General features: G+C 51.4%; 27 protein-coding genes and 2 pseudogenes (1 of these 29 cut by a window edge). 10 read left to right on the plus strand and 19 right to left on the minus strand.

Annotated elements, in window-relative coordinates:
- A protein-coding gene (locus tag WFK81_RS22770; protein ID WP_336788709.1) for a hypothetical protein crosses the window boundary here: on the plus strand, window positions 1-69 show its end. It extends 276 nt beyond the left edge of the window; 69 of the gene's 345 nt are visible here — the last part of the coding sequence; the start codon falls outside the window, past its left edge; the stop codon is at window positions 67-69.
- A 33-nt stretch (window positions 70-102) separates the two neighbouring features.
- Here WFK81_RS22770 and WFK81_RS22775 read toward each other — a convergent pair whose 3' ends face one another.
- From WFK81_RS22775 to WFK81_RS22815, 9 genes are all read right to left on the minus strand, one after another.
- On the minus strand, window positions 103-498 hold the full coding sequence (locus WFK81_RS22775; protein ID WP_336788711.1) for a MerR family transcriptional regulator: 396 nt from the start codon (window positions 496-498) through the stop codon (window positions 103-105).
- Window positions 499-538: 40 nt separating this feature from the next.
- On the minus strand, window positions 539-1,579 hold the full coding sequence (locus WFK81_RS22780) for an NAD(P)-dependent alcohol dehydrogenase (protein ID WP_336788713.1): 1,041 nt from the start codon (window positions 1,577-1,579) through the stop codon (window positions 539-541).
- 79 nt (window positions 1,580-1,658) lie between these two features.
- Window positions 1,659-2,408: a response regulator transcription factor gene (locus tag WFK81_RS22785; RefSeq protein ID WP_336788715.1), complete on the minus strand. Its 750-nt coding sequence runs from the start codon at window positions 2,406-2,408 to the stop codon at window positions 1,659-1,661.
- A gap of 33 nt (window positions 2,409-2,441) precedes the next feature.
- Complete coding sequence (locus WFK81_RS22790; protein WP_336788717.1) at window positions 2,442-3,500, minus strand: LacI family DNA-binding transcriptional regulator; 1,059 nt, start codon at window positions 3,498-3,500, stop codon at window positions 2,442-2,444.
- Window positions 3,500-5,401 (minus strand): sensor histidine kinase, encoded by a 1,902-nt coding sequence (locus WFK81_RS22795; RefSeq protein WP_336788719.1) that lies wholly within the window; start codon window positions 5,399-5,401, stop codon window positions 3,500-3,502. Before WFK81_RS22795 ends, WFK81_RS22790 begins: the two co-directional genes overlap by 1 nt.
- A gap of 176 nt (window positions 5,402-5,577) precedes the next feature.
- Window positions 5,578-9,852: a glycosyl hydrolase gene (locus WFK81_RS22800; protein ID WP_336788721.1), complete on the minus strand. Its 4,275-nt coding sequence runs from the start codon at window positions 9,850-9,852 to the stop codon at window positions 5,578-5,580.
- 130 nt (window positions 9,853-9,982) lie between these two features.
- Window positions 9,983-10,813 (minus strand): carbohydrate ABC transporter permease, encoded by an 831-nt coding sequence (locus tag WFK81_RS22805; protein WP_336788723.1) that lies wholly within the window; start codon window positions 10,811-10,813, stop codon window positions 9,983-9,985.
- A gap of 2 nt (window positions 10,814-10,815) precedes the next feature.
- Entirely contained in the window at window positions 10,816-11,700 is an 885-nt protein-coding gene (locus tag WFK81_RS22810) for a carbohydrate ABC transporter permease (RefSeq protein WP_336788726.1), read from the minus strand.
- Window positions 11,701-11,825: 125 nt separating this feature from the next.
- The gene (locus WFK81_RS22815; protein WP_336788728.1) at window positions 11,826-13,109 is read right to left on the minus strand and encodes an ABC transporter substrate-binding protein; all 1,284 of its coding nucleotides are present in this window, start codon (window positions 13,107-13,109) and stop codon (window positions 11,826-11,828) included.
- Window positions 13,110-13,461: 352 nt separating this feature from the next.
- Here WFK81_RS22815 and WFK81_RS22820 point away from each other — a divergent pair.
- The 3 genes and pseudogenes from WFK81_RS22820 to WFK81_RS22830 form a co-directional block, all read left to right on the plus strand.
- Window positions 13,462-14,406 (plus strand): annotated as a pseudogene (locus WFK81_RS22820) (glycoside hydrolase family 113); the annotation flags it as partial.
- A gap of 117 nt (window positions 14,407-14,523) precedes the next feature.
- Window positions 14,524-15,606 (plus strand): annotated as a pseudogene (locus tag WFK81_RS22825) (AGE family epimerase/isomerase); the annotation flags it as partial.
- A 31-nt stretch (window positions 15,607-15,637) separates the two neighbouring features.
- The gene (locus tag WFK81_RS22830) at window positions 15,638-16,816 is read left to right on the plus strand and encodes a glycoside hydrolase family 130 protein (RefSeq protein ID WP_336788730.1); all 1,179 of its coding nucleotides are present in this window, start codon (window positions 15,638-15,640) and stop codon (window positions 16,814-16,816) included.
- A 43-nt stretch (window positions 16,817-16,859) separates the two neighbouring features.
- Here the strand turns inward: WFK81_RS22830 and WFK81_RS22835 are convergent, their stop codons facing one another.
- The 3 genes from WFK81_RS22835 to WFK81_RS22845 all read right to left on the minus strand — a co-directional run bounded on the left by WFK81_RS22835 (window position 16,860) and on the right by WFK81_RS22845 (window position 21,400).
- The gene (locus WFK81_RS22835; protein WP_336788732.1) at window positions 16,860-18,143 is read right to left on the minus strand and encodes an ABC transporter substrate-binding protein; all 1,284 of its coding nucleotides are present in this window, start codon (window positions 18,141-18,143) and stop codon (window positions 16,860-16,862) included.
- A gap of 125 nt (window positions 18,144-18,268) precedes the next feature.
- Window positions 18,269-19,396 (minus strand): serine hydrolase domain-containing protein, encoded by a 1,128-nt coding sequence (locus WFK81_RS22840; RefSeq protein ID WP_336788734.1) that lies wholly within the window; start codon window positions 19,394-19,396, stop codon window positions 18,269-18,271.
- 30 nt (window positions 19,397-19,426) lie between these two features.
- A complete protein-coding gene (locus tag WFK81_RS22845) occupies window positions 19,427-21,400 on the minus strand; it encodes a beta-galactosidase trimerization domain-containing protein (RefSeq protein WP_336788736.1) in 1,974 nt (657 codons plus the stop codon).
- A gap of 162 nt (window positions 21,401-21,562) precedes the next feature.
- Here WFK81_RS22845 and WFK81_RS22850 point away from each other — a divergent pair, with 162 nt between their 5' ends.
- Window positions 21,563-22,432 carry a helix-turn-helix transcriptional regulator gene (locus tag WFK81_RS22850; RefSeq protein WP_336788737.1) on the plus strand — a complete coding sequence of 290 codons (870 nt, stop codon included), beginning with the start codon at window positions 21,563-21,565 and terminating at the stop codon, window positions 22,430-22,432.
- A gap of 10 nt (window positions 22,433-22,442) precedes the next feature.
- Here WFK81_RS22850 and WFK81_RS22855 read toward each other — a convergent pair whose 3' ends face one another.
- Window positions 22,443-23,315 carry an AraC family transcriptional regulator gene (locus WFK81_RS22855; protein WP_336788739.1) on the minus strand — a complete coding sequence of 291 codons (873 nt, stop codon included), beginning with the start codon at window positions 23,313-23,315 and terminating at the stop codon, window positions 22,443-22,445.
- Between the two features lie 115 nt (window positions 23,316-23,430).
- Between WFK81_RS22855 and WFK81_RS22860 the strand changes: the two genes are divergently transcribed.
- From WFK81_RS22860 to WFK81_RS22870, 3 genes are read left to right on the plus strand one after another with little or no spacing between them, the layout of a single operon-like run.
- Window positions 23,431-24,102, plus strand: a complete 672-nt coding sequence (locus WFK81_RS22860) for a hypothetical protein (protein ID WP_336788740.1) — start codon at window positions 23,431-23,433, stop codon at window positions 24,100-24,102.
- On the plus strand, window positions 24,099-28,076 hold the full coding sequence (locus WFK81_RS22865) for a glycoside hydrolase family 2 protein (RefSeq protein WP_336788742.1): 3,978 nt from the start codon (window positions 24,099-24,101) through the stop codon (window positions 28,074-28,076). Before WFK81_RS22860 ends, WFK81_RS22865 begins: the two co-directional genes overlap by 4 nt.
- A gap of 18 nt (window positions 28,077-28,094) precedes the next feature.
- Entirely contained in the window at window positions 28,095-29,075 is a 981-nt protein-coding gene (locus tag WFK81_RS22870) for an alginate lyase family protein (protein WP_336788744.1), read from the plus strand.
- Window positions 29,076-29,140: 65 nt separating this feature from the next.
- Here WFK81_RS22870 and WFK81_RS22875 read toward each other — a convergent pair whose 3' ends face one another.
- The 5 genes from WFK81_RS22875 to WFK81_RS22895 all read right to left on the minus strand — a co-directional run bounded on the left by WFK81_RS22875 (window position 29,141) and on the right by WFK81_RS22895 (window position 37,913).
- A complete protein-coding gene (locus WFK81_RS22875; protein WP_336788746.1) occupies window positions 29,141-29,779 on the minus strand; it encodes a hypothetical protein in 639 nt (212 codons plus the stop codon).
- Between the two features lie 45 nt (window positions 29,780-29,824).
- Window positions 29,825-34,396: an Ig-like domain-containing protein gene (locus WFK81_RS22880; protein WP_336788748.1), complete on the minus strand. Its 4,572-nt coding sequence runs from the start codon at window positions 34,394-34,396 to the stop codon at window positions 29,825-29,827.
- A 59-nt stretch (window positions 34,397-34,455) separates the two neighbouring features.
- A complete protein-coding gene (locus WFK81_RS22885) occupies window positions 34,456-35,325 on the minus strand; it encodes a carbohydrate ABC transporter permease (protein ID WP_336788750.1) in 870 nt (289 codons plus the stop codon).
- A gap of 19 nt (window positions 35,326-35,344) precedes the next feature.
- On the minus strand, window positions 35,345-36,244 hold the full coding sequence (locus WFK81_RS22890) for an ABC transporter permease (protein WP_127490600.1): 900 nt from the start codon (window positions 36,242-36,244) through the stop codon (window positions 35,345-35,347).
- A gap of 79 nt (window positions 36,245-36,323) precedes the next feature.
- A complete protein-coding gene (locus WFK81_RS22895) occupies window positions 36,324-37,913 on the minus strand; it encodes an extracellular solute-binding protein (RefSeq protein WP_336788753.1) in 1,590 nt (529 codons plus the stop codon).
- Between the two features lie 311 nt (window positions 37,914-38,224).
- Here WFK81_RS22895 and WFK81_RS22900 point away from each other — a divergent pair, with 311 nt between their 5' ends.
- Entirely contained in the window at window positions 38,225-40,525 is a 2,301-nt protein-coding gene (locus WFK81_RS22900) for a helix-turn-helix domain-containing protein (RefSeq protein WP_336788754.1), read from the plus strand.
- A 163-nt stretch (window positions 40,526-40,688) separates the two neighbouring features.
- Here WFK81_RS22900 and WFK81_RS22905 read toward each other — a convergent pair whose 3' ends face one another.
- Window positions 40,689-41,726 carry a glycoside hydrolase family 88/105 protein gene (locus tag WFK81_RS22905; protein ID WP_336788756.1) on the minus strand — a complete coding sequence of 346 codons (1,038 nt, stop codon included), beginning with the start codon at window positions 41,724-41,726 and terminating at the stop codon, window positions 40,689-40,691.
- A gap of 150 nt (window positions 41,727-41,876) precedes the next feature.
- Here WFK81_RS22905 and WFK81_RS22910 point away from each other — a divergent pair, with 150 nt between their 5' ends.
- A complete protein-coding gene (locus WFK81_RS22910) occupies window positions 41,877-42,830 on the plus strand; it encodes a helix-turn-helix transcriptional regulator (protein WP_336788758.1) in 954 nt (317 codons plus the stop codon).
- Window positions 42,831-42,845 lie beyond the last annotated feature (15 nt).

Genomic DNA, 42,845 nt, shown 5'->3' on the forward strand with positions numbered 1-42,845 from the left:
GACCGCTTAACCTTCCAAAGACTTAAAGAAGCCATTGCGCCGATAGAGATACCGGCCCCGGAGCAATAAAAAAAGCAGGCGTTCAACCGCCTGCTTTTTTCCTTATTCTTCCCGCTCCTGCGTTCTGGATAATTCCTGTTCCTTGCGATGCAGGTTTTGTCCGTAATTATCTATCTTGGAATCAAGCCTCGCCAGAATGCCTGTCATTTCTTCGATCCGAAGGCGGAGCTGTTCCCGTTGCTCAATGAGCAGCTCCTTTCTCGCCTGCGTGGTATGATCGCCTTGCTGGAACAGGTTGACGTACTCGATCAAAGCTTCGATGGGAAGTCCGGCGCTTCTCATGCATTTAATAAACTCAACCCATCTGAGATTATCCTCGGTATACTCCCGAATGCCATTGTTATTGCGGTTCACGGACGGGATTAATCCAATACGTTCGTAATAACGGAGCGTATCCTGTGACAGGTCGTACCTGGCGCTTACTTCAGCCATTCTCATACGATTGTCCCTCCTATCCTATAATCAATATAACAACAGTTTACATCGTTGACATATCAATGACAAACCGGTATCGGACATCGCTGCGGAGCACGCGTTGATAAGCTTCATCCACCTGATCGGCGCTGATCCGCTCAATTTGCGGTTTAATGCCATGCTCAGCCGAGAAGTCGAGCATTTCCTGCGTCTCGCGAATGCCTCCCACAAGCGAGCCGGCGAGGCTGCGGCGCTGCATAATAAGGGAGAAAGCTTGATACGTATCCGGTTCGGATGGCGCGCCAACGTTAACGAGCGTTCCGTCAACGCGGAGCATCGACAGATAGGCATCCACATTGAGATTGGCCGATACGGTATTCAAGATGAGGTCAAACCGGTTAGCCAGCTCTTTGAATGTATCCGGATGGCTTGTCGCGTAATAATGATCCGCCCCAAATGCCAACGCTTCTTCCTTCTTGTTCATCGACTGGCTCAGAACGGTTACTTCCGCTCCCATGGCATGCGCGTATTGCACAGCCAGATGGCCAAGACCGCCCATGCCGACGATAGCTACCTTCTTGCCGGGGCCGGCATTCCAATGCTTCAATGGGGAGTACGTTGTAATACCCGCGCATAAGAGCGGACTAGCCACATCGAGCTCCAGACTGTCCGGAACGCGAACCACAAATCGATCCGTTACGACGATCTTCTGGCTGTAACCGCCATAAGTCGGCTGCCCGTCATAATCGAGGGAGTTATACGTACTGACAACGCCTTTCGTACAGAACTGCTCCTCGCCCCGAAGACAATATTCGCATTCGCCGCAGGAGTCTACAAAGCAGCCTACCCCAACGCGGTCGCCAACCGCAAACTTCGTAACCGCGGATCCAACCGCTTCGACAACACCCGCAATTTCATGCCCGGGAACAAGCGGGAAGATCGCTTCGCCCCATTCGCCAAAGGCCGTATGAATGTCAGAGTGGCAAATGCCGCTAAATTTAATATCGATCAGAACATCGTCGGGACGTAATGCCCTCCGTTCAATCGTTGTTTTTTCAAAAGGTGCTTTCGCGCTCGGAACACTGAGTACATGAGATTTACACATTGGTTTCTCTACTCCTTTTATCTATGAAATGAAGAACACAATCGGAGTATACATGCTGGAGTGAACTCCAAGTCAAGCTCTAGTCCAGTCCCGGCCACTTTTTCCCTTTGAAATCTTTTGGCGTGACGCCAACCATCTTCTTGAACAGCTTATTGAAATAAACGGGATCATGGTAGCCGACAAGCTGCGCAACCTCGTAATTTCGAAGAGAAGGCTCTTCGCTCAGCAGTTCCTTGGCTTTCTCTATTCGGAGATGAATTAAATAGTCCGTTATCGTCATGTTGGTCTGATGCTTAAACAACCGGCTTAAATAGTTGCCGTTCATCCCGACTATGCCGGCCAGCTTATCAAGCTCAAAGGGCTCCCCGTACGCTTGCTTCAAGGTTTCTTTAACCGTTTCGACCGCGTGATGCTCCCGGTCCTGCAGAAGCTCGGGCACCGTCTCGGCAGACTTGAGCTTGCTCTCAATTTCCTGAAGCACGGCTTCAAGCTGGGATTTGACGATCGGTTTAAGCAAATAATCCTTCACGCCGCTGCGCAAAGCCGCTCTTACGTACTCAAACTCTTCAAATCCGCTCAGAACGATGATTTCAACGGCGGATCCGGTCTGCCGGATGTTTTTAATCAGTTGAATCCCGTCCATCCGGGGCATTTTGATATCCGTAATGACAAGGTCGAGTCCTTGCCCGCACAAGCTTTCGAACTGCTCCCAAGCCGCTTCCCCGTTAGAGAATGTACCGATTACTTCGATTCCGGGGTTAAGCTTGGACAAAATTTTGGCCAGCCCCAGACGGATAATTTCCTCATCATCGACAATCATCACTTTCATGCCTATACACCTTCTTCGAATCGTAAACGTTTGTTATGGTTTAACCCCTTGAATCGATTCCCGATAGACCAAATCGCCAAGGATCATGAGCTTTTCAAGCGGTTCCTCCGGACGCTCGATCCGCTCCAGCAGTTTATCTACCGCGCGGATGCCAAGCCACTCCTTCGGTACGTTAACGGTTGTGATGGGAGGGTAATGCCTGGCGGCATCCTCAATATTGTCAAAGCCGGTTAAGGAGAAATCGCCCGGCACCTCCAGCCCCAGCTCTTTCGCTGCTCTGTGAGCGTCAATGGCTATGGAGTCATTGGCGCATACCAGTGCCGTCGGAAGCAGCCGCTGCTTCTTGCGGCGGATCAGCCAGGCTTTAATCGGCTCGTCAAAATGCTCCATCGCCTCCAAATCCGTCAGATGATCGTGCCTGTCCCAAAGCTCAAACTCCTCCATCGCATGCCGAAATCCGTTCCAACGTTCGAAAAAGCTGCGGGAATACCGGAAATTCCCGATAAAGCCGATATGGCGATGACCAATTCCGATAAGATGCTTGGTCAGCCGATACATGCAATCATAATTATTGACATAGACCGTGTCGGTTGGAATCAACATGTCCTCATGGTCAACGAGCACCATCGGAATACCAAGCCGGTGTATCTCGAGCAGCATGGAGGAAGCAATCTCGCCAACCCCAATCATGCCAAGCAGTCCTTCCGGCTTCAAGAGCTGCAGGAAGCCTTCAACCTTCTGCTCCATCACGATGACGCTGCCTATTTCTTTTTCCTCCAGCCGGCTGGCTATGCCGTCCAGAATACGTCCCCAATAGACGGAATCCCTCGTTTGAAACCTGATGTTGGGCATAAGCACAAGCACGGATTGCCTGCCTCCGGATTCCGTGAATCTGTCGTCTTCTTGTCCGGTCTTGCCCAGCTTGACATACCCGCTGTTCTGCGCAAAATACCCAAGCTGCGAAGCGACTCCGATAACCCGTTCCTTTGTCGCTTCGCTGACGCCTCCCTTTCCGGAAAGGGCTTTGGACACGACATATTTGGATACCCCCAGATGATCCGCAATTTGCTGCATGGTTACTTTTTTCGTCATTATGGTCTTCCCCCGTCGCTATAATCCGTCAATCCCTTATCCTCGTACCCGTAAACCGGCAGTTTCAGGACAACCTCCGTACCGCCTTGCCGGCCTTCCAGCACCTGTATGCCGTAACTGGCGCCGCAGTGCAGCTTGATCCGCTCGTTTACATTCCGCAGGCCGATACCGCCCCGGCCGGCTGTGCGGACAGGCTGCAGGTGGTGAAAAGCTTGATTTAACCGCTCCCTTGTTTCAGGCGCAATGCCTACGCCGTCATCCGCAATACGCATCAGCATGCTCCGGTCATCGGGTTGGGTAATCAAGATTTCAATGTTCATAACCGGCTTCGAATCATCATACCCGTGTTGTATCGCATTCTCGACAATAGGCTGCAACAGCAGTCTCAGCGTCGGAATTTCAAAGAACGGCTGATTCTCTTCCAAATGAAGATGAAGCCGGAACCGGTTCGGATACCTGTAGTTAAGCATCTCGACATAATGCTTAACATGATCGAGCTCCGCCCTAACGGTTGTTCTCTCCCGTACATCGCCAATGCTGTAACGCAGCAGCTGACCGAATTCCGTCAGCATATCGGCAACCGCTTCATCATCATTCAGCTCCGCAAACATCCGAATCGTCTCCAGCGTATTGTACATGAAATGCGGATTAATCTGATTCTGGAGCGCGTGGATCTCCGCTTCGTTCTTCTTCGCTTCGATATCGTAAATGTCTTTGATCAAATGGTCGATTCGTACGATCATGCGGTTAAACTGAAGGCCGAGCTGTCCGATTTCGTCCCTGTGCCGGATAGGAAACTGTACGCTCAGATCGCCTTCCTGAACCTTGCGCATCAGCCGCATCATTTTCCTCAAGGGCTTCGTTAAGGCAATGGACAACAGAATGGAGATAAGAAGCGCAATCCCGATGATCGCAAAAGCAGCTGCCCAAGTCGTGTTCCGGGTACGGATCGAATCTTTGTTCATCTCCTTCTCCGGAATGAGGACAAACCATTTCCAGTGCGTATCGGCCGAAGTCGTGTAAATGACGAGCTGCCGCTGCCCGTCGATATCGGCGTAGAAGTGTCCGTTTTTCTCGCTAAGGGCAGCGGCCTTGCCCGCGATATCGCGGGCACTGTGATGGTTATCGCTGTCATAAATCAAGCTGCCCCGGTCGTCCATGATCAGCGCGCTGCCGTGAGTAAGCTTGTTCATTTCGACAATCTGATCCTCAATGACGCGAAAATCGGTGTCCACCGCAATAAGCCCGATCGGCTTAAGCGAGATGTCGTCGAGTATTTTGCGCACGACGGTCAAAGCGTTTTTTTTGCTGTTTAACGTGCTGACATAAGTTTCGGTCCCGAGGAGCAGCGCTTCTCCGCTTGATTGATCGGAAACGCTTTTCCACCGACGGTAGCTCTCTTCCAGATTGCTCCGCACGGAGCCGGTCTCCGTCGAATAATAGCCGTTGCCGTACGCATCAAAAATATATACGACATTCGCGCCTCTTTTTATATTATTGATGAATTTTACCGAGGACTGGATTCCCCGCTGAATCTGGAGCAGCTGATTGATGTCATTCGCCCCCGATTTTCCGTCACCATTCTTACCAAGCCGTTCATAATAAGTATTGGAGCTTATCAGATTTTGCTTGATCTCCGCCTGATAAGCCGGAATAGAGGATACGCGCATCATATCCTCCGCGTAGTCATCCATCCGTTCCATCATGGCAATCATCAAGTTGTTGGAATAGGACAAGGTTGTTTTCTCGATAGAGCCTGAATAGTTGGAATAAGAGATGTAACCGATAAAAGCCAGCGGCAAACATATGACTACCAGAAACACGGCCAGCAGCTTGCGCTCCATCGGCATGTCCGTCAGCTTGGACCATACCGCCCCGGCCCATTGTTTCGCGTTTATCATGCTAGTCTTACCACCCTCATCTGATATACCCAAACATTATACGACAATCCGTTAGCAATCGCATGTTTTTGTTATGACAGATTTGTATTGTTAGCTAACTCCCCTAACAAGTTTATGAATGGGCAAAAGAGACCTCCCGCCTATCCGATTGGACGGCGGAATGCCTCTTTCCCTTGTTATTGCAACGAAATTTGACGCAGGTGAAGCTTGGCGGCAGCTCCGCTGCTGCCGAGCTCCTCCAGCTTAATGCCAATAACCTTGATATCCTTCAGATCGACGCCTGCCGCCCGGGCAGCGTCCTTCAGCGAAAGCGTCAGCGACGTATAGTCCGCGGCCCCAACCGCTGCGGGAGCGCCGCTGTCCACCCAGGTCCAGCCGCTTCCGCTCTTGATGAAAATACGCGCTCTAGCTGTACCTTCGCTTAGCTTAACTTCCGCTGTGAGGGAATCCCTGCCTGTGAAATTAAGTGCCGACGGATTGATAGTCAGTTCAAACTCCTCGTTCCAGGCATGGGTTGCCGGATTCTGTCCCGTATTTACCAGCGGGAAATCGACGGTTAACGTCCCTTCGGTTCCATCGAAGCCTATGTTCCCAGCGTTTGCCGTATTGTTATCCAGCTTCCACCCTGCTACATCGCCGGCAGCTCGGAACGAATAGAGCAGCCCGGCCGCTGTGCCCGGCGGTTCCGACGCGCCGGGTAGCTCGGGAAGTCCCGCTTCATGCACCGCCCGAATCTCGTCAAAGCTTAGCATGCCGTTATGGCTGCCGCCGTCCATTGCATTGATATAGATATTGAAATTCGTGACGCTCTTCAGCGCTTCCTTCGTAATCGGTCCTCCGGAGCTCCAAGGAGCAACGGCAAAATCGGCAAACGGAATCGTCAGGCTGTATTGTTCCCCCGGCTCTAGAGCCGGATAAGCTTCATACGCCGTGCCGTTGATCATAAGCTGCACGACAAGCTTCATCGGCTTGCCTTCTTTGGCAAAGGAGCCCGACTCATCGGTCTTAACCCAAAGCGAAAGCGCATTGTTGCCGCTCCAGTCTGCCGTGCCGAGGCTTTTTCCCACGCCGGTATAACCGGCTGTGCCAACCGCATAGTCCAGCTTCATGCCATATTCGCCGGCTGACTTGGCCTCCCCGCTTAAGGAAACGCCGATATCATCGCCGCCAGCCTTCGGATATTTGGCTTTAAGCGCGTCGCTGGAGCCCCCGTATCCTTCATAATCGTCAATAAGACCCGTATCAGCAGCCGGAGCGGCATACGTATTGTACAAGCCGATTTCATCGATCAGGACCGTGATTGGCTCGGATGCGGAGAGCCCGCTTCCCACAAGCGATACCGCGAGCCCGGATGCCTGCGCGGCCGCGGCTTCGTTATTCAGGTCGATAACCGCTTCGTAGCGGTAATATACCTTTCCGTTTACGGTAATGGGCTCCAATTCCGAGAGTGCGCGTTTCGTGGCATTGCCGCCGTATTTGGTTCCCCAATCCTCCGGGTACATCACAACGGCCTGCACCGCCCCCTCTTGACCAAGCGCAGACGGAAGCAAACCGGACAGCTTTACCCGTTTCACTTGGGACAGGTTAACATTTCGAAGCCCGTCGCCGGTCAGCTGCAGCTTTAGCTCCTGCCAAGTATCGCTCGCCTCAAGACCGTCCGGTATGGTAAGTCCAAGCATGCCTTTCCCGTCCATCGCCTTATGCTCCAGCGTCATTTGAATGGAAGACGGGTAAGTACCGTTATTTTGAACGGCCGACATTTGGCCCTCTTGATTAAAGGTAAGTCGATTCACGGCGAGCTCGGGCACTTTGACGAATACCGAAAGCGTCTGTTCAAGCTTTACTCCGCCAGGCAGAACGGCATGAACCGTAATCGAAGCCGAATTGCCGTTTAATGACGCTTCGGGCAGCCATGCACCCGCATAGTAACCTTCTCCGTCCAGCTTCATTTCCGTCTCTGTAGCGCTGCCCCTGACCGTATAGGTTACTTTTACCGGCTGTGCATGGACTACCTTCGCCCGGATAACGGCAGGCGCGTCGGTTACGGTGCCCACATTCGTCGGCGAGACAATATGAAGAAAAGGGCTTTCCTCCGCCGTCTGCAGCGTCCTGCCGTAAACATTATCATTTTGGATATCTCGTGCAAAAGCCGTATACGGATCTTCGTAGTAACGGATGAAATCCTGCAGCAGCTCATGACTGCCTTTTCCAGACACATCCTTATAAGGAACGAACAGGTTATTGCCTTCGCCAAAGTTGGCCCAGGTCAGCATATAGGCAATCCTCTTGGCATCCGGATCGTTTTTGATCGCATTCATCACCTTGGTGAACCATTGCAGCTCGTTATTCCCGGCAGTCTTCATCCCTTGCGCGCTGTAACCGTATTCCGAAAGCGTCGCGATTTTTCCTTTACGGTCCGCCAACCGCGAGATCATCTTCAGATCCTTGACCATTCCGCCAAGAAAAGCATCGCCGCCCGCATTATCCTTGTTATCGTACTGGTCCATTCCGAGAATATCGACGTACTCGTCTCCCGGATAGGTTGTCAAATATTCGCCTTCGTTGCCGTTAAACGGTCCGTTAGGGGAATACACGTACAGGAAGTTGCGGACATGCCGCGCATCGCGCAAATATTCAACGGTATAACGGTAAAGCTCCGCATATTCCGCCTTGGTCGTTGTGGAAGCCCCCCACCAGAACCAGCTGCCGTTCTGCTCGTGGAAAGGCCTGAACAGTACCGGAATCAGACGTCCGCGGTCATCCTTCAGCCCATTTGCCAGCGCCGCAACCCGGTCCAGGTATTGCTTGAACTCCCCGTTCTTATCCCCTCCGGGAAGAATCCGGGTAACTACGGATTGCGCCGCTCCAGCCGAATTCCCGGTATCCTTGAAATCTCCGCCGGTTACGAAATTGTAGGGATGCGTGCTGAGCGTTACGATGCCGCCAAGCTCATAAGCCCTTTTCATTGCCGCCGACAGCCCCAATCGGCTCGCCTCATAATCGCCCGCTGCGCCCGGAGGATTCTCTCTGCCCTCCAGACTCAAAGTATCCCAGCCAAATACGGCCGGATAATCGCCAACGTCACGGTTTACATCGGAGATGACATTTCCGTTACCGTCTTTCCCCGCAATAGAGACCGTTGTGTCATGCTGATGGCCGAACAGCACTTCTTTCCCCCGCGTATCCTGCAAAAAAGCAAAGAGCGACTTTGTTTCGCTAGTAGCCTGCGCGTCTACCAGATCTGCGGTCGTTGTCACGCCCATCCCAGGATTATTGGGGCTTCCCGTCTCCGTCGCCCCTCCGGACTGCAGCTTGCCGTTTTTCCATGCATAGGAGCCTGCCGCGGTAATCGTCTGGCCGTTAATAACGGCATGACCGCCGAGAAGGTGGATCGTTACTTCTCCAGCCGTCGCTTGCAGGACCAGCGTTGAACCCGATGCCCCGCGGCCAATCGTAATCGAATGAATCGTTGCTCCGCTTTCCGCCACGATGTCGCCGGCCGAATTCAACGACAAGCTCTGAACCGTCGAATCACCGGATACAACGACGCGAACGTTCCCCTCCGCGCGGTTTACAACGAGTCCGGAGAGAGCTGCTTGCCCGATATGCACGGAGTGGTCGCCCCCGCCGGAAACGAAGGTAGTGCCTTTGACATTTACGGCTTCCAGCGTGGCTTCTCCGTCCGCAATTCCCGGCGCAAGGTACAAGTTTCCCGAGATAGCTGCGTTTTTAAGCTTTACGCCGGGCTGATTGATGATGACATGGCCCTCCAGCTTGCCGCCGGATTCAGTGCCCGCTTCCTGATACAGCTTGCCGACCAGCCGGTCTATTACGGCAATGAGCTCCGCGCGCGTCATCACTGCGTATGGCCGGAAGGTTCCGTCGGGATAACCCGTCAAAGTACCGCCAAGCGCCAGAACCGGTCCGCGCGCATAGTCGCTAATTTGCGTCGAATCGGCAAACGGCAGATTGCCGGCGGGCTCAGGCGGGCTGAGATCGAGCACTCTCGCAAGGATAACTGCGGCATCCTGCCGGGTAACGGCAGCGGACGCCTTGGACAAATTACCGGGAAAACCTTCATAGTAACCTGCCTTGCGTGCAATGCTCAGTGCATCGGCATACCACGCCTCGCGAGGGATATCCTCAAAGGCGCTGCCGGACTTGGCATAATAGCCATACAGTCGGTTCATGATCATGGCCAGTTCCGCGCGCGTTACTTTTTCGTCAGGATGCAAAGATCCGTCCGCATAGCCTTTGATAATGCCATACCCCGCCCACCTGGACATAGCCTCGGAAGCCCAGTGCGCCCCATTTTGCACGGCGGCCTGAAGCTGTACCGGATAAGTTGATTTCCCAGGCATGCCTGCCGCCTGAATCGTTCCGGGGAATAAAAGCGCTGCCGATAACGCGGCGGCCATCAGTGCGGTCGACCTCTTCTTAGCTTTGTTCAAACTTGTTCACTCTCCATGGACAGAATGTGTTAAAGCGCTTTCAATTCAAAGAAAAAACGAAGCCGCCTGCTGCTGTATGGCGGATAGAGAGAACTTTCCCGTTCCCTCTATCGCCTTATGTCCATGCTTTCTATTTGACAGCCCCATTGGTGACACCGGCAAAGATATAACGCTGCAAGAACACGTACATAATCGCGGTTGGGATCATAATAATGAGAATCGCGGAGGATACCATTTGCCAATCCCCGCTGTTGACGCCAAAGAACCGCATTAACGAAGTCGAAACAACGACGTTTTCCGAGCCCGGCAAGTACAGAAACGGCGTATACATGTCGTTATAGATGGCAATCGTCTTCAGAATGACAATGGTGGCCGTTGCCGGCCCAAGCAGCGGGAAGATGACGGAAAAGAAGATTTTGAACAAGGATGCTCCCTCCATCATGGCCGCTTCGTCCAAATCATAAGGAATGTTGCGGATGAACTGCAGATAAATATAAATCTGCAAAATATCCGCTCCGACATAGAGCAGGACGGGTCCCATCAGATGATTGGTCAGATCGAGTCCTTGAATCGTCTTGTAATTAATGACCTGGGTTGTAATTTGCGGAATAATGGTCGCGAACAAGAACAGTCCCACCAGCGGCCCCTGCAGCTTGAACTGAAAGCGGGACACCGCATAACAGAAAGCGGAACCAAGCAGCACGTTTAGAACAAGCGTCGTACCGAGTATGATAAGCGTATTGCCAAACGCTCTTCCCATATCGGCCTGCACAAAAGCTTCGCCGAAATTCCGGAAGTTCAGGAAGCTCTCGGGAAGCGCCATGGCCGATTTCGTTAAATATTCGTCGGGAGTCTTGAAGGCATTCGCCACGATGATATAGGGCGGGAATAATACGATAAAGGCTGCGATGAGCAGGGATACATATTTGGTAACGGTCCAGACCGGATTTTCCCGTGTCATGATTAATCCCTCCCTTTGTTCAAGAAGTATCTTTGTATGGAAAGCACAAGAACGACGCCAAACAACAAGACTACGCTCATCGCCGAAGCAAGTCCGTAATTATTGAACTGGAAGGCAGTCTCGATAATTTTCATAACAAAGGTTTGACTCGCTCCCGCAGGTCCGCCGTTGGTCAATACAAACGGAAGGTCGAATACCTCCAGAGCGCCGGTCACGGTCAGGAACAAGTTCAATTCAATAATTTTGTATATATTGGGAACCGTGATGAACCGGAATTTTTGCCAATTGTTTGCGCCGTCTATTGATGCCGCTTCATACAAGTCGGAAGGAATCGACTGAAGCGCAGCCAAATAAATAACCATATTAAAGCCCATAAACCGCCAAAATCCGATGGATGCTAGCGTATAATTCACAAACCTTTCGGAACCAAGCCAGCTTGTCTCCGAGCCTAGTCCCAATTTGCCGAGCAAATAATTAAGCGAGCCTTCCGTTGTATCAAATACATAACCGAACAAATAAGCGACCGCCACGCCGTTAAGGATATACGGCAGGAATAGCAGCAGCCGGTAAAAATATCTGCCTTTCAGCTTTCCGTTCAAAATAATGGCGAAATAGATTGCGGCTATATTTTGTACAATACCAACCACAAAATAGGCAATGTTATGCTTGAACACGCCGAATATCTCCGGATTCGTGAAAACCTCCTTGTAATTCCGCAACCCAATCCATTCTTTGTCCGCGCTCATGCCGTCCCAATTGGTGAAGCTGAGCCTTACGAGCTCGAGCGCCGGATAATAGGAGAACGTCAAGAGCAGCAGGAGAGGCAGCGCGACAAACATGATAATTATGATCTTTTTCTGTGTTCCAAAAGGAAGCCTGCTGAGCATGGAATCCCTTCCTCTCCCTTATCTAGTCAGCCGGATATCTGGATCCGGCATGCATGGGTGTGTGCCCCGGGAGCAGTTGTCGCGTTAAGACCATTGCCCCGCTCCCGAGACGGTAAGCATGCTTGCTATTTAGCCGCCGATTTTCTTGCGTTTGCCCAAAGCTTGTTGTATTTATCAAGCACAGCTTGCGGGTCCTTCGATAAAACAAACTCCTGAACCATGCTGCCCTGATCGATTTGCGCCGCATTCTGAATCGAGGTGGCCGCGTCGTTCGAAGGCCCAAGCTCAACGTATTGAGGGTTATAGCTGTTGAATTCGGCCAGCTGCGAAAGCTTAGGCTCTTTGGATTTCAGCGTCGGAATGAAGCCCGCAAAATCCTCATAACCGGATTCTTCAATCATCCATTTCACAAAAGCTTTCGCCGCGGGCACGTTGCCGTTCTTATTAACCGCATAGAACCAGTCCGGGTTAAGCGGAGCCTTAAGCGTGCCGGAGTTGTCGACCGGGAACGGGAAGAAGCCGATATCCTCCGAGGCCGCACCGTTGTCGATAACCTGGTTAATAACCCAGTTGCCAAGCAAATACATACCGGATTTGCCTTGGGCAACATCCTTTTTCGACTTCTCCCAGTTTGTCGATTTGATGTCTTTCTCCAGCAGGTTCTTCTCGTACAAGGTGCGGAGAATCGACCAGGATTGGCCGTATACGCCGTCCATCGTGTACGGAGTGTCGCTGTCCGCGCGTTTGTTTTGGTGATCGGATGCACCGCCTGCCATTGTCGGAACGTCGTAAATCCAAGCATCCAGCGGCCATTTGTCTTTAAAGTTGGAAGCCAGCGGCACAATTCCCGCATCCTTCAGCTTTTGCGCCGCCGCATAAAACTCGTCAAGCGTTTTTGGCACTTCGGCAATGCCTGCTTTTTCAAACGCCTTTTTGTTGTAGACAACTCCCACCGTGCTGTTTCCGGAGGAAATGCCGTACATTTTGCCTTCAAACGCTTTCAAATCCTTGAAACGAATCTCGTCCGAGAACTGAATGTCGTCAAGCGGCGCGAAATATTTCGGGAAGTCGGAGTTTGGAATTCCGGGTCCGATCAAAATTACATCCGGGAATTTGCCTGAAGCAATCCGGATTTTGGCGTTTTTCTCATAGTCCGTAATTCCTTCGAACTCAACCGTTACGCCAGGATACTTTTCCTCGAACCTTTTCTTGTAATCATTAAACTCTTTCCCGATCATATCGGTACGCTGCGACAGAAAGACGATTTTCCCTTTGATGTTTTCGGTGCCGCCTGTCGCATCGGATGCGGCAGGCGTTGCTTCCGCCGTGCTGTTCGAAGGCTTCGCGTTAGTGCTGCCGTTGCTATTGTTGCCGTTATTTCCGCCGCATGCCGCTAAAGTTGTTAGCATAATTGCACTTGACAATAATAACAATGACTTCTTTTTCATTCACAATTCCCCCTGATATTATTTTTGGTACCGCTTGCATTTCGAGTATATAACCATCCTCCGGATAATAAAATGGTCTGTATTATCTTTTCTAGTCTTAAAAACACTTTAGATAAAATGAATTCTCCCCCTTGCTAAAACCGTTATTTTTTACCGTTTTTCTTCTGTTTCATATAAATATAAGGTGCTCTCAGCCTAGGATCGGGGCCGGAAGTATTTTTTCACGCAAGCTATTGCCAAATGATTATTGATGTTGTTAACTTATGATAACAAATTATTATTTTTGTTATGCTAACAGATTAAGTTTGGAGAGATGCATATGAGTAAACAATTTATCGGCGGTATGACTTGGGGATGGACCGGAATACGGGGAACCTGGGGGACTGAAGAAGCAATACGCTCCATGCAGCTTATGGCGCAAAGGCTAAACGTTAACTGGACCGCCGTCACCTTTGCCGCGATGCAGGCACACCCGCAGGCTACAACGGTATCGTACAAGGAAGCCCCAACCGTTACGGATCAAGAGGTCCGTCATGCCATCGGCGAGGCGAAACGGCTCGGACTAAAGGTTGTTCTGAAACCTGTCGTGAATTGCGCGGACGGCACATGGAGGGCTCATATCAATTTCTTTGATCACGATGTTCCTTGCGAGCCCAAATGGTCGGATTGGTTCGCTTCGTATACCGACTTCATGCTGCATTATGCCGCAATCGCCGAAGAAACCGGCTGCGAGATGCTGTGCATCGGTTGCGAAATGGTTCAGACGGATCGCAGAGAATCCGATTGGCGAGAGCTGATTCGGAAAATAAGAGCGGTCTACTCCGGACTTATTACTTATAACTGCGACAAATATCAGGAGGATCATGTCAGCTGGTGGGATGCGGTTGATGTCATTTCCTCCAGCGGCTATTACCCGATTAACGACTGGGAACGGCAGCTGGACCGGATTGAAGCCGTCGTGCGCCGCCACCGGAAGCCATTCTTCTTCATGGAGGCAGGCTGTCCAAGCCGCCAAGGCTCCGATGCGCTTCCCAATGATTGGGGACTAGTTGGCGACCCGGATGAACGAGTGCAGCAAAAATATTTGGAGACGATGTTTGAGGCCTGCGATTCCAGAGAATGGGTTGGCGGTTTTATGCTATGGGACTGGCCGGCGCAGCTTTATCCGGAGAATCAGGCTTCGAAGAATGACGATTATTGCATGTTCGGCAAATCGGGCGAGCAAGTCGTCAAACGATACTACTCTCAAAAAACAAGGGAATATGCAGAAGAGAGACAACAATGGCGTCTTGAGATTGAGCGCGAGCTGGGCGAGAATATTCTCCCCTTCTGGCTGAAGCATACGCCGGATGAACGATTCGGAGGGTTTGTCGGCGAAATTATGCAAGACATGACGTATACGGCTCATGCCGATAAAAGTCTTGTATTAAACACCCGAATCCTGTGGACCTTTTCCTCCGCCTACCGGCTATTCCGGAAAGAGGAATATTTGGAGGCCGCTAACCGGGCTTACCATTACATCCGAAGCTATTTCATCGATAACGAGCACGGCGGACTCTATTGGATGCTGGACGCAGAGGGCAATCCGGTCTCTGCCAAAAAACAAATTTACGGCCAAGCCTTCGCGGTCTATGCCTGGTCCGAGTATTACCGGGCAACCGGCAATCCTGAAGCGCTGGAAGAGGCCGCGAGTTTGTACCGGCTCATCGAAAAATATGGGCGCGACCCCTTGCATCTCGGCTATATCGAAGCTCTTGCGGAAGACTGGAGCAACACCGACGAGCTTAGTCTTAGCGACAAGGATTTGAACGAGAAAAAATCCATGAATACCCATCTTCACGTGCTTGAAGGTTATACCAACCTGTACCGGATATGGCCCGACGAATCGCTTCGGAAATCCCTTTGCGAGCTGATTCGGATCACAATGGACTTTATCGTTGATCAGGGAACCGGCCATTTCAAGCTCTTCTTTGACGAAGCGTGGAACAGCAAATCCGGGCATATTTCCTATGGCCATGATATTGAGGGCAGCTGGCTTCTTCATGAAGCGGCGGAGGTGCTTGGCGATGAAGTTCTGCTTCAAAAAGCAAAAGCCGTCGCCGTCTTAATGGCCGAAGCGACGCTTCGCGAAGGAATCGATGCGGACGGCGGAATTCCCAATGAAGCGGACAGCTCAGGTCTGATTGACGAGAATCGCGACTGGTGGCCCCAGGCGGAAGCGGTTGTCGGCTTTTATAACGCGTACGAGCTAACGGGAGACGAACGTTATGCCGAGTCTGCCAAAGCTTCCTGGAGGTTTATCCAGAACTACCTCGTCGACCGGGAGCATGGCGAATGGTACTGGAGCGTAACGAAGGACGGCCGGCCTATCGACGGACATCCGAAGGTTGGCGCCTGGAAATGCCCTTATCACAACGGCAGAGCATGCTTCGAGATGCTGGAACGCTTGTCCCGTTAATCCACTATTACCCAATTTGGAGGAGTTATTGATGAATACTGTTTTTTCAAGCCGCAAGGAGACCCTTATCACCCGTTACGAACAATTAATCGAACGCCCAAATCACAAGCTGCCCTTCGGAAACGGCATCTTCGACCGCTACGAGAATCCGGTATTAACCGCAGAGCATGCGCCGCCGATCTGGTTGTATGATTATAACCCGGAGACCAATCCTTATTTCATGGAGCGTCTTGGCGTAAACTGCGTATTTAATCCCGGCGCCATCGAGCTGAACGGTAAATTTTATCTTGTCGCCCGCGTGGAAGGCCATGACCGCAAATCGTTTTTCGCCGTTGCCGAGAGCTCTACCGGCGTGGACTGCTTCCGCTTCTGGGATCATCCCGTCGTGCTGCCGGAAACCGAAGTCCCGGATACCAACGTTTACGACATGCGTCTTGTCAAGCACGAGGACGGCTGGATCTACGGTCTGTTCTGTACCGAGCGCAAGGATCCAGCAGCCCCTCCGGGCGATTTATCCAGCGCCATTGCCCAATGCGGCATCGTCCGAACCAAAGACCTTAAATCATGGGAACGTCTCGCGGATTTGAAAACCGGGTCGAACCAACAGCGGAACGTTGTTCTTCATCCCGAGTTTGTTGACGGACAATATGCTTTTTACACCAGGCCTCAAGACGGATTTATCGATGCGGGCTCCGGCGGCGGCATAGGCTGGGGATTATCGCGTTCGATGGACAACGCGGTCATCGAGAACGAAACGATTATGGACCATCGCCATTATCATACGATTAAAGAAGTTAAGAACGGCCAAGGGCCCGCTCCGATTAAGACAAGCAAAGGCTGGCTTCACATTGCCCACGGCGTCCGAAACACAGCGGCCGGTTTGCGTTACGTGCTGTACGCGTTTCTCTCCGAGCTCGACCGCCCCAATGTTGTCACGCATCGTCCCGGCGGACACTTCCTCGCTCCGGAAGGAATCGAGCGTGTCGGCGATGTCTCTAACGTCGTATTCTGCAATGGGGTTATCGCTCGCGATAACGGCGAAGTGTACATTTACTACGCTTCCTCGGACACGCGCTGCCATGTGGCAACAACAACGGTTGACCAGCTGCTCGATTATGTCCTGAATACGCCGGAGGACCCTCTTCGTTCGCATGCGTGCGTCGAACAGCGAATTAAACTGATCGATCGCAATCTCCAGCTGAATAGCTAAAGGCAAATAAAGGAGCTGTCCCGTTTGGGACAGCTCCTTTCGGTTATTGCTCGACATGACGCGCTTCTTGCCACTTGGCGTTGTATTGCTCGAACGTTTTCTGAAGATCGGGGGAAGCGATCCAATCCTGAATGTATTCTCCCGACCATAAAGATAGATTCGCCTTTTCCGCAATCCGAAGAAATTTGTCGCTTGGCGGCACGTTTTCAACAAACGACGGCTTGAAAGACAGGAACTGCTTCAACTGAGGCGACAAATCCGTGCTCGAATCCAGCTTTACGGGAAGATACCCCTGCTCCTTAGCATAACCGGACTGTTCTATAAAAAATTTCACCCACGATTTAGCGAGCTCCTTATTGCCGCTGAATTTGCTGACGCCAATAAACCAATCCGGGACAAGCGGGGCGTAACGCTTAGCCTCATCATCATAAGGAAAAGGAAAAAATCCGATATCCTCCGGCTTCGCTCCCGCTTCAATAATTTGATTGATAACCCAATTGCCGTTAAGAAGCATGGCCGCTTCGCCATCCGCTATTTTTTTCTTGGACAATTCCCATTGATTGTTCATCAAGCCCTGTTCCGTGTAGCCGTTATGGATCAACGTTTGAACGATCCTCATCGACTGTCCCCATTGATTGTGTATATCCCAGGGCTTGTCCGTATCCGCCATCTTGTTTAGGTAGTCGGGATCCCCCGACATAAAGCTTACCAGCTCTTCCCCCCAGGTCTTCATTGGCCACTGCGCACCGTAATTCAGAAAAATCGGAGTAATGCCTGCAGCCTTTAGCTTCTTGCATGCCTCATAAAAAGAAGTGAGCGTTGTCGGAAGCTTGGTTACGCCTGCTTTTGCCATTGCTTTCTTGTTGTACGCAATTCCGATCGTGGATGTTCCTGACACAATGCCGTACCGAACTCCGTTAACCGACTTATAGTCGGCGAATCGGACCGAAGCGAACAAATCGTCCGAAAGAGGTTCAAAATATTGCGGCAGGTCCTCAGCCAGCATATTAGCCGGCAGCAGAAGAACATCCCCCATATTTAGAGTAGACAAACGAGTCATAATATCCGCCGTATAATTGCTGAATCCTTGAAATTCCACCGAAGTGCCCGGGTGCTCCCGCTCAAACTGCGCGGCATACCGATCCATCGTACCATTCTCAATCAAATCCACTCGGTTGGTCAGCACGTTTAGCGTTTGGTTCTTAACGGTACCTTCGCCGGATTCGTTCCCGATGCCGGTATCCGTCTTTCTCTCCCCGATCGAACAGCCCGCAAGCCCCAAAGAAACGGCGAGTACAATTAACGTTATCCGAACAATTCCCCTCACATCCCGTCCCTCCTTAGATTATTCCGGGCTAATCCCGTCAGGAAGCGCTTTCTCCCATTATACGACAAAACCGCAACAGCCCGCCATAGGCGGGCTATACGGATAGCATGAAGCGTTCGTTCTCTTTATAAACTGGAATAGATGATATTTCTCAACCGCGGATGAATATAGGGCTCCTGGTTGTTCAGCAAATGCTGGGCATACATAACGGTCAGCTCCGTATCCGGATCGATAATCGCCATGCAGCCTGCGGCACCGCTCCAGCCGAATTCCCCAAGCGGGCTAAGCGATCCGCTTTGCGCTTTGGACGCATGCGTTCTGACGCCCAATCCGTAACCGTAGCCTTTCAGCTGCTCCCAGTTATAATCCCCGCGCATACGGTCGGTCAAATGGTCCGTCCTCATCAGATCAACCATCGTCGGCGACAAAATTCGCACGCCTTCCGGACTTGTTCCCTTATTGGTGAGGGCATTGAGGAATAAAGCATAGTCGCTTACGGTAGAGAGCAGCCCTGCACCGCCGCTCTCGTGTTCCGTGCCAAGCCGGTAGCCGTTTCCGTCTTTGCGGATTGCCTTGCCCAGTTCGTCCTTGAATTCGTATTGCGGAAGAAGGCGGCTCTGCTGCTCCTCCGAAAGATCAAACGCCGTATCCTTCATTCCCAAAGGTCCCGTAATCTCCTCCCGGATGTAAGAGCCGAAACGCCGGCCGTCCACAGCCTCTACCAATGCCGCCAGCACATCATGGCATAAGCTGTAGTTCCAGCGTGTGCCCGGTTCGAAAAGAAGCGGTTCTTTGGCCAATGCCTCGGCAAAGGCGCGAGTCGGCACCCTTCCTTTCGTTTGCTCCGCAACCTCCTTCAAGGAAGGAGATCCGATATCATAAGAGAAGCCGGCCGTCATCGTAAACAGGTCGCGAACAAGAATTGGTTTCTTTGCTCTTTCGATCTCAAGCTTTCCATCGGGAAGACGCTTGCGGACGTTCATGTCCGCATATTCGGGAAGGTAAGCGGACAGCGGATCGTTCAGCAGCATTTTGCCCTGCTCCACAAGCTTAAGAGCCGCCACGCAGGTCATAATTTTCGTCATGGAATAGAGATTGAAGATACGTCCCTCTTCAATAGGAGTTTCTTCTTCCAGATTGGAGAGACCGCTGCGATAACGGAATACCGTTTCATTGCGGTGAATAACCATTACCTCCGCCCATGGAATGCGCCAGGAGGTCAATCGGTCGATAAATTCGGTCAAAGCTTTCATGAGTGCACTTCCATTCTATGAGATAAGTTTCTATTCGTAATCCATAACAACCATCTGATGGCATTCCAGCTCGGGTACGGTATAAGCAACTGCGCCATCGTTGCTGCTGAACGGCAGCGGAGTCATTTGCGGCGCCAGATACACCTGCTTCACGGGACGAGATGTCCGGACGGAAACCTGAACATTGTACAGCGGAATAATATCCTCGATCACTTCCACCCCGTCGCCTCTTCTTACCGGCGAAGCATACAGGAGATGATTAACTAAGCGATTCCGTTCCTTCTGCTCCTGAAGGGTAACGATGCCCTGCGCGGGCAGACTGGTTTGAAGCGTCTTATCCGGAAGCAGGCGATCCAGCGCGTATAGAACGGCTTCCTTCAGAATCAGGCTGCCTTTCTTCGCGTAATCCTCAAATACGTTCCAGGCGATGTAGATTCCGCTATCGCTCTCCACCATGCCGGGGCCTCCGTTATTGTGGCTGCTTGGCGTATGCTGATGGGAGCAGAACGCAAACGCATCCCTGTTAAAGTACGGGTCTTCGCGCCTGCCTAGCTCGGTTCCCCCGTTAAGCTCAATCTTTTGCCCCTGGGAATAAAAGATGAAGGAGGCCTCCTTTAAGCTCTTTAACGCAAAGCCCGGACGGAAGTAGTCGGGTTTGTAAGGGTTCAATCCCAGGTACCGTACTCCGAAGTCAATGGCAAACTCTTCTCCTGCCGGATCAAGCCCGGACCAGCCCGTGGCGAGAAGCTTTCCGCCTTGCTGAAGGTACATCTCCAGCTTGTTCAGCAGTGGTTCATCAATTGCAACGTAATCCGGCAATATCAATGCCTTATAGACGCTAAAATCATGCTCCTTGTCGATAACGTCAAACAGAATTTTACCCTCAAGCAGCATCCGCACGGCTCCTGCATCGGAGGCTCCTTTGGATTGCCCATCCCGCGCTTTCTCATGGACGCCAAAAGCTTCAAGCGACAGAAGAGCCACATCGGCGACATTTGCCGCGTTCACGCACCAAGCTTCCTTGCTCTCAACCTCGCTATAAGCGGCGCCAATAAGCGCATACGTAGCTTTATCCATATAACCGTCCGGATGCAGCTGATCCCCGATGGAGCATTTCGCGCCATTGGCTATGCTGAGAGCCGCTTCGTAACGTAGGGCGTTCGGATGCTTATAGCCGCCGAATTCTCCCCAGGACGTATGGAATTTTCCCGTCATGCCAAGGAAATCAACGCCAAGAGTTTGGGCGTATCTGGCCGACAGAGGGAAATGATCGTAACCCCAGCCGCCCGTCGGCAGCGATTCCAGCTCCAAATGGGTGTTCATCATGGCCAAGTCGCGGCGTCCCCGCTTAATGTGTCCGCCATTGTGGAAGATCGGCAGTCCGGGCTTTACCGACTCCACCGTTTCCTTCACCCTTGCCGTATAATTGGCATACGTTCTCTCCCATAAACAGCGCATGGCTTGCTCATCCCTTGGATCCATGCCTTCTCGCCTTGCGCTCTCTATACAGTTATGGCAATAGCATTTGCGCACGCCAACAATATCGAGGAATACGCCGTCCGCATCGTAACGCGACACCACTTCGCGAATTTGCGCGAGAAGGATATCGAGATACGGGGAATTCATGCAAAATTGATGATAGCCCGGCTCCAAAAAGCCTTTTACCCAACCGGTGTTATCGTTCTCGTCGCGGATCAGCCATTCCGGATGCCGTCTGGCCAGCTTCTCGTCAAGTCCGGCGGACAAGTAGACCGGAGTCTTGACGCCAATCTCATGCGCAGCCTCGATCTGGGCGGCAAGCAGATCAAAGCTGAGACCCGGGTGGATCTCGTTTGCTTCCGAAGGATGGTAAGCCCAGCCGTGATGGCATTTGGAGAATACGGTAATGGAATCGACATGGCCTAGCCGCAGCATCTCCTGGAACTGCTTTTTGTCAAAACGTTGACCAATGGGGGCGATAGCCTCTGAGGTATGGAAATCTAGATGGACCTGGCGAAAACGCATAAGTTGTCATCCTTTCCGGTTCGGTTTACCTTAACTATATAAGTTCCGCGTTAGGCCGGACAGGTTCATTAACGACTTTTTATAGCACATTTTCTACCTAACGGACAATGGCCGTGATAAAATCGGGTAAGCGATTACAAAGGCAAAGGAGCTGTTGTCACCATGCATTGCCTGGAACTGATCATCCCTCCGCTTCCGCAGCTGTTAACGATCGGGCATTCCTTCTGGACGCCGGGACAGCAGCATGTGGCAAGATCGTTTAACGTATACGACATGCTGTTTGTTCTGAAAGGGACCTTGTATATGACCGAAGACGATGTGCCCTACGAGATTAAGGAAGGCAGCATGCTTGTGCTGGAGCCGAACCAAATGCATATCGGGCATCGTCCATGCGAGGAAATAACCGAAATCTACTGGATCCATTTCGCACATCCCGCCCCGGTCCGCACGATGGACAGCGGTCAGATCTCGTGGTCGATACCTTTTGTCAAAGGGAGTAACGACGACCTTACTCCCCATCGGCAGGTCATGTACTTACCGAAATTCGCGAATATACGAGCCACCGACGTTCTTCCGTTCCTGCAGCAGATGCTGGAGCTCCATCATACTTTGTCGCCCGCAAGCTCCTTGCCGCTCCAGACGCTGTTAGCCGGTCTGTTTGTCGAACTGCAGACAGCGGTAAGCAGCCAATTGGCTCCCCGGTCCAGGCTGCTCTGCGATCAGACGATCGCTTATTTGCAGCAGCATATGACCCGCCCGTTTGACGCGAAGCATATGGAGCAGACTCTGCATTTCCATTTCGACTATCTCGCCCGCTGCCTGAAAAAATATACGGGGATGAGCCCTCTTCAATATTTGCATAACCTGCAGATCAAAAAGGCGAAATCGCTGCTTGAGAGCACCGAGCATTCCGTATCCGAGATCGGCCAGCAAGTAGGAATCGAGAGTGCGAATTACTTCATAAGGCTGTTCCGCAAACAAGAGGGCATAACTCCCGGGCAATACCGTTCCGTCAGAATCGGCCGGGTATAACCCGGGTTGGCTACTTGGCGGCATAATGCAGCGCAGAGCGGTAGTCCAGAGGCGTCATTCCTTTTTGCTTTTTGAACAGCTTGCAGAAATAAGGAGCGCTTAATCGGCCAACCTCATAAGCGATCTGCCGCACCGGCATGTCGGTGCTTCCGAGGAGCACGCATGCCTCGCGCATTCGTCTTGCCGTCACGTAATCCGTCAGCGATACTCCCGTATATTGCTTAAATAGATGAGAGACGTAGTAAGAGGACAAATGCAGCTCTTCGGCGAGCAGCTCAAGGCTGAAGGGCTCACGGAAATGACGCTCGGTCCAATCCATCATCGCTTCGATATGGACGGTTTTGGCGGCGGACCACTCTTCGGGAGAAGGCTCGGGCTGAGCAATGACCGACAACTGCAGATAACGCAGCAAGGAAATCAACAGCAAAATTTGGGTCTCCTGCTCCTCCGCGTGCTCCCGTACAGCCTGTACCTGGCATTCGATTATAGGCATCAGTTCATTTTCCGAAAAGGCGAACTTAGGCGCGGGCAGCGCTCCCCTGGTCAAATAACGGAGGAACGATAACAGCTTCGGGAATGGCGCCAGGTAGGGCTCCAAAAACCGGGGATCAAAGGTCAGGTTGGTCCTGACATAGCGGGCGCTCTTCCGTCTCGGAATTTCCAGCTTGTGCAGCTGATAAGGCTGGAAGCAGAACAACGTCCCCCCTTCAAGCTCGTAGCTGTTGCCTTCCACCTCCACAACTCCGTGACCCTCATGAATAAAAAGCAATTCAAGACCTTGATGGGCATGAAACCGGAGAAAATGCTCCTCCGTCCATTCATCCCGGAAAGCGAGAAAAAAGCTGCTTTGCCCCGGTGCCACATGCTCGATACGAGATGTCAAAGGTATCTCTCCCTCAAAGATAGAATCGCAATTTAGTTATATCTTAGCACAACAGGGAATAATTCGTCCGGTTATATAATGAAGGCATCTTGATGATAGAACCCGGAGGTGCCTCATGCAGCGATATCATTATTTGGCGCAATGCCGCCATGACGTAGATCCCTTAGTCAACTTCCGCGATATGGAACACGAGCTTCTTGAACGGATGAAGGAAGCGGATGTGCATCATCTTAGTCTGTTCCACTATGGATCCAAGCTTTTTCTATACTATGAGAGCCCATTAAACGACCTCGATCCGCACTCTTTCTTCCGGCAATGCGACTCCGGACTTGAGCCTTGGCCGGGTGCGGACACGCCCCGGAGTTGGGTGCCGATGATGGACATTTTCCATTATCAGCAGCCCGTCAGCGCGGAGCATTGGCGCCGGAGCCATCCTTCGCCAAAGCCTTATGCCCGGATCGCGCATTTGAAGCCGGAACAAGTAGCGAGCTACATTTTCTACCACTATCAATATCAGGAAGAGCGTCCCGGAGACGGGGACAAATACGGCATGATCGCTCTCTATGAGAATCTATTGTTTTTCTATTCCGAATCACCGGCTACGATTGAGCCTCCCCCGTATACAGGCAGGCTTGACACCGCAAACACGCCGTCCGATTGGCAAGCCGCAATGGATCCCCACTTCATCATGTGGGACCAAGACGCCGGCAAACCCCTGGCCTGGCTAGAGATTCCCCTGCTGCTCCAGCTTGAAGGGAAAGCTTATGACGAGGAGCATGTACGATGAGAACAGCATATAGCTTAAATGGCGAATGGGATTTCATGCCTCTGTATGGGCATGGATCGGACTTGACTCTTCCAGAGCGACTCATCTACGAGGAACGGAAAGTACAGGTCCCGTCCAGCTGGCGTTCTTCTTACGTGCGGGCATCGGGCAAAAGCTTTGGGGAAATAAAGGAGCACGGGTATGCTCCCTATGATCTGAATGGTTACCCGAAGGAATGGGAGCGGGCGGATGCCGGCGTGCTCCATCGGGTGTTTCAGGCGCCTGAAGGGATGAACGAGCGTATATTTCTGAGGTTTGACGGCGTTATGCAAAAAGCCGCCATCTATCTGGACCATCAGCTGACCGCGGTCTGGGAGGACGGTTATCTCCCGCTACTCGTGGAGGTAACCGAACGGATTCGGTCTGGAACCGCCCACCATCTGCATGTCGTGTGCGGCAGCTTTGACAAAGTTACGCTGCCTTCCGGACAGCAAAAGGTTACAGGGCTGGTCGGCTCCTGGTTTGGCGCGCTTGCAAGAGGCCTATGGGCGGATGTTTATTTAGAAAGCAGACCGGTTGTATCGCTCTCGGATGTAACGATCCGCACATCCGTCCGGAAAGGCCGGCTCCACGTAAGTGCCGGGATAAGCCATCCACATACGGAGCAGCAGATAGACTCGTCGATTAGAGTTGAGCTGCGTGTACGGGAGAGCAGCTCGCAGGCATCCTCCCCTATTATTGAGGCTGAGGCGGTTTCGGGCGAATGGTCGGGTGAAGGCCAATCCAGCCAAGCCGTTTTCTCTATCGAATGGGCCGATGCCAAGCTGTGGAGTCCGGATCATCCCTTCCTCTATACGCTGGAGCTGTTGCTGCTGGACGGTGACCGCCTACTGGACCGGACGGAGGAAAGATTCGGTTTTCGCGAAATCACTTATGATGGTCCACAATTCTACTTAAACGGAATCCCCCTTAACCTGCGCGGCGATTCCTGGCATTTCCAAGGAGGGATTCAGCAAACGAAAGAGTACGTAAGGAATTGGTATCGCATGTGCAAGGAGGCCGGTGTGAACTGCGTTCGCCTTCATGCGGAGCCGCATCCGGCTTATTATTTGGACATTGCCGATGAAGAAGGCATGCTGATTGTGGATGAAACCGCCATCTACGGCTCCAGCAAATCGATGTTGGCCGATCATCCCGAATTTATTACGAACTGCAAGGATCATATCCGAAGATTGGTGGAACGGGACAGGAATCATCCTTCCGTTATTCTGTGGAGTCTGCAGAACGAGATGCGCTGGGTCGACGGGCGCGACGGATTTAAGCTGCATATCCCGTCTATGATGGCTGTCATTCGCGAGCTAGACCCTACCCGCCCTATCATTCTGGAGGGGGATAACCGTCTTCTTGCCAAAGAACTTACCGAGGTCGAGACCCGGCATTACAATATCGACGGAACCGTTGACGATTGGGACCGCAAGGCGCCTCTTGTTTTTGGCGAGCATGGCGGCTGGTGGTATATTTGCCCTCAGAACAGCAGCATGTACGTTGGTCATCTTGCGTACAAGGATACGGAGGAATGCGCGAAGGGGCTGGCGGAAAAAGAACGTTTGTTTATCGAATACGCGAGGCGGCAAGGGGTATCGGGTCTGTCCACCTTCAACTTTGCCCATTATTTCATGCGTGCGATGCCCGAGCGGGACATCCCGCTTCAGCTGTCCGATTCGGAATCGGAAGGTCCGCAGCTGAAAGTAATTCCGCGGTACTCCCTAACCCTTAATAACGGCCTTCTTCCGAAGGAGTATCCGACGTACAGGAAAAATCCGTCCTTTGATATTTTGGCCGCTGCCTTTAAGCCCGCCACTCTTATTCCTTCCGAATACAACCGCTCGTTTTTTGATGATGGGCCAATTGTCCGGAGTTTTGATGTGTATAACGACACGCTGCATACCCGTCAAACGACTGTTGTCTGCGAAGTGCGGCAGGAAGGACGGCTCATTCACAAGGAGACTTTCGAGTTCCGGCAAGCTCCGGCTAATCGCATCACGGTAACAACAAGATGGAAGCCGGAATCCGTTCATGATCAATCTCTTATTCAATTACACGCACTGTTGCTGCATGATAACGTACCTATGCATGAACTGGATTTGTGCTTCAAGCTTTATCCCTCCCGATATAAGACGGAGCCCGTCGTCATCAACCGGCCTGTCGTTTATATAGGCGGCGAGCAGGACTACGCTATTATTCGTGCATTGCTTCCGGCCTGCGAGCCCATCTCTATGGAGCAGATCCCGCAGCTGTCCCCCGAGCATCTCCTCGTGGCGGGAAGCAAACTCGAAGATCCGGATGGACGGCTTGAGGATGCGCTTAACCGGTACGTCAGTCAAGGCGGCAGGGTTGTGCTGCTCGAGCAGTTTCATTTGTCCTTCGGAGATTTGGCAATCTCCCGGCAAGACTTCATGAGAGCTCATTCCGGGGATTACAGCCATCCCGTTCTTCAAGGACTAGGTAACGACGATTTCATATTCTGGCACGAAGAGCTTCGGGAAGACGGTCCTCTCCCGATTATCCATGCTGCCTTCGAGAAGCCTGTAAAAGGTAATTTCACGATGCTTCTGGAATGCAGTGCGGGGGATTTCGGCGATGGCGGAGATTTATGGTCGCCGCTTCTGGAATACCGGAGCAAGGAAGGGCTGTTTGTTGCCAATCAGCTGGAACTGATGACGAACTTCTATCGTGTGCCGCAAGCCTGCTTCCTGCTGCGGAATTTGATTGCTTATGCGGGGAACGCCGAGAATACGGTTAGCCGACGTACGGGCGCGTTCATAGAGCCGGGAGGAAAAACGGAAGTTTTCCTGCGTACGCTATGCGTTTCATTCATTCTGCTGCGGGAGCTTCGGAACAAGCCGCTTGACGAATATGGCCTAATTCTGATTGAGCCGCATCTGCTAGCAGATCCTGATTCGGGTGAGGCTATACGGGAATATGCGGATAAAGGCGGCAGGGTTGTCATCCTTCCGGCGGTAATCGGGCAAGATGCTGTGCTGGCCGCATTGCTGGATCAGACTGTCACTGTCCGGGAAAAAGAAACGTATCATCTTGAAGCGGTCTATTCGGAGCCAGCCGTTCAAGGCTTTAGTCCGGTAGATTTGTTTGGTTACGACAAGGTGTTCTTGTCTCCCCGGGATGTCGTGAACCGCCCACTCGCTTCGCATAGCCTGTCGGCGGACGGCGCTGACGTACTGTGCAAGAGTGTGGAAGGTACCGCATGGCACGATTATTTCATCGGCCAGCATACGGATGAATACAGCAGACTAGCTCTGGTTGAACTGAATCGGGAGAAAGAACAACCAGCCGGGCATTACCTCCTTCAAATGCAGGCAGGCCAAGGGCTTTTTGTGCTCTCTCAGTTTCTTCTGGAAACGGAAAGCGACAAGTCGATTCGTTTGTATACGAGATTGCTTGCTAATCTCGGCGCGTCATTTGATGACGGTCTCCTGTCGGCAGTCAAAGGCAGCGGTCAATGGGCCGTAGAGAAAATCATGGCCATGCCTTGCCGGCCTTATGTCGATTTTGAAGCTATGAAAGCTTACTATATCGATCCCGAGTTCTCGCTCAACAATCTGGGTGAAGGACTTTACGGCTGGATGCAGAAAAAAGAGCGGAGCCGTTATGACGGAACGTTCCGCATTCCTAATCCAAACGGAGACCGCTGGTTTGTCAGCTGCTTTGTTTATATGCTGGCCCCAACGTTAGACGAAATCAACGGTCGGCTCCTAATCACAACCAACAGCTCCTGCGAGATTTATATAAACGGCAGCCCGGTGCACGCGCCGGATCAAGAGATTACTCTCCAAGCCGGAATTAACCGCCTGATTGCCATTGTGGACGGTACGGAAGAGGATATCAGGATTGGCATGGTTTTAAAAAATACGGACGGCACTCCGATGAAGCATCTGCAATACAAGCTGACTCTCGACGAAGTAGAGCCTAAATAGAATTGGAGGAACGTCCTCATGAGCAAAAAGGAACTCATTTCCAAAACCGCCGCTGCAGCTAAAGATGAACTTCTGCGTTTAGCGGAGGAGAGTATGTCCGTCAGCTGTCATGCCGTTCCTGTCTGGCATATCCCCGGCTTTTATTTCGATACCGCCGGTCACCAGGCCGCGAAAAAACTCATGGAAGCCGATGCGCAAGCCGCTTACGCGACAGCTCTTGCTTACCGGGTTACCGGTCAGTCCATCTATGCGGACAAAGCGGTGGAGCTGCTGCAGGGCTGGGCTTCTATTAACCGGGAGCTCGCGGACAAAGACGGTCCGCTGGTGTCCGCTTATTTGGGATCAGGCTTTCTTCAGGCGGCGGAGTGGCTAAAAGGTTATCCGGGATGGAGCCAGGAGGATCGGGGTTCATTTGTTCATTGGATCACAACCGTTCTATTACCGGAGTGGGATCGTATCCCGCTCCGGAACAATTGGTGGAGCTGGAGCTTGTATGCCCAGCTGCTGCTCTATCGCTTCCTGGATGATCAAGCCGGTTTTGCGGAGGAGGTCGCGCATTTGAAGGAGCATATCGACTCTTCCCTGTCGCTTACCGGCTTTATCCCGGAAGAAACGCTAAGAGGAACCAATTCGATCTGGTACCACTACTTTGCTCTCGCTCCTCTCACGGCGGCTTGCAAGCAGGTACTGGATTATACGGGCGAGGACTTGTTCCGCTGGACTTCCCCAAGCGGCAATACCATCAAGAGGGCGCTTGATACGCTGCTTTACTACGCCAACGGCCGTGCCTTGGAATGGCCATACGAGAAAGGCCAGAACGTCCCGAATCCTCTCTCTTCCCGGACTTGGCCTCTTGATCTCTATGAAGCCATGTCCAACATTTACGAGGATCCCGAATACGATCGATTCGTCTCACCGCATCGCCCGATCATCGGCAACCGGAACAAAAACAACGGTTACTTTCAGTCTTACGCATGGGTTTTTCCGGAGCTGCTCTAATAACGAAAGAACAGGGCTTTCCCAAAATCATTAAATGAATTTGGGAAGCCCTGTTTTGTTATCTTTTATTGTTTTATTTTTTCTAATACTTTAGTCATCTGTTCCTCATTTTCTTTTACGGCATCACTGTCTACCGCATCTTCTCCCCGATAGGTATATTTTGTATTTTGCAAGAAATTAAAAGCAAATTTGTCGATTGGTCGATTGTCTGTATCGTTATAATAATTGTCCACTACTTCAGCGATAAAAATGTTCCTCAGCATATAATTGTGATCCTTAATATCCATTAAGTATCCCCCGGATTTGAATTCACCTACCAGATATTTCTCATAGTCCCTGAGTTCGTTTTTATCTTCTAGCTTGTAGGATTCTGCAAGACTTGATACTTGACCAATTTTTTCTGTTTCGGATAAATCTTTGTCTGCGATTTCATTAACTTGTTCTGCCCAGTCTGTAGCAAATGTAGTCATTGTATTTGACTGCGATAATGGATCATATGATATTTCTGAGTCTTTACTGCCGATAAACGATAATATAATCGTAAGAATCAGGAATGCGGATGATAATGCAAACCAACGCTCAAACTGTTTATTCCTCTTTTGTACAACTCTTACTATTCCAATAACTAGAGTAACAAGAAAAGCCAGTAAGCAGAATATAAACATCAGACTCGCATCTCCCCTTCTTATACTTCTCTCCTGCATTTATCGAAAAAAAGCGTTGCAGAGATAACCCTCTGCAACGCTTTTTTAGTTCACTCCGCTATTAAACACACTTCCCGATTCCATCCCTTGCAAAACATACGCTGCATCCCGCAGAAGATAAGCGGCTGCCTCAGCCTGAATATGCTTGCCGCTTTGCGCCTCCACATGATTGATAAAGGCTTCCAGACTGCCATTTTCCAACTTCATCGTTAAGCTATTTGCGACACCCTGGTTATCAATCCAGTTCAACTCATAGAAATGCGCAACTAACTCTTTCAGCGAACCAATGTCGGCATAGGTGGTGAAGGTCACCGTGCTCTCCCGCGTATTCCCTGCCAGGTCAGTGACTGAAACCATAAACGTATGGGAACCTGCAGCCAGCGTGTACAATGGAACAACTCCCTGCTGTACCGTTTGACCATCCAGCTGCGCGATCGTTTTCCCTTCATCCACTCCGGAGACGGTATCCCAAACCGCCCAGGACAGAGTCAATGTTTCCGAGTTTGCGTATGCCTTCTCTTCCAATCCCGTTATAGAAGCCTCGGGTTTACTAGTATCCAGCTTAAAGCTTATCGATTTGTCGTCTTCTCGATTTCCGGCCGAGTCAACCGATCGATAGAGCAACGAATAGCTCCCGTCTTCACTAAACGTAAGCTGACTCCGATAAGGAAGCCAGGTTGCTCCGCCATCGGTGCTGTATTCCGTGCCTGCCACGCCGGTTCCGCTGTCGATTGCGCTCAGATCAACGGTTACAGGCTTGGAATACCAATCTCCAATGCCATCAGGCTGCGATGGAGTCATAGCTGCCGCCGTTACCGGAGCAGTCCGGTCAATCCGCGTAAACTTGACGTCGTCGAACCAGAACTCGCTGAAGCCCCCGACATAAAAGCCCACCGTTCCTGATGCATTATGCTTGGTATCCGTGCCGTCCAGCCTTAGCTCCCCGTTGACATACACTCTTATACTCGCCCCATCTACCAGAACACGAATGTTGTACTCCGAATTTGGCTGCAGATCCTGACCGGAGAAATTATTCGTCTGCAGCACCGTCCAATTCGGATTGTATAATACCCATTGCGACGTGCCATCCCCCAATTTCCGGTATCCGATCTTGCCTGAAGTGCCGGAAGCCGATCGGTCATATACGTAGAAGGTGCCCTGAGCCGGCATCTCGGCAGGCGTCTTCAGCTTGAAGGTTAAGTCATAGTCGGTAAATACCTTCGGATGAAGAGAGGAAGCTCCCGCTACAATGCGGTACATCTTATTGCCGTTTACGGTTACGATGCTCCGGTTCGGGTCAACCGGCCAACTGTTCGCTCCTGAATCGAAATCCGTGTACAGAAGGATATCGGAGACGACTATCTTAATAGAAGCCGAAGCTTGCGGATTGGCAACGGAGGTAACCGTAACCGTCGTTTCGCCTTTTGCCAGGGCAGTTACCTTACCGCTCTCGTCGACGGACGCAATATCCGGATTTGCGGATTGCCAGACAACGGCGCGATTGGCGGCATCCGACGGATCGAATTGAACCTGCAGCTGCTGTTGTTCGTCTATGACCATGTTCAAGCTGCTCTTATCCAGCAGCAGACCGGCCACATCGGTCGTTGGAACCTTGAATTGAATATCATCGAACAACAGATAATCAAAGCCGCCGGCATAGAAACCGACTTTCCCCGAAGGATTAAAGGTCGGATCGGACGCTTTCAGCTTCAGCTGACCGTTGGCATAAACGCTGATTTCCTTGCCCTTCACAATAATCTTGATATCGTATACGGTATCGGGCAGCAGATCCTGGGAGGGTAGCGCATTTTGCTTAATCGTTGCCCATGCCCCGTTATATAGAATCCACGAGGAGGTTCCGTCGGCAAACTTCCGGTATCCGATTCTTCCGCCGCTGCCGCTTGGATTCAACCGGTCGAATACGTAAAAGGTAGCCAGCTCTGGAATAACCGGTGGCGTCTTCAGCTTGAAGTCAAGCTCGTAATTGCTGAAGTCGTTATCGTTCAGCGCCGTGGCGCCTTTGAGCAGCTTATACATGTGATTGCCGCCGCCAACGTCTACAATGCTGCGGTTAGGATCGGTCGGCCAGCTATTCCTGCCGTTCTCGAAGTTCGTATCGTCCATAATCCCGTCTCCGACCTCAACGGTCACCTGGACCTCATCCTTAAGAAGCGGATTGTCTGCGGACGCGGCCGTAACGGTTGCGCTGCCCAAGTTCACTCCCTTCAGCTTGCCGTTTGCATCCACCTTCACGACGGATGGATCGCTTGATGTGTACACCAGTGCAGGATTAGTCGCATTCCATGGCAGCACCGCCGCATAAAGATCGTAAGATTTGCCGATTCCGATCGCAAGGTTATCCTCATACAGCTCCACGCCTTCGACAGGAATAACGTCAGGAGCCAAGTAGGTACCCGCTTTTTCCGTTAGTCCCATCTCGCTAAACGGAATGTCCGCAAAGCCCGGTATTTGCTGGAACACCGCAGCGTCGGACTTCAAATTCAAATTCCCGCCGGCCAGGTCTACAAATCCCGGATCCGAGTTCGTCACCCAGTTGTTCGCGTATTGCACCAGATTAAGCTTATCGTAAGCGCCGTTTGCGTTTGTCGTGCCGCTTCTCGCTTTTGTCGGATTGTAAATAACATTCTTCTTGAAGGTATTGGTGTCCGGATAATAACGGTTCTCCGTGAAGAAATCCGCCAGCTCCGGATATTTCGTCAGATGCGGCATGCCAACGAAGTTATTGTACTTGTCGAATAAAGCATGCCACGGTCCCATGTAGTTTTTGGAGATTTGCTGCTCCGGACCGTCGCCCAGGTACATATCCGAATATTCGTAAGGCGTCTTGGCGTCAATAAAGAGATTATTGCTGGTCTTAATATGGGCGCCGCCATTGTTCAGAATCCCGGAATTGCCCATCCGGTAGAAAATATTTTCCTCAATCGTAAGCCCCATCGTAAAATTGTCCGGATACACCCCTTGTACCCCGGCTTTGCCTTCCCCGATATGATGGAAATAGTTTCTTCGGATAACCGTTCCCCGTTCCTGCGGCGACGCACCTAGATTCATATAGATCGCGCCAAGATCGGAAAACGTTTTGCATACGTCGTAAATGTTGTTGTATTCGACCACATGATCGTTGCCAAAGATAAGGACACCAGGATGCGGAGCGTCATGAATCTCGTTATGCGATATGCGGTTGCCGGCTCCGGTCAGGATGACGGCAGGATTATAAGCTTTATGGTAATAGGCAAAATCATGAATATGGCTGTTCTCCACCACATTGTTCCCTGGCTCGAGAGTCAGCCTGTCGCCTCCGTTCAGAATTACTCCCGTTCCCCCGATATGTTGAATATGGGTGCCGATCACCGCATGATTTACGCCGGAAGCCTTGGCAAAGTCATCGTAAAGCCACCGGCTTTGGGTATTAATACGCACGCCGCCTTCGGTGAAATTGCGGATTTCGCAGTGCACGATCCGCACGTGGTTGCCGCCCATGATCACCGCCGCGGAATCGCGGCCATTTTCCAATATCAGATCCTCAAAGTTCACGAAAGACGTATTTACCGTATTAATCATCGGAGTCTTCAGCATCGTTACGGTAATCTCCGGATTGGCCTTCTGCTTGAACGCAGCTGTCGGCATGAAATACAGGATGCCTTGGCTCCGGTCCACATAGTACTCGCCCGGCATATCAATCTCTTCCAATAAGTTCTGGGCAAAATGAAAGTCCGGGTACCAGTTTTTAAACAAACCGCTCATTTCCCCGTAAGCCAATGTGATGGTTTTATTGACGGTATCAATAGAAGCAACCTTGTTATAGGACCATTCCCAGCTATAGCCGAAAATGCCGTCCAGCCATATATCGTCCGCCTGCGTCCATAACGCCGGCCGGTCGTAAGTATACTTGAACGTGCCGCCCCGGGTCTGCAGGTCAGTATCCTTGCGTGTAGGACCGGGGTCAACGATATCGCCCATCTGTACCGTCCCGTTGTTCGGCCATCTTGCCAGAGTCATGCCTTGGCCTTCCACATACAGCTCCATAGGCGGGGTCTGGCTGACATCATTAGCTTTGTAATAGCCATGCCGGCTCAAGACGCCGTAATCCGTAATCCCATGCGCCTTGAGGTCTACCTGCAATACCTTTGTTCTTGCGTCCGTGCTGATGATCCGGTTCAATACCGCTTCGTCGGTTACAGGCTCGAACCAGTCCTTCTCCAAGTTCCGGCCGCCGCTCAGCCTGACGGATTCTCCCGGATAAGCCTTGTAAGTGACCGGTTTATCCGCCGTACCCGAATCCTGCTCCTCAAGCTGAAAGCTTCCGGTCCGGTTGTAAACGCCGCCTCTCAAATAGACCGTAACGCCGCCATCCGGCAGTCCCGAGCTTTGCTTTAATTGACGGATGGCATCTCTTGCTTTCTCCAGAGTAAGAAAAGGCGATTCTAAAGTCCCGGAGTTGGAATCGCTTCCATTTGGCGAGACGAAAAAGAGTGCTCCGGCATCTTCGCCGGAACCTGCGCTTGAATCCGGGGATTCTGCCGCGAGCACGCCGCCTGCTGGAAACCCGCTCAAAAGCAAAGCCATTATCCATACGACCATCAGCATTTTCTTCTTCATTCTTCATCAATTCCTCCTTATTGCTTGAAATAGAAAGGGAACCTTGTGGTTCCCTTCGCTCAGCCTTTTACCGATCCGATCATCGTTCCTTTCTCGAAATATTTCAGCAAGAAAGGATATACGACAAGCACGGGCAATGTGCACACGATTACGGATGCCATCTTCAGGCTTTCGGGAGCCGGAGGGATCATATTTGTTGCCGTCGTAAACGGATCCACCTTGTTCTCGATTAGAATTTGCCGGACGACCTGCTGCAGGACAAACTTCGACTGGTCGGTCACGTACAGCAAATTGTCCATAAACGCGTTGATATGGTGAACCATGGACCACAGTCCGATCGTGACAAGCGGCGGAATCGAGAGCGGCAGCACAATGCGGAATAAAATCCCGATATCCCTGGCTCCGTCGATCCGAGCCGCTTCAATCAAGGCGTCGGGAAGCGACCGGAAGAAGGATAACATAACCAGAACCTGAAACGCATTGGCCGCCGTAGGCAGCACATAGACCCAAAGGGAGTTAAGCAAATGCAAATCCTTCATCAGCAAATAATGGGGTACGATCCCACCGTCGAAAATCATGGTAAAGAGAAGAAGCAACGTCAGTATTCGTTTGACGGGAAAATCGGGACGCGACAACGGATAAGCCGCGCAGACGGTAACGAGCAGCGTGAGAGCCGTGCCCACGACCATCCGGAAAATCGTATTCGAATAGCCGGACCAGATAAACGGATAATTAAGCAGCTCCCGGTAAGCCGTCCACTGGACATCCCGCGGGAAGAAATGAAACCCGCTCCGGAGCGCCTCCCCGCGTCCGCTGAACGAAACGGCTATGACATGGATAAACGGATACACAACGATTACCGCGAGCGAGGCTAATACAAAATAAATGATGCCGGGGGCAATACGTTCCTGCCATCTTCTTGCTTTCATGACTAACTTCCTCCTGTCCCTACCATAACCCGCTCTCTCCCCGGCTCATTTTCCGTACAAGCAGATTGGCGCCGAGAATAAGCAGAAGGCCGACCAGCGACTTGAACAGACCAATCGCAGCCGTGTAACTGTATTGGAATTGCTGCAAGCCCACCCGGTAGACATAAGTATCGATCACATCGCCGGTTTCGAACGTAACCGGGTTAAGCAGGTTGATGATCTGTTCGAAATTCGCGCTTAAGAACCCGCCGAGACTAAGAATAAACATAATCGCGATCGTAGGCATAATCGACGGAATATTGATCTTAATCATCCGCTGCCAACGGTTGGCGCCATCGATAATCGCCGACTCCTGAAGCTCCGGGTTGATCCCGGTCAAGGCGGCGAAATAGATAATGGAGCCCCAGCCCAGATCCTTCAGAATCGCGGAAATAACAACAATCGAGCGGAAATACTCCTTTTTCCCCATATAGAAGACAGGCTCTACCCCAAACCATCCCACGATCTCGGCTAAAACCCCGGTCGTTGGCGATAAAAAGTAAATGATAAGCCCTGACATGATGACCCACGATACAAAGTGGGGCAAATACATCGTCATCTGAATAAAGCGCTGGAAGTAGCGTGACCGGACCTCGTTAAGCAGCAACGCCAGAATGATCGGTGCGGGGAAAGCAAAAAGAAGCAGATACAAATTAAGAAGCAGCGTATTTTTAAGGAGACGGTAAAAGTCGCTGTTCTGGAACAGCTCTTGGAAATGCTGCAGCCCTACCCAAGGACTCCCCCAAATGCCGTCCACCACTTTGAAATCCTTGAACGCAATAATCACGCCATACAGCGGACCGTATTTGAAAATGAAGAAAAAGAGAAACGAGAACAGAAATAACGAGAGCAGCTCTCCGTGCCTGCGTATAGTCTTCATGCCACACTTCCTTGCAACCTTGCCCGGTCCGCCCGCAAGAGCAGGCTTTCAGCCCTTGCGGGTTCGCGGTGCCGGCCGGTTAATTTTTGAATTGCGCCTGGTACAGCTCGTTGGCTTCTTTGGTTAACTCGTCGCCGCCTCTAGCCTTCCATTCCGTTACGAATTTATCGAAGTCGTCAAGCGGAATTTCTCCGCTGATAATCTGAGCGAAATACTTCTGCATAAGCGCAGTCAGATCCGCCTTGTATTTGCCGTCGGACGGCAATACCGAGAACAGAAGGGCATCCGTCAGGTTCGGCGCGGACGAATACGTTTTGATTGCTTCGTTCAGCTTCGGATTGGAATACTTCTCGCGGTACGCCTGCGTCGTAATGTTGCCCAGCGAGAAGAGGCGGATTCCTTCCTGGTCGCGCTGCTCCTGCTTCTCGAACGAAGGAAGGAACTTGGTGGCTCCCGATGCTGCTCCGCTCTCCGCAAAGTCCCAATGCGTACCTTTCACGCCAAGGCTGGTCATGTTAATCGTTTCTTCGTCGCTGCTTTCCGCGCGGAGAATTTCGTACAGCTTCTCCAGCTTCTCAGGCTGGTCCTTCACCTTGCTGCCGATCACGACAAAGTTGCTCTTCACGCCCCAGTCCCATGATCCGTCGCCGCCCGGGCCTTTCGGATTTTTCGAGAAGACAAGCTCCGCGTTTGGACTTAACGATTTCATTTCCGTTACGGTGCCGCCTTCCGGAAGCGCGCCTTTTGCGATTTGCTCTTCAATAACGCCAATCCGGTTGTTGTACAGCTTCTTGCGGTAAGAATCCTGCGTATCGGTTATAAATTCAGGGTCAATAACCCCATCCGCATACCACTTCCGCAGCTTCGCCAATGCTTCCTTCGTCTCCGGCATAACGGAGCCGTTTACGATCTCGCCGTTTTTCTCATGCCACATCGTTGGCTCCACGCCAAACGCCCCAAAGATCGAATAGAAACCGGAGGACCAGGTAGAAGTGGCTGTACCGGTCAAGCCGAATGTATCCTTTTTGCCGTTCTTGTCCGGATCCTTCTGCGCAAACGCATATACCGCCTGCTCGAATTCGTCCAGCGTCTCCGGCACCTTCGTAATGCCGACGTTATTCAGCCAATCCTTGCGCCAGAGCATACCCAGATCATAAGGCTTCAAATCGATAAACATCGGAATCGCCCACAGCTGATCATTAAAGGTAACGGTCTGGAACAGCTTGCTGTTTTTCTCGATATCGGCATAGTATTCCGGCATCTTTTCCTTCAATTGATTAGGATCAATGCTCATGAGCACGCCTTGGTTCTGATAAGCCGATACGTTAGCGGGATCACCCAGCATAAAGATATCCGGAATATCTCCGGAAGCGATGCTGGCATCGGTCACTTTCACCGGCTTGATCTTAACGTTGAATTTCTTTTCAAGCCATTTCTGAACTTCGGTATTTTCCACAACGCCCGCAGCCTGGAAATGAATGCCCCATGTAATTTCAATCGGCTTTGCGTTTGCTTCTTTTGTTTCCGTCGGCGCGCTTTCGCTTGGGCTGGCCGTCGGATCCGTTGTTCTATTATTAGTTGCGTTATTCGAGTTGGAGCTGCAGCCTGCGAGTAAACCCGCAGCTACGATTGCCGCCAATGCGGCCTTGCCCATTGTCCGTCGTTTCATTTGCAATTCAATCTCCCCCTATTGATTCGGTATAATGGACCGCATCCAGGCTCTGGCTCCCGGCCGGGTTATGGGAGCGGTTACAATATTTACGATAGCCTTCTCCACCGGCGTTCTCAATCCTCTATTCCGACTCTCTTTTATGTTTTTCCGCTTTCACAGCGTTTGGATCGCCTTATGTTTTTCTGTTTTTTGTATGTTTTTCGCGTATTTCCTTCCCAAGGGAGGCAGCTGTGATATAATCCCGATATTAGCGCATTGCTTGGCGCATCAATATGTAAGCGCAATCATTGAGACAAGGAGTGAATACAATGCCGGGCTCAATCAAGCAGAACAGCATGTTCGTGAAGCAGCTGCTTTCCTTAACCGCAATCGCCGTCATCACGGTTATCCTTATTGCATCCGTTACTTATTCCATCTCGGCAAACAACAGTATTCAAAATGCGATTACATACAATGAATCCGTCCTAACCCAGCAGCAAGAGCTCATCCACAAGGAACTAACCTCCATTAAATATAACGCTTCAGGCATGATCGCAACACAGTCGTACCTTTATCAAATGAAAGGTAGCAAGCTGAGCGTCAGCTCCCTTATCGACTTAACCGGCTTTGTAGCCGAACAGAAAAAAATCAGTCCTTACATCGATTCCATCTATATTTATTACGCTCCGCTCGAGCTTGTCCTGACCTCGCGGCAGGAAATCCGGACTTCCCCGATCTCCACCTTCGCGGACCGGTCCTGGCTGGAAACGTGGAAGCAGCCTTCGGCAAGCCGCTCGGTCTGGATTACCGGGAGAGAGGATGGCTTCTCCCCCGATCATTCAACGGCCAGCCTGCTTCAAAAAATGCCGCTCATCGGCCAAGTAAACGGGGCTATCGTGATCAACTTGAAGCTGGATCTTCTGTTTAACGATTATTTGAGCCATTATCATAATAAGAAAGGCACCACACTCGTGCTTGGAGCAAACTCCGAGCTGCTTTATACCGATGCGGCCGAAGGAGATAAGCTGTTGAAGGCTGTTAACCTCAACCGTCTAAACGCGGAAAGCGGCTCCTATATCGATGATTCCGACAGGATCATCTCCTACACGACCTCCGAGCTGACAGGCTGGAAGTTCATCGACGTCACGGAGAAGTCCACCCTCCTGCAAGGGATGGGGCGTATTAAAGTAATTGTCGTTTCGGTTGCCGTGGCTTATCTGACAGCCGCAATCGCCATCTCCTTTTTCGTGTCCAGAAGATTATACCGTCCGCTCCACAGCGTCATCTCTTATATCGAGAATGCCGCGCATGACCAGCGGGATGGCGCAATCAGGCCTGTTCCGACCGGTGACGAAGCGGGCTTTATCCGGCAGCGGTTCGAGCATATGATCCGCAGCTGGGAGACCCTCGCCAAGGAGAAAAGGAAGGTCGATTCCCTGCTCACCGATAACCGTACGGCAATTAAAGAGAAGTACCTAAACGACCTGATCCAAGGCGGCGAAGGGAACGGGCAGGCCGTGGAGCTGCTGGGTCTGCGGATTGATTTCTCCCGGTTTGCCTTGCTTACGCTTGAACTGGAGGAGCCTTATCCCGTAAAGGACGATCTATTTCATTTCCACTTGCTGCGTTACGGGTTTATGGATGAACTAGGCGCGGATATCGACGGTGAGGTATTCGCCAAAGATGATAAAAGAACGGTTATCCTCTTGGCTGTTCCGCCGGAAAATGAAGACTTCCCCCTGGAATATGCCAAGAGGCTGAAACAGCATATGCTCACCAGGTATGGCTTAACGGTTACGATTGCGGTCAGCCGCATATGCACGGGAGAGGAATCGGTAAGGCTGGCTTACGAGGATACGATTGCTGTCTTGAACCTGAAAATCTATATCGGTAAAGGCGAGGTATTGCCCTACTCGATCTTGGGCGACTGGCAGACCGGGGATGAAGAGGCTTATTACTACCCGTATGACCTGGAGGCCAAGCTGCAGCAGGCGCTGCTTCAGACGGATAAAGAGGAGTGCTTCGATACTCTCAGGGAGATCACCAGGACCGCAATCGATAAGAAGCTGAGCAAGGCCAATATCCAGCAGCTGTTCTTCCAGCTGAGCGGCGAAATTGTCAAAACCCTTGTCCAATCCCGAGGGGATATTGCCGCCGTATTCGGCAGCCGCGCCGCTTATGCCGATCTTATAGCTCGTGCCGAGACTCTGAAGGATATGGAGAAATGTCTAATCGAAATGTGCAGCAGAATTATCGACTACCACCGCGAGAAGCGTTCCAAAATGACGGATGTCACTTTGCAGCTCGCCATCGATTACATGGATGCGAATTTCAATAACAACATTTCCGTAGATACCGTTGCCGAATACGTGGAACGCAGCTCCTCTTACTTAAGCCGTATTTTCAAAGAATCCACGGGTATGACCGTCAATGACTATTTGATTCAGCTGCGCATAAAGAGAGCGACGGAGCTGCTTCGCCAGGATAACCCGTCTATCGAAGAGATCTGCCACGAGATCGGGTATGCCAATGTCAGCTACTTCAATAAGATCTTTAAAGCCCGCACGGGGCTTACGCCCGGGCAATACCGGCAGCAGCAGGCGGCGGATAAGCTGCTCAACCAGGGTTGAGGATCAGCCGATCATCTGCTAAGCCGACCCACTGCTTTTTAGCCGCCGTGAGGAAGCGGCCAAGATTCTTGCATTGCTGCTCCAGCTTAAATAGTCTTTGAATCCAAAAAATGGATAGAGAATCAGGGAGCCCCCGATATCTCTATCCATTGTTATTTAGCGATTAAATTGCGCTGACAACTTCCGTATTCTGAATTAATGCAACCAGGTAAGCAAGCGTTAATCCCTGCCCCCAGCCTTGCACCCGCTTCTTGGAGATAACTTTATAGTCATCCGCCGAATACATAACCGCTGTGCCGGCGGATACATTGCGTACCGAACCGTCATCATCGATATTGGCACGGACGCCTTCATAAGCTTTGGCCATATAATTCTGATGCAGCGGATGCGCATAAATCGTCAAGGCAGCGGCAATGCCAGCGGACGCCGAGGTTTCCTCGTAGGAGGTCTCGTCGTTAAGTACCGTGCGCCACAGACCGTTTGGAGATTGAAGTCTGACTAGAGAGCTTAACTGATCGCCAAGCGCTCCGCCAAGCTGCATCCACATCGGCATAAAAGGATTAAGCATTTTATGAGCCTGCGCCATTGTGTAGGCCGCCCATGCATTTGCTCTGCCCCAATAAATGCCGGACAGGTGATCTCCTCTTACATTATCCCAAGCATGGTAGAACAGATTCGTCTTTGTATCCTGCAAATATTCTTCATGCCAGTAGAACTGGTTAAGCGCATCGTCGATGTATTCCTTCTTGTCCAGCTTGAAGCCAAGTCTCAGCAGGAAATACGCCGCCATAAACAACGTATCGGCCCACGCCTGCTCGGGAAAATCGTTCTTGGACGATACCGTATGCTGGAATACGCCATCTCCGAACCGGATCGCGTCCTTGCGCAGGTATTCAGCTTTCATTAGGGCGAGATCCAAGTATTTCTGGTCGCCCGTCGCTTCATGCAGCGTCAGCATCGTGTGCCCCATTGCGCAGGAATTAACCATTAAGGCCGGCAGCCCAAGCTCCAAATATTCGTCCACCCATTTCACCAGAAAATCGATATACTCCTGATTTTTCGTTACTTCCCACGCTTTGCTGATGCCGTAAAAGGCAACTCCGCAGGACCAGTTCCAGGTAAAATCCATATTCATCGTTCTGCGTACGACAAGGTCGATCAGCTCTAATACTTCCTCTTGGCCCACTTCAAATTTTTTCATCGTCCAAACCTCCGTCTGAAATCGCTCTCATAACCCAAGAGTAGCATGAATTTTGCAAGGATTTCTCCGCATATATGGACAAATACTCCTTAAACCCCGCAAATATTGATATAATAAGATGCGAATGTCCATGAAAGGAGTTCTACTATTATGACGATTGCCTCGCTTCCCAATATGCTGCGGTACGGTTCGATCAGCGAGCCCTTATGGATCGAATTCGACCGGAGAATCGGCTACCATTCCATGGACACTACCCATTATCATCGTTCGTATGAATTTTTTTACTTGTACAGCGGAGAAAGAAAGTTTTTTATACGCGATTCCGTCTATCAGATTCAGTCGGGCGATCTTATTCTCGTAAATACCAATGATGTGCATCGGACTTCCGAGCTGAGCCAGCCCAATCACGAGCGGATTGTGCTTCATTACGACCTGCCCTTCTTTGACGGTTTATCGCATGAGGAGACCGAGCTGCTTCTGTCCCCTTTCTCAACCCCTTATCCCATTATTAAGCTTAATCTGCAGGAACGGATGCAGCTGGAGTTGCTGTTTGAATCCCTGTTGCGCGAGCTGCACGAATCTCCGCCAGGCTATCGGCTGCATGTCCGGAATATGGCCACCGAGATTCTGCTATTCACGGCCCGGCATACCCTAAAGCGCAAAGCGCTGCCAAGCATCGAGCTTACCCCTGTTCAGCAGAAAATAACGGATATTGTCCGCCATATCAACCAGTATTTTAGAGAGCCTTTGCTTCTTGATGACCTCGCCAAGCAGTTCTTCATAAGCAAAGGGCATCTTAGCCGTGTCTTCAAGGAGGTTACCGGCTTTGGCTTCAGCCAATACCTCAACATCACCCGGATCAAGGAGGCCGAGCGGCTGCTAAAGGAAACCGATTGGAGCATTACTCAAATATCCGAGCATTGCGGCTTCGAGAACTTTTCACACTTCGGCAAAGTGTTCAAGGAGCTGTCCGGCGTTTCCCCCCGTGCTTACCGGAAGCTGGAGCAGCAATCGAGTAGGAGGGGGCGCCTAGCCCCCGTCCTCTCACACCACCGTACATGCGGGTCCGCATACGGCGGTTCCAAATGGTTAACAAAGTTCTAAATAACGAGTAAGTAA

Origin of the sequence: Paenibacillus sp. MMO-177 (genome assembly GCF_037147795.1) — a bacterium.
Taxonomy (GTDB): domain Bacteria; phylum Bacillota; class Bacilli; order Paenibacillales; family Paenibacillaceae; genus Pristimantibacillus.

Excerpts from the sequence above, each read along its gene's own strand:
- WFK81_RS22775 (WP_336788711.1), bottom strand. The coding sequence starts at position 498 with ATGAGAATGGCTGAAGTAAGCGCCAGGTACGACCTGTCACAGGATACG.
- WFK81_RS22780 (WP_336788713.1), bottom strand. The coding sequence starts at position 1,579 with ATGTGTAAATCTCATGTACTCAGTGTTCCGAGCGCGAAAGCACCTTTT.
- WFK81_RS22785 (WP_336788715.1), bottom strand. The coding sequence starts at position 2,408 with ATGAAAGTGATGATTGTCGATGATGAGGAAATTATCCGTCTGGGGCTG.
- WFK81_RS22790 (WP_336788717.1), bottom strand. The coding sequence starts at position 3,500 with ATGACGAAAAAAGTAACCATGCAGCAAATTGCGGATCATCTGGGGGTA.
- WFK81_RS22795 (WP_336788719.1), bottom strand. The coding sequence starts at position 5,401 with ATGATAAACGCGAAACAATGGGCCGGGGCGGTATGGTCCAAGCTGACG.
- WFK81_RS22805 (WP_336788723.1), bottom strand. The coding sequence starts at position 10,813 with ATGACACGGGAAAATCCGGTCTGGACCGTTACCAAATATGTATCCCTG.
- WFK81_RS22810 (WP_336788726.1), bottom strand. The coding sequence starts at position 11,700 with ATGCTCAGCAGGCTTCCTTTTGGAACACAGAAAAAGATCATAATTATC.
- WFK81_RS22815 (WP_336788728.1), bottom strand. The coding sequence starts at position 13,109 with ATGCTAACAACTTTAGCGGCATGCGGCGGAAATAACGGCAACAATAGC.
- WFK81_RS22830 (WP_336788730.1), top strand. The coding sequence starts at position 15,638 with ATGAATACTGTTTTTTCAAGCCGCAAGGAGACCCTTATCACCCGTTAC.
- WFK81_RS22840 (WP_336788734.1), bottom strand. The coding sequence starts at position 19,396 with ATGAAAGCTTTGACCGAATTTATCGACCGATTGACCTCCTGGCGCATT.
- WFK81_RS22845 (WP_336788736.1), bottom strand. The coding sequence starts at position 21,400 with ATGCGTTTTCGCCAGGTCCATCTAGATTTCCATACCTCAGAGGCTATC.
- WFK81_RS22850 (WP_336788737.1), top strand. The coding sequence starts at position 21,563 with ATGCATTGCCTGGAACTGATCATCCCTCCGCTTCCGCAGCTGTTAACG.
- WFK81_RS22860 (WP_336788740.1), top strand. The coding sequence starts at position 23,431 with ATGCAGCGATATCATTATTTGGCGCAATGCCGCCATGACGTAGATCCC.
- WFK81_RS22865 (WP_336788742.1), top strand. The coding sequence starts at position 24,099 with ATGAGAACAGCATATAGCTTAAATGGCGAATGGGATTTCATGCCTCTG.
- WFK81_RS22870 (WP_336788744.1), top strand. The coding sequence starts at position 28,095 with ATGAGCAAAAAGGAACTCATTTCCAAAACCGCCGCTGCAGCTAAAGAT.
- WFK81_RS22875 (WP_336788746.1), bottom strand. The coding sequence starts at position 29,779 with ATGCAGGAGAGAAGTATAAGAAGGGGAGATGCGAGTCTGATGTTTATA.
- WFK81_RS22880 (WP_336788748.1), bottom strand. The coding sequence starts at position 34,396 with ATGAAGAAGAAAATGCTGATGGTCGTATGGATAATGGCTTTGCTTTTG.
- WFK81_RS22885 (WP_336788750.1), bottom strand. The coding sequence starts at position 35,325 with ATGAAAGCAAGAAGATGGCAGGAACGTATTGCCCCCGGCATCATTTAT.
- WFK81_RS22890 (WP_127490600.1), bottom strand. The coding sequence starts at position 36,244 with ATGAAGACTATACGCAGGCACGGAGAGCTGCTCTCGTTATTTCTGTTC.
- WFK81_RS22895 (WP_336788753.1), bottom strand. The coding sequence starts at position 37,913 with ATGAAACGACGGACAATGGGCAAGGCCGCATTGGCGGCAATCGTAGCT.
- WFK81_RS22900 (WP_336788754.1), top strand. The coding sequence starts at position 38,225 with ATGCCGGGCTCAATCAAGCAGAACAGCATGTTCGTGAAGCAGCTGCTT.
- WFK81_RS22905 (WP_336788756.1), bottom strand. The coding sequence starts at position 41,726 with ATGAAAAAATTTGAAGTGGGCCAAGAGGAAGTATTAGAGCTGATCGAC.
- WFK81_RS22910 (WP_336788758.1), top strand. The coding sequence starts at position 41,877 with ATGACGATTGCCTCGCTTCCCAATATGCTGCGGTACGGTTCGATCAGC.